Here is a 57,671-nt window from a genome sequence, read left to right on the forward strand (position 1 = left end):
CCACGGCAATCTTCTGCGGTGCGAAAGCCACCACATCGCCGCTGCGGCGGATGATCTGGTAGCTGTCATTGGGGGAGGAAGAATTGGCTGCACCGGCAGGTGCGGCAGAAGGCAGTGAGTTCAACGCTTCTTGCATAAGTTCCTCTGAGTCAGTATGTGGATAGGCAGACAAAGGCCTGCACTGTGGGCAGGCCATCAAAAACACGATTCGGCGCCTTGGTCTACACATGGTTTGCACAGGGTGTGCACAGCTTGTAAACACTAGATATGGGGTCTGAGGCGCCCTTAAACACTACCGGTAGTGTATCGCGCTTAAAACTGGCTGACCTGATGAAACTACTGAATCTGACATTTCGGCCACCGCTTGACAGCTGAAAAAATGACTTCATCCCGCATGAATAAAGGCCTGTGGCGCGGTTGCGCGCGGCGGGAGAGCGGACCGGAAATATGTAAAAAATTTGCGTGTTTGATGCAGGCGACAGTTGTTGCGCGCGCGCCATTGACATGCCGCTTCCAGGCGCAGAAGCGATAGATGCAGCGGGCCTGCAAAAAGAGGAGCGCCTGACGACTGTAATCAGGCAATTTCAGTGCTAGATCACCAGGAATTCAAGAGACAGCAAGCGGAAGATGCTATGAAAAGATCAGGCCGGCGATTAAGCGCGCGGCGGAAATTCCCATGACCGGGTGCCGCCCGCGCTGCCCAGCTGCTGCTGCAGACGCTGCCAGTCAAAGCCAGGCCCGGGGTCCTGCTTGCGTCCGGGCGCGATGTGCTCGTGCCCGGCGATGTATTGCACCGGGTATTGCGCGGCGATGGCGCTGCAAAGCTGCTGCAGGGCCTGGTACTGGGGGGCTTCGAAGCTCAGGCCTTCGAGGCCTTCCAGCTCGATGCCTATGGAGTCGTCGTTGCAGCGATCGCGCCCGCGCCACTGACTCACGCCGGCATGCCAGGCGCGGTCGTCGCAGCTGACGAACTGCCAGATCTCGCCCTGGCGTGTGACAAAGAAATGGGACGAGACTTCGAGGCCGCGAATGCCCTGGTAATAAGGATGGGCGTCCCAGTCGAGCTGGTTGGTGAACAGTTGCTGGACAGCGCCCGTGCCGTACTGGCCCGGCGGCAGGCTGATGGAGTGGATGACGACCAGGTCTATCCGTGCCTGCTCGGGGCGCGGGCCGAAATTGGGCGAGGCCAGGTGGCGCGCTGCGCCATACCAGCCGGCCTGCCACGCCGGCTGCTGCGGCAGGTTTTGGGCAAGGGGGGCGGTATCAGACATTGTCGCTCTGGTGTGGCAGGTCGATGCCCAGCCGGTCGATGCGGTAGCGGATCTGGCGCAGGCTGATGCCCAGCCTGGCCGCCGTGGCCGTGCGGTTGAAGCCGTTGTCCTGCAGGGCTCTGACCAGAATGCTGCGCTCCTGCTCGTCGAGCCAGCCTTGCAGATCCTCGGGCAGCGTGGCCGGACTGCCCGCGTGCTGAGGCGCGGGTGCGCCGGTCTCCGATGCCTGAGTGCCTGAGACCGGGGCTGGCATCGCTGCCGAAGCACCGGCGCCGGGGCCGGATTCGGGCAGGCGCAGCGGGCCTTCATCGCCCAGTGCAATGGCGCGGTGCAGCACGTTTTCCAGCTCGCGCACATTGCCGGGCAGCGGCAGCCCGGCGATCTGGCGGAGGCTGATCTTGTCCAGCTCCGGCGTGGGCAGGCCGGACTCGCGGGCCAGCTTTTGCAGCAAAGCCTGGCAGAGCTGGCCCAGGTCTTCGCGGCGCTCGCGCAGCGCGGGCAGCTCGATTTCGATGACGTTGAGCCGGTAGAACAGGTCCTGGCGGAAATTGCCGGACTGCACTTGCGCGCCCAGGTCGCGGTGGGTGGCACTGAGGATGCGCACATCGACAGCTTCTTCCTGGGTGCTGCCCAGCGGGCGGATCTTGCGCTCCTGGATGGCGCGCAGCAGCTTGGCCTGCATGGCCAGGGGCAGATCGCCGATCTCGTCGAGAAACAGGGTGCCACCCTGAGCGGCCTGAAAGTAGCCGGGCCTGTCCTGCGTGGCACCGGTATAGGAGCCCTTGCGGGCGCCGAAGAATTCGGCTTCGAGCAGGTTTTCCGGGATGGCGCCGCAGTTGACGGCGACCATGGGGCCGTCGGCCCGCTGGCTGCAGGCATGCAGGGCGCGCGCCACCAGCTCCTTGCCCGTGCCGGACTCACCGTGGATCAGCACGGGAGCCATGCCCTTGGCAACCTTGGCGATGCGCTGCTTGACGCGTTGCATGGCCTGAGAGTTGCCCACCAGCGCTTCCAGGGCGTCAGGCTGGGCTGCCGGCCCCGCGTCATGGGCCGGTGCGCTGCCACCGGCCTGCGGATTGCCGGGCTTGGGCACCGCGCCCATGCCTTGTACGGCCGAGGCCACGACCTGGCGGAACTGGCGCAGGTCCACGGGCTTGGTCAGATAGTCGAAGGCACCGGCGCGCAAGGCTTCCACGGCGTTCTCGGCCGAGCCGTAGGCCGTCATGACGATGCAGCGCTCGCTGCGCGACGGATCGCGCAGCTGCAGCAAGAGCTCCATGCCGATCCCGTCGGGCAGGCGCATATCGGTGATCACGACATCGAAATGGCGCTCCTGCAGCTGGGCCATGCCTTCCTGGACCGAGCCTGCGGTTTCCACGCGGTAGCCTTCGCGCAGCAGCGTCAGCTCGTAGAGCGTGCGCAGATCGGGTTCATCGTCGACCACGAGAATGCTGGCTGCTGCGGAGGAGTGAGGCGAGGATGTCACTGGGCTTACACCATGATCGAGTCAAACAGGCCGTGGCTTGCGAGCGAGGCAGGGCCGCTGCGCAGAGTCACGATAAAGGCGTTGCCGTCCACATCGCCTTGCGGCGTGCGCAGGCTCAGGCGCTGATAGCTGATGGAGGCATCGTAGCGCTGGCAGAGCTCGCGGCAGATATACAGTCCAAGGCCGCTGGAGCGGCTCTGGGAGGAGAAGAAGGGCTCGAACAGATGGCGCTCGACGCTGGAATCCAGCGGTGCCCCGTCACTCCAGACCATGAACCAGCAGATGTCGTCCTGCGGCGCGAGACCCTGGGGCTGGCCGTTCAAAGGCCCATGGCCGCTGATCAGCTGCAGACCCGTCTCATGGCCGGCGTTGCTGCGGTGGCGCTGGGCATTGTCCAGCAGGTTGATCAGTACGCGGCGCAGATGCTCTTCATCAAACAGGATATGGCGGGCCGTGGCATTGAGCCGCAGCAATAGCTGGCGGGATGGCGTGGCCTGCATGCGCCATTCATGGCTGATCTGGGCCAGCAGATTGTCCAGCGGCAGCGACTGACCCTGGTGGGTTTCCGAGTCCTGTTGCACGCGCGCCAGATTGAGGATCTCTTCGGCAATGCGGGCCAGCCGGTCGGCATTCTGGCCCACGATGCGGCATAGCTGCTGGGGGCCGGGCTGGCTGCTCAGGTCTTCGGCCAGCAGCGCGTTGGCCTGGGTGATGGCGGCCAGAGGGTTGCGTATCTCATGCGCCACGGCCGCCGACATGCGGCCCATGGAGGCCAGCTTTTCGGTGCGCAGCTGCGCCTCCATCTCGCGCAGGTCGTGCAGAAACATGACGCAAAGCGAGTGGCTGGCCTGCGCCTGCGGGCCCTCGTCCAGGTAGGGTGCCGAAACCTCGGTGATGCGGGTGCGCACATGGATGCCCGTGGCGCCGTGGCGCTCATGGGCCTGCAGATGGATGGTGGCGGACAGCGGGCGGGCATGGGCGAAGCTGGCCTGTGTCGCATGCGCCAGCGGCTCCCACCAGCTGTGGGCCTGCAGGGAAAAAGGCTGAGGGTGATCCATGGCCAGGCCCAGCAGCTGCAGCGCGGCAGGATTGGCCTGCAGCACCTGCAGGCTGGAATCGACCACCAGCACCCCGTCGGAGAAGTGGTTGATCACCAGGCTGTTGACCTGCTCCTGGGTCTGGGTGCGCAGGCGGTCGAACAAGGCCTGGGAGCGCTCGCGCCGGACACGCTTGGCCAGTTCGTGCGTGAGGTAGGCCACGCAGAAGTAGCCGGCACAGGAAAAAGCCGCCTGGTAATAGGACTGGGCGCCATCGTTGAGGCCGCCATGGTATTGCCAGAAGGTGTAGGCCAGCGTCAGCAGCGTGATGCCGGCCGTGGCGCCAAAGGCCAGCATCAGCCCGCCCAGTGCCGAGGAGATCAGGACGGGAATGGCCAGCAGCGCCGTGTAGTTGAGCGAGCCGACCTGAAAGATCTGCAGCAGAAAGATCACCGCGATGTCGACACCGATCACGGGCAGCCATTGCAGGGCTGCGCGAGGTGCTGGCAAATGCCGTGCTGCAGCCAGACGCAGCACCACGGTGAGTGCCAGATAGGTGAAACAGATCAGCCAGGCCAGGGGCGAGCTGATGTTCTGCAGCTGCAGGTTCAGCGTCTGAAGCAGGATGAGGGCCAGCGCCAGCAGCACGCGGCCGCTGAGGAAGGCCTGCCACAGGCGCACAAACGGGGCGTTGAGGCTGGCGTCCGCGCGCCGGCTGATGGCCGCATCCAGCGGAATGGCGGTGTGCTGCCAGGGTGAGGTGGAGTTCACCATGGGATCAGTGGCTGCCGGGTTCTTGCTGGGCCAGGCGGCGATGTTCCGTGCTGCAGAAGCTCTGGCCCGAGGCATCGCTTACGGCATCTGCCTGCGGCAGGTGCAGGCCGCAGTGTGCGCAGGCCACCATGGTCTGAGCTTGCGGGAGAGTGGTGGCCGTCCGGGTGGGCTCTGCCGCTTCGGCGCGGCGCTTGCTGCGCCAGATGCCGACTGCCACCACCACGACCAGCAGGACCAGCAAATACTTCATGCCGCGCGCTCCAGCAGGACTTCAATCACAAAGCGCGAGCCGACATAGGCCAGCAGCAGAAAGATGGCGCCGATATAGAGAACGCGCACGGCGCTCTGGCCGCGCCAGCCAAATCGCTTGCGCCCGAACAGCAGCACGGCGAAAGCCAGCCAAGACAGCAGCGAGAAAACGGATTTGTGATTCCACACCCAGGCCTTGCCGTAGAGCTGCTCGCCAAACAGCCAGCCTGCGGCCAGCGTGGCGGTCAGCAGCACAAAGCCGGCACCGACAAAGCGGAAGGTCAGCCGCTCCAGGGTCAGCAGCGGCAGTCCGCTGTCATGGTCCCCGCCCTGGCGCATCTGCCGCTCGGCATGGCTCATCAGCGCCCCGTGCACGACGGCTGCGGCAAACAGGCCGTAGGAAGCAATGCCCAGGGCCAGATGCAGCGGCAGCCAGGCCGAGGCGTTGACATGCAGCGGAGTGCCGGGAAACACCACGGCCAGAAGCACGGCCACACTTCCGAGGATGGACAGCGGCCAGCGTGAGCGCAGCTGCGGGTACAGCTGCTGCTCGACCACATAGACGGTCAGCACCAGCCAGGCGGTGATCGAAAGAGCGGGCGCAAAGCCGAAGCGCGGCAGCTCGCCCAGCAAGCCCCAGCCGAGCAGGAGGGCATGCAGGGCCCAGGCCAGGCGCAGGCAGCGACGTGCGCCGGTTTCTTGCAGGTGCTGGGTGGCCAGTGCAGGGATGGCGTAGGCAATGGCTGCCGCTATGGCCAGAATCCAGCCAGTGGGACCAGCTGCGGTGAGCGGTTGGGAAAACATGCGTTCTATGATAGTGCGGCTGGCCTTCACTCATGCTTTGCACGATGCAGCCATGCATCAATTTTGCGCATAAAGCGCAGCCCGAAGCCGATGGCGATCTGGGCGGGTTCGCCTGCGCTGCTGCCGAGCGAACGTAGATCCCCTGGCTGCCAGGGCCGGGCAGAAGCAATCTCCCGCAGTGCCCAAGGTCTTGCGTAGCCCTCGTTGCCGGTCTCGTGCAGGCCTGGCGCACTTCAGCCGAGGGGCGGGGTGACAGGGCGTGCGGGCTTTGCACGCCCGGGGCAGGTCCCGGCATGCCTGCGGGGCTCGTCCATGAAGGGCAGCGGGTAAAATGCGGGTTCGTGCCGCTTCATCCCGCCCGGCCGGGCCGGCAAGCGGCCTGGAGAACCGTGCTGCGTTCGCGCATGGCTCCCGTCCATCCATAACTTTCGAATGCTTTTTGCTTATGGCCTCCGCACTCACCGATAAACTCTCGCGCCTTGTCAAGGAGATGCGCGGCCAGGCCCGCATTACCGAATCCAACGTCCAGGACATGCTGCGCGAAGTCCGCATGGCCTTGCTGGAGGCCGACGTGGCCTTGCCCGTGGTGCGCGATTTCATCGCCCGCGTCAAGGAAAAGGCGCTGGGCCAGGAGGTCATCAGCTCGCTGCAGCCGGGCCAGGTGCTGGTGTCCATCGTCAACAAGGAGTTGGCGGCGACCATGGGCGAAGGAGTGGCGGACATCAACCTCAACGCCCAGCCGCCTGCCGTCATTCTGATGGCCGGTCTGCAGGGGGCGGGCAAGACCACCACCACGGCCAAGCTGGCCAAGCACCTGATCGAGAAGCGCAAGAAGAAGGTGCTCACGGTCTCGGGTGACGTGTATCGCCCTGCGGCCATCGAGCAGCTCAAGACCGTCACGGCCCAGGCCGGTGCCGAGTGGTTCCCTTCCACGCCCGACCAGAAGCCCCACGATATCGCCGTGGCCGCGATCGACTACGCCAAAAAGCATTTCTTCGATGTGCTGCTGGTGGACACGGCCGGCCGTCTGGCCATCGACGAGCTGCTGATGGCGGAAATCAAGGATTTGCACGCCACGCTCAAGCCCGTCGAAACCCTGTTCGTGGTCGATGCCATGCAGGGTCAGGATGCGGTCAACACGGCCAAGGCCTTCAAGGAGGCGCTGCCGCTGACCGGCATCGTTTTGACCAAGCTCGACGGCGATTCGCGCGGCGGTGCGGCGCTGTCGGTGCGCCAGATCACGGGTGCGCCCATCAAGTTTGCCGGTGTCTCGGAAAAGATCGACGGCCTGGAAGTCTTCGATGCCGACCGCCACGCACAGCGCGTGCTGGGCATGGGCGACATCGTGGCCCTGGTCGAGCAGGTCACCAAGGGCGTGGACATGGAAGCCGCGCAGAAGATGGCCGAAAAGCTCAAGAGCGGCGACGGCTTCGACCTCAACGATTTTCTGGCCCAGCTGCAGCAGATGAAGCAGATGGGCGGCCTGTCGACCCTGATGGACAAGCTGCCTGCCGAGCTGGCCGGCAAGGCCGGTCAGGTCGACATGGACAAGGCCGAGCGAGAGATCAAGCGCAAGGAAGGCATCATCTGCTCCATGACCTTCAAGGAACGCAAGAACCCCGCCCTGATCAAGGCCACGCGCAAAAAGCGTATCGCCGACGGTGCCGGCGTGCAGGTCCAGGAGGTCAATCGCCTGCTCAAGGAGTTCGAGCAGATGCAGACCATGATGAAGAAGTTCAAGGGCGGCGGTCTGATGAAGATGATGAAGAAGATGGGCGGCATGAAGGCCATGAAGGGAATGATGGGCGGCGGCATGCCCAAGCTGCCGTTCTGATATGTGAGGCCCCTGAGGCCGCTGCGCGGATTCCCCTGGCCGGGCGCCCCCACGGGGGACGACAGCCTCGCTGCGCGGCGGCGCGGCCGGCATAGGCGCTTGCTCGCTGTCCCTGAGTTGGGGTGAGCCTGGTTTGAGATCGGCGATCTGTAAAAAGTGAGCTGCTGATGTACGTCAGGTCTAAGTTTGGATGGGAAATACATCTGAATCATTAATCTGGCATGCGTTAGCAGCTCACTTTTTTGTAAAGAAGCGCACCAACCCGGGGCAATTGCTGGATGTGCAGGCGGCTTTCTGAGAACATGTCTTTCCATGAAGCTACAAGACAGGACTTTCGTGGAGGCGGGTCTGCGGCAGCCTCTGCCTCAATGTCTGGAGCGCCGCAGCGCGCTGATGCTGGCGGGCTCGGTGCTGGCACTGCTGGCAGGCTGCTCCACCACCAGGGACAATCCCCGGACTGCCGCGCAAGGCGGCTCATCGGTGCGCCCGCTCAATGCACTGAGCCTGGATGCAGAGTTGCGCGAGTCCCTGCTGGCGCGCACCATGCTGGTGGTCAATACCCCCTACACCTACGGCGGCAACTCCCCAGAAGGGGGTTTTGACTGCAGCGGGCTGATTCAGTGGGCCGTGGGCGGCATCACCGAAATCCGGCTCCCCCGCACCACATCGCAATGGGCGCTGGCCAGCAATCCGGTGGACGGACGCGATCTGATGCGCGGCGACTTTGTGTTCTTCAACACCCTGGGCGGGCGCTATTCCCATATGGGAATTTTTGTCGGCAACGGACAGTTCGTGCACGCACCCTCCAGCGGAGGGACGGTGCAGCGGGTGCGCATGGACAATGTGTACTTCGCCAAGCGATTCACGGAAGCGCGCAGCATCTTTGCCTGAGCGGTGTGCGGCGGATGCGAAAAAGGGACTGCCTGGCAGTCCCTTTTTTTCGGTCGCCTGCCGCCTAGGCCGCAGCCGTGGAGGCGGATGCGGCGGCCGCCCCCTCGCCGCCCAGGGGCAGATCCCAGCGCATCGCATGCCAGGGGTGCTGCTCCTGCGTCACCCACAGCGCCACCTCTTCGGGCGTGAAGGCCTTGCCCAGCACGTCGCTGCGTCCCTGGGCCAGCCATTGCATGCGGCCCTGGGCATAGGCCTGGCCGAAGGCGAGCCAGCTGTCGAAGCACTGCTGGGCGCGCTGGGCGTTGAGATGCAGGATATCCCAGTGCAGGGCTTCATCCATCCAGTCCAGAAGCCTGGCGCTGCGCACGAAGAAGGTCACGCGCGCACAGGCGAACGCCATGGCGGCGCGAGCGTCGTCGCTGCGCTGCAGGCGTTGCAGATCCAGCATGAACCAGCGCTGGCGCAGCGCGTCGGGCAACTGCAGGCGCACCTGCTCGTCGCTGAGATCGGTGCGCAGCCCCAGGTGATGCAGGATCATGGGGCGCAGCTGCCTGGCCAGTGCATCGTCCGCGCCATGCAGATCGCTGGCAAATCCGCCCTGCATGGCGTGGTAGGCCATGGGGTGGGCCAGTGCCAGCGCCCAGTTGCGCTCCTGGTTGCCCGCCTGGTAGCTGATGATGTCGCCGCGCTGCTTGGCTTCCTTGAGTCGCTTGAAGCCGCCGCGCAGCACCCAGTAGATCAGCGCCGCGAGGAGCAGGAGAATCGTCCACCCGTTCATGAGCGCACTCCAGCGCGGGAGGGGCGCTTTCTGGCCATCAGCAAGGTCTGTTTCAGGGCAGCGGATTTGGGCATGCGGTCAATGACTTCGCTGTCCAGCGAATCCTTGCGTGCCGCCACCATCCACTGCATCAGCGGTGACTGAAGATGGAGCTGCGGCAGCAGGGCAGGGTGCTGCTGCAACAGCCACAGCTGCTCGCTGTCGCTCTGCAGGTCCTGTACCGAGCACCAGGGGGCCAGTTCGGGGTGGGCCTGCAGCAGCTCGGGCGGGCGCCGCACGATGCCCATGGACAGGGCATCCTCGGGCACCTCGTCATTGAGCGGCAGGTGGTTGAGCAGGGCCACCACATCGGGCATGTAGCGCGCAATCGGCGGCCGGTTCTGCTTGCCCTTGATCTGTTCGACCTGCAGCCTGCCGTCCTTTTGCACATAGGCGTTGACGGTGATGCGTGGCTGGGCCGTCCCGGTTCGGTAGCTGAACAGCCGCATGCGCCCCGTTTCCAGGCCTTCGGCGTAGTGCTCTCCATAGCCTCCGCTGAAGGACTTGCGATTGGCGAACTGGCCCACGCAGTGGCCCATCATCTGGCTTTCATAGGCCATTTCCTGTCGCATCTGCGGACTGCTGCCGTCGAACTCCACAAACGTGCCGTGCTGGCCGCGCATCAGCCCGCGCACGGCTCCCGGGCTGTGCTCCACCCGGCCGCTGTTCTGCTTTTTCTCGAAGGCCAGATGCTCCAACGTCCAGCGCGCCAGCGCCTGCGGGCAGTTCACGCGCTGCAACTTGCCTTCGAGCGAAGTGCCCTTGCGCGTGGAAAGAAACTCCACCAGCCGCGCCTCCAGCGCGAGCAGGACCGGGCTGTCGGGCTGTACCCACCAGAGCTCGGGTAGCTCAAAGCCGGCCTGCTTGCGCGCGAGCCGCTCCATCGCCCAGGCCGGTGGCTGCTGGCGGCCTTCCAGTTCCTGCAGCTGCTGGGCATCTGCAATGCGCTGCACGGCGGGCTCATCGGCCTGCAGATTGCCCACCACATGGCGGTAGAAGTGATTGCCCAGCCAGGTTGCCACTTCGGCGGCGTCGCCACGTTCGGCGCTGCGCTCCTTGATGCGCTGCTTGATGGCTGGGGCATTGACGACATCGCGCGCCTTGTAGGCACTGGCGGCCGTGGCTTTTTCGGCGACCGTGTTCACCAGAACTTCCACCATGGCTTGCGACCCGAGGTCGCGTCTGCGGCCTGGGCGTCGCGCTCGGCGAGCTTGCGCTCGGCGCGCTCGATGCCGGATTGCGACATGCGCCGCTCGTCCTCGTCGTCGTCCTTGTCCAGATAGCTGTTGGCCTGCCTGTGCAGTGCCACGGATTCTTCCAGCAGCTCGGGGTAGGCTTCCAGCGCACAGGCCAGGCGGCGCAGCGGGTAGCAGTCCTGCAATGCGATGACTTCCTGCTGATGCGCGCGCAGACGCGGCAGCACCAGCTCGGGGCGCGTGCTGGAGAAAAAGTCCAGCATGGACATCAGGGAGGCCAGGTAGTCGCGGCGCACCTCGCGCTGCTCCGCCTCGTCGAGGTCGTGGAACCACTGGTCCAGACGCTCCATCCAGATACTGATCTCGTCGTCGCGGTCGAGCTTGTAGAGCGACAGCGCGACGGTGGAGAAGTAGCGCGTGGGTTCGTGGCGGCTGTAGCCATGCTCCTGGGCGAAATGCCACAGGCGCTCGGCCTCGACCACGGTCTGCGCATCGTCGTCCTTGCCGACCGCGCACCACAGCAGGCCGTTGTGATGCTCGGCAAACGCACTGCTGCCCAGTCCCTTGTGGTGCAGCTCGGCAGCTTCGTCGTAGCGATCCATGAAACGGTACTTGATCGCCAGGTTGTTGCAAAGCATGGAGTAGACATGCAGGTCGGCATCCTTGAAGCGGCCCTGGCCCGTGGCCCAGAAATGCTCGAAGCGGGCCAGGCCTTGCTCGTAGTAGCGCACGACCAGGGGCTCGCGCACCTCCTGGGGCGGCACTTTCTTCTTGCCGCCCATCAGAGGCGCGAGATCGTCGGCATCGTCCAGGACCACGCCGGCGGCATAGCACCAGTGCGCGCCATGGGCGTCGGGGAAGCGGCGGGCCAGTGCTTCTTCGAGGGGCAGTGCGGCAAAGCGGGCCGCCCAGAGCGTGGGCAGCTTGTCGCTGTCGGCCATCCCGGGATGCTGGCCGACGCCGATTTCCAGCAGCGGCAGGGCCTGCTCCAGCTGGCGCTTGCGCGCCAGACGAAGGCCATCGAGCAATGCCAGCACCGGATGGGTCGGCTGGGCCGCGCGCACCATGTTCAGGTAGAAATCCGCCGGGTGCAGCGGCATTTCCTCTTGCGCGAGCAACTGGCGCATGTCCTCGTCGGTCTGGCCAATGGCCAGAACCAGCGCCCAGCTGATGGCGTTGGCCGTGTCGGTGCTGAACTGCCTCTTGGCCAGCTCGAAAGCGGCCACGGCCGAGACGGGGCGTGCGTGGAGCACGCTCTCCAGTGCCAGATCGGCGGCTTGCTTCAAGCGGCCGGTCTGCTCCAGCCAGCCCAGCCAGGAGGCGGTGAAGGGATCGCCCGCATCATCCGTCAGTCCGAAGTGTCCCTGCGGGGCCAGCTGCAGTGCCGCCTCCAGCTGACCGGCCTGCGCGCAGGCCTGGGCCTGCAGTCGCACGATCTTGACCTGGCGGTGCGCCTTGACGGCCTGCGAGGGCGGTGGATTCTCCCGGGCGGCCAGTTGCTGCTCGCAGGCCATGAGCAGCGCGGGCAGGCTTTGCGGGGCCAGCGGCAGGACATGATCGGCCAGCGTCATCCAGCGGTCAAAGTCCACCTGCTGGTCGGGCGCGGCGTCGCGCAGAAGGTTGATGGCGTTCTGCACCAGGCTGGCGGCCTCGCTGGCGTGGCCGCCTTTGTGGGCCATTTCCGCCTTGCGAACGCAGACGATGGCATCGAGGTAGGCCGCATCTTCGGCCAGGTCGGGGTTGCGGCGTTCCTGGGCGCGTTGCAGCTCAAGCCCGGTGGCCGCTGCATCCCAGGCCTGCAGCTCCGAAGCCATCCAGTGCCAGCCATGCCAGTAGCTGTCGCTGTCCACGGCTTCGGGCAGCCGGGCAATGGCCTGCGCCGCCGATCCCAGCAGTGCACGTGCGCAGGGCTGGTCAAAGCCCATGCGGCTCTGGATGTCGCTGAGATCCAGGCGCAGCGCCGCTTCCGCCGGGCTCAGTTCGTCGGTGGCGGAAAGGACGTTGGCGCGATGCTGTTGCAGCAGGGTGTTGGCCGCTTCGGGCTGATCGAGGTACAGCCAGAAGTCGTGCACGCGCTCGAGCTCCTGCACGGTGGCCGGGGCAAAGTTCTGCTGACCCATCAGCTCCACCGCCGCCGCGATGCGGTCCTGACGGCTGATGGTGCCGGGCTGGTCGTCGTTGTAGTCGTTCAGTAGCTCATGGGCTTGATCCAGCAGGGCGTAGATGGCTTCGCCCTGCAGTGCGGCAGTTTGGTTCATGGTGTCCAGCGTTCAATCCGAGGCAGCTCGGCCTCAACAGGCCCCCATCCTAGCTGCGGATTGCCGGTGCGTGTGCCAACCGGCGAGGCATCACTTTTTGTTACAGAATTTATAACCAGTCATGAAAAAAGCCTGACGTGGCATGGCCGGCAGGCCTGGGCGGAACCGGCAGAGGACTGGCGTGCCATCAATCCCTGAGCAGCACTTCGCCGCGCAAGGTGTAAGCCTTGGCTTCGGTGATCTTCACATCCACCATCTGGCCGATCAGGCGCGCGTTGCCGGGGAAGTTGACCACGCGGTTGCAATAGGTGCGGCCCATCAGTTCGCTGCCGTCACGCTTGCTCACACCCTCGACCAGCAGGCGTTGCACCGTGCCAACACGCTCCTCGCTGATCTCCTTGATGTTGTGGTTGATCACGGCCTGCAGCTCCTGCAGGCGGCGCAGCTTGACTTCGTGCGGGGTGTCGTCCTGCAGATTGGCCGCAGGCGTGCCGGGGCGAGGGCTGAAGATGAAGCTGAACGAGTTGTCGAAACGCACATCGTGGATGAGCTTCATCATCTTCTGGAAGTCTTCCTCGGTCTCGCCGGGAAAGCCCACGATGAAGTCGCTGCTCATGGCCAGATCGGGACGGATGGCGCGCAGCTTGCGGATGGTGCTCTTGTATTCCATGGCCGTGTAGCCGCGCTTCATGGCCATGAGAATCTTGTCGCTGCCGTGCTGCACGGGCAGGTGCAGGTGGCTGACCAGTTGCGGAATCCTGGCATAGGCCTCGATCAGGCGCGGCGTGAATTCGTTGGGATGGCTGGTGGTGTAGCGGATGCGCTCGATGCCGGGAATCTCGGCCACGTATTCCAGCAGCAGGGCGAAGTCGGCCATCTCGCTGGTGTCGCCCATCTTGCCCAGGTAGGCGTTGACGTTCTGGCCCAGCAGCGTGATTTCCTTCACGCCCTGCTCGGCCAGGCCCGCGACTTCCACCAGCACGTCCTCGAACGGGCGGCTGACTTCCTCGCCGCGCGTATAGGGCACGACGCAGTAGCTGCAGTACTTGGAGCAGCCTTCCATGATGGAGACAAAGGCCGAAGCGCCTTCCACGCGTGCCGGTGGCAGGTGGTCGAACTTCTCGATTTCGGGAAAGGAGATATCGACCTGGGGCTTGGCCTTGGCTGCACGCTGATTGAGCAACTCGGGCAGGCGGTGCAGGGTCTGGGGGCCGAAGACCACGTCCACGAATGGAGCACGTTTGATGATCTCGGCGCCTTCCTGGCTGGCCACGCAGCCGCCCACGCCGATCAGCACGCCTTTTTCCTTGAGATGGCGGATGCGGCCCAGATCGCTGAACACTTTTTCCTGGGCCTTCTCGCGCACCGAGCAGGTGTTGAACAGGATCAGATCGGCCTCGTCCACGTTCTGCGTGGGCTCGTAACCCTGGGCCGCACCCAGCACATCGGCCATCTTGTCCGAGTCGTACTCGTTCATCTGGCAGCCAAAGGTTTTGATAAAGACTTTCTTGCTCATGGGGCGCTCTTGTCAGATGGGCCTGCAGTGTCTGCAAGCACAAAGCGATAGCGGCTGACGCCTGCCATCACTGGTTTTCAATGGATAAGTGACTTGAGTTGCTTGCAGAAAAAGCGCAAGCAGCTCTTTAATCAATAGCGGTCGGCGCGGGCCGGACTCAGCTGCCGAAAACGCGCTGCATCAGGGTGCGCGGCTGAATCGGCTTGTATTTCTCGATTTCGGCAGGGGTCAGAATCCAGGCCGTGTGCAGGCCCTGGGTCTGCGGCTCGATCACATAGCCCACCAGCATCTTCTGGCCTGCATAGTTGCCGGCAAAAACGATGCTGCGCTCGCGGCTGAACAGGCGAAAGCCCGGCGTGGTGCGAATGGCCGTACCGTTGATGGCCACTTCGGGGAAGTTGGTGATCGTCAGCTCGCCGAACTGGGCCGTCGGGGGGAAGTTGCGCGTGTCGTCGGAGGGCAGGCCCTGGGCCAGGGCCGGCAGGCCGGCGCTGGCGACAGCGGCCAACAGGGCGCAGCCCCAAAGGCGACGGCTGAAGCGGGTGGTGGTGCAGCGGTTCATGGTGTATATCCAGGGGCTGATCGTGGGGCGGTCGGAGCCGGAGCCCTGGCCGCAATGCCGTGATTCTAGAGGCTGGCGCTTGGCAGCGAGGCCTGCTCAGGCTTTGCCTCCTGCGGCATAGAGCACCGCCTTGGGCGGTCGGCAAAGTCCCCAGAAGCGCAGGCCCGTCAGCTCCGCCATGCGCACGCCCATTTCCGTGGGGGCTGAAATCGTGGCCAGCGCGGCGATGCCGACCTTGGCGCACTTGCGCACCAGTTCATGGCTGCCGCGGCTGGACAGCACCACCAGGCCGGGCTCGCCAAGGCGGCCCGTGCGCGCCAGGCGTCCAACCAGCTTGTCCAGCGCATTGTGGCGGCCCACGTCTTCCCGCACATCCGTGATGTCGCCCGCCAGTGTGGCCCAGCCGGCGGCATGGAGGGCGCCAGCCTCGGCATTGAGGAGCTGGTGCGGGGCCAGGGCGTCAATCGCCTTGAGCACGGTGGCGGCATCGACCTGGTCCAGCCAGTCCTGGGGTGGCAGGGCGTCAAACGACAGATCCAGCGCCGCAAAGCTCTCCACCCCGCAGACGCCGCAACCGGTGCGGCCCGTCATGCTTCGGCGCCTGTCCTTGAGCCGCGCAAAGCAGCGAGAGGCGATGTCGAGTTGCACTTCCATGCCGTCCATGCCGTCGGGCAGGCCGGCGGCAGCGGCAGATACGGCGCGTGCCTCGATGCCGTAGCAGTCTTCAGCGCTGTCGATGATGCCCTCGGTCAGCGCAAAGCCCAGGGCAAAGTCTTCGGCATCGGTGGGCGATCCCATCATCACCGCATGCGAGATGCCGTTGAAGACCAGCGCAATCGGCACCTCGGCCGCCAGCACGCGCTCCTGCCGCTCTTGCTGCCCGGCATTGAAGAAGTGCACGGCGCGGGTGTGCAGCGGTGCAATCGGCTGGGCCGGAATGGGGCAGGCGGACTCGGTCATGGGCCGATGATAGTCAGCCCGCGCATCCCTTGCCGACAAGGGTCGAATGCGCTGCGCCGACGCGGGCCGGAAGGGGGTCTTGCGAAGGCAGCAGGGGACGCGCTGCGGTCCATCGAGCGGGCAGCCGCTGCCGCCTGCGCCTGACGATTTCGCCGCCTAGGTCAGCAGCGGCAGCATCAGCGGGTTGATCCCGCTGCGCGCCAGCTCCTTGTCCTCCATCTCGGCATCCAGGGCCAGACTGGCCAGGTCGTCGGCCACCAGCTCCAGCAGGTGGTCTGCCTGCTGGTAGAAGGCCTTGAGGTAGGTCTGGCAGTCGTTGCAGCTCTCGGCCTTGATGGGCGCTTTTTCGTCTTCCAGGCACCAGTAGTCGAGTGCATGCGTGCTGTCGCAGTTGCTGCACTGGCTGCGCACCACATGCCACTGGCATTCGCACAGACTGCATTGCAGATAGCGTACGCCGGCCTGGGCGCCTGCGAGCACCAGGCTGCCCGTGGGCACGTGGCCGCAGACGGGGCAGAGATGGCGTTGCTCGCCCGGCTCGGCCCGGCCGGCGGCGGGCAGCTGGCTGGCCAGCTGGCGCCAGTACAGCGACAGCGCGCTCCACAGCAACTGGGCCACGCCCGCTTCGGGCAGCGCCGCATCCTCGCCCGGGGCTTCGCTGCGCAGCGCCGTCAGCAGGGCGTCTGCCCAGGCTTCGCGCCGGGCTGTATCGGCCTGCTGCAAGCGCGCCCATGCCTGCCGGATGGCGGCAGTCTGCATGCGCGGCTGCTGTGCCATCCGGTTCAGCAATTCATCGAGCAGCGCCAGCCAGTGCGCCGAGCGCGGCCACAAGGCCGAATGCAGAGGCGTTTGCGTGCGCTGTTGCAAGGCTGCGGCCAGGCCGGCAGCTTCCGGCCCGGGCAGGGGCAGGGCCTCGGCCGTGGCCTGCTGGGCGCTGGCGAGTTCGGCAGCCCACAACAGATACTCGGCCATGGCATGGCCCTGGGCCAGGTGCTGCAGGCGGCTGGCGCGTGCGGCGTAGGGCAGCCTGGCGGCGGGCAGGCGCAAGGGCGCGATATGGCCCACGCCGGGCGCGCGTTCGGATTCGGGGACCAGATGGATGCTCATCGTGTGCTCCCGGCCCTGGCCTTGCCAGCAGCCGCAGGCTTGGTGCCGATCTCCTCATGCCAGCGGTCATGGTGGGCGCGGGCCCAGGCATGGCTGACATAGCCGGTGACCATGCCGCGTATCGATCCCTTGACCCAGAAGGCCAGATAGACATGGCCCAGGATCAGCAGGATCAGGCCCACACCCGCCAGCGCATGCAGCGCCAGCGCGACGCGCAGCACGGGAATCGGGAACAGGTGTGCGAAGTAGGCGCGCCAGATCACCAGGCCGGTCAGCAGCAGCACGCAGATCAGGCCCATGATGCCCCAGAACAGCAGCTTCTGGCCGGCGTTGTACTTGCCGATGCGCAGTCGTCGGCTGTGGTCTCCTGCCGTCACCGATCTCAGGTTCTCCATCCAGATGCGGTCTTCCTGGACGAACAGGTTGTACTTCACAAAGCGCACGAACAGATAGACCAGGGCCAGGAACACCACGACGCCGAAGAAGGGGTGCAGCAGCCGTGCCAGCTGCGGTGTGCCGAAGACGCTGTTGAGCCAGTTCAGGCTGGGGAACACCCAGGACAGGCCCGACATGGCGACCAGGAAGAAACACACCACCATGGCCCAGTGGCAGAGGCGATCGGGCAGCGGGGTGCGCAAGATCATGCGGTCTTTGTTCATGCCGTTTCTCCTTTCCTGGCGCGGTCCTCGCCGGTATCGTCTTCGTCTTCGTCGATCTCGTTGGGGCCTGCGGCCATGTAGTGAGCCGCTGCGCCGGCCAGCGTGGCCACGAAACCCAGGGCCGCCAGCGGCTTGAACCATCCCTTCCAGCCCCGGACCACGGCGCTGATCTTGGGGTCCCTGGGCAGCTTGTGATAGAGCTCGGGCTGGTCGGCATGGTGCAGCACATACATCACATGGGTGCCGCCCACGCCTTGCGGGTCGTAGATGCCGGCCTGGTCGAAGCCGCGGGTCTTCATTTCCTGCACGCGGCCTTCGGCCTTGACCCGCATGTCGTCCTTGCTGCCGAATGCGATGGCGCCCGTGGGACAGGTCTTGACGCAGGCCGGCTCCTGGCCCACGGCCACGCGGTCGGAGCACAGCGTGCATTTGTAGGCCTTGTTGTCCTTCTTGCTGATGCGCGGGATGTCAAAGGGACAGCCGGCCACGCAGTAGCCGCAGCCAATGCATTGCTCGGACTGGAAGTCCACGATGCCGTTGGCATACTGCACGATGGCACCGGGCTGGGGGCAGGCCTGGAGGCAGCCCGGGTCTTCGCAGTGCATGCAGCCGTCCTTGCGGATCAGCCACTCCAGCTTGCCCTGCTCGTTGACATACTCGTCAAAGCGCATCAGCGTCCAGCTTTCTGGCGAGAGATCACGCGGGTTGTCGTAGACGCCGAAGTTCTCGCCCACATCGTCGCGCAGATCGTTCCACTCGCTGCAGGCCACCTGGCAGGCCTTGCAGCCGATGCAGATGCTGACGTCGATGAGCTTGGCAACTTCTGCCTTGTGGTCGCGGGCGCGGGCGGCGGGCGTGAGCCCGTTGGTGGCCGATCGCCGCACGATATCTTGGGATTGCATGGTCATGGGGCTCGCCTTATGCCTTTTCGATGTTGACCAGAAAGGCCTTGAACTCGGGGGTCTGGGCATTGGCATCGCCGATGCCGGGGCTCAGCGTATTGGCCAGATAGCCCTTGCGCGTCGTGCCTTCGTAGCCCCAGTGGCAGGGGATGCCGATCTGCTCGATCTCCTGGCCATCGACCTGCAGCGTCATCACGCGCTTGGTCACCACGGCCTTGCCCTTGATGTGGCCGCGCTTGCTGGAGACCCGGATCATGTCGCCGGCCTTGATGCCTTTGCTGTCGGCCAGCTTTTCCGACAGCTCGATGAACTGCTCGGGCTGCACGATGGCGTTCAGGCGCGAGTGCTTGGTCCAGTGGCGGAACATCTCGGTGATGGAGTAGGTCGTGGCCACATAGGGAAACTGCTCACGCGAGCCCATGCGGGCCGCGTCGTCGGCGAACACGCGCGCCACGGGGCTCTTGCTGACCTTGGGATGCAGCGGATTGGCCGCGATCGGGCTTTCGGTGGGTTCGTAATGCTCGGGGAAGGGGCCGTCGTTCATGCCCTTGGCCGAGAACAGGCGTCCCAGGCCTTCGGGCTGCATGATGAAGGGACTCACGCCGCTGTTGGGTGCGGCGGTCAGCGGATAGTCGGGCACGTCGGAGCCGCCCCATTTCCTGCCATCCCAGTGCAGGATCTGGCGCTTGGGATCCCAGGGTCTGCCGGCCGGGTCGGCCGAGGCGCGGTTGTAGAGCAGGCGGCGATTGGCCGGCCAGGCCCAGGCCCAGCCCGGCGTGTTGCCCAGGCCGGTGTCGGTGTTGTCGCGGCGCGCCATCTGGTTGCCGGCCTCGGTCCACGAGCCGGCGAAGATCCAGCAGTAGCTCGAGGTCGTTCCGTCGTCGCGCAGCATGCCGAAGTCGGACAGCAGCTCACCCTTTCTGGCGATCAGCTTGCCGTTGTCGTCGAACAGATCCGCCAGTGCGTAGCCGTTGGCCTCCTTGGCCACTTCCTCGGGATGGGGGTCGTGAGGGTCATGGTAGTCCCAGCGCATATTCATCACGGGCTCGGGACAGGTGCCGCCTTCCTTGGCGTACAGCTCGCGCAGCTTCATGAAGATGCTGCCCAGGATGCGACTGTCGTGGCGCGCCTCGAACGGCGGCTCCTGCGCGGCCCAGTGCCATTGCAGCCAGCGACCGGAGTTGACGATGGCGCCGTTCTCTTCGGCAAAGCAGGACGAGGGCAGGCGGAACACCGTGGTCTGGATCTTCGCGGGGTCCACGTCGTTGAATTCGCCGTGGTTCTTCCAGAAGGTGGAGGTCTCGGTCTGCAGCGGATCGATGATGACGAGGAACTTCAGCCTGGACAGGGCGTCGCGGATCTTGCCCGAGTCGGGCATGGCGGCCACGGGGTTGAAGCCCTGGGCGATATAGCCGTTGACCTTGCCGCGGTACATCAGATCGAAATAGGCCAGCATGTCGTAGCTGCGGTCCCACTTGGGCAGCCAGTCGTAGCCCCAGCTGTTCTCGCGCGTGGCATGCTCGCCGTACAGATCCTTCATCAGGCTGACGAAGAACTTGGGCGTGTTCTTCCAGTAATTGACCTGGCCGGGCAGGTCGGCCTTGGGCGTGGCGTCCGCCAGATACTGCTCCATGGTCTGCTGCCTGTCCTCGGGCAGGTTCAGGTAGCCGGGCAGGCGGGTGGAGAGCAGTCCCAGATCGGTATAGCCCTGGATGTTGGAGTGACCGCGCAGCGCGTTGACGCCCCCGCCGGCCATGCCGATATTGCCCAGCAGCAGCTGGATCATGGCGGCGCCGCGGATGATTTGCGCACCGGCCGTGTGGTGGGTCCAGCCCAGGGCATAGAGGAAGGTGGCCGTGCGGTCCGGAACGCAGGTGCTGGCCAGCTGCTCGCAGACATGCAGAAAGTCGGCGACCTGGGTGCCGGTGATGGTCTGCACCATCTCGGGCGTGTAGCGCTCCACATGCTTTTTCAGCAGGTTCAGCACGCAGCGCGGGTGCTGCAGGCTTTCGTCGGTCAGCGCATGGCCTTGGTCATTGCGCTCATAGGTCCAGCTGGATTTGTCGTAGGCTTTTCTGTCGGCGTCGTAGCCGCTGAACAGACCTTCGTCGAAGCCATAGTCCTCGCGCACGATCAGGCTGGCATTGGTATAGGCCTTGACGTATTCGTGCTGGATCTTGTCGTGCTGCAGCAGGTAGTTGACCACGCCCATGAGAAAGGCGGCGTCCGAGCCCGCGCGGATGGGGGCGTAGAAGTCGGCCACTGCGGCGGTGCGGTTGAAGCGCGGGTCCACCACCATGAGGTGGGCCTTGTTGTGGATCTTGGCTTCGATGGCCCACTTGAAGCCCACGGGGTGGGCTTCGGCAGGGTTGCCGCCCATGACCAGGATCACGTTGGCGTTCTTGATGTCCACCCAGTGGTTGGTCATTGCGCCGCGACCGAACGAGGGCGCCAGGGCCGACACCGTGGGGCCGTGGCACAGGCGGGCCTGGCAGTCGAAGCCCAGCATGCCCAGGGCGCGGCCGAAGCGGAAGTCCAGGATGCCGGTCTCGTTGGAGGCGGCCGAGGAGGCCAGCATGCCGGTGCTGAGCCAGCGGTTGACGCGCTGGCCCTGGTCGTTCATTTCGATGAAGTTGGCGTCGCGATCATCCTTGAGCAGGCGCGCGATGCGTTCATTGGCTTCGTCCCAGCTGATGCGCTTCCACTCGTTGCTGCCGGCCTCACGCACCTCGGGGTATTTCAGGCGCTGGTCCGAATGGATGTAATCCAGGGCTCCGGCGCCCTTGGGGCACAGCGAGCCGCGGCTGACGGGGTGGTCGGGGTCGCCCTCGATGTGGAAGATCCGGGACTTGGCGTTCTTGGCGCCGTCGCCCAGGCTGTACATCAGCATGCCGCAGCCCACCGAGCAGTAGGTGCAGTTGTTGCGGGTTTCCTTGGCGCGCAGCAGCTTGTACTGGCGGGGCAAGGTGGCCATGGCCACCGAGGGGGCGAAGCCCAGGGATGCAGCAGTGGCGCCGGCGACGCCGGCACCGCACAGCTTGAAGAAACGTCTTCTGCCGTGATTCATCATGTGTTGTTTTCTTCAACCGCGCTCCCATGACCATGGAGGGCGTTAGGTTTGCGGGTGGCGGCATACGCTGACGCAGCCACCCGTGAGCCGGGGGAACAGCCCGGACTCGGGGCCTCGACCTTGACGATTGCTCACACATTGCCGGACCTCACGGGCCACGTCGAATGTTGAGGGATGCCAATGGCAAGCAACTGAACCGGCTGGCACAGCCCGGTTCGCAAAGCGAGGAAACGCGACAAAAGCCCTCAAGCTTTTTGTCATATGACTTTTAGATAAAAGTCAAAGGATGGCGAATCTATTCAGTCAGCGGTGGTTTGTCCAGCAAAGGCTAGCGCAGGCCTCGGGTATGCGATGAAAAATTTCTTGATGTAAATCAAATGGTTGATGCAGCACTCAGTCCAGCAGCGCCATGCCCTTGATCTGGGCAAACACCGGCATGCCGGGCTGCAGCTGCAAGGCCCTGGCGGAATGCCGGGTGATTCGGGCCAGCAGCCGGGTGCCGCCCGCCTGCAGCGAGACCATGACCTGGCCCGGTCCGTCCTCGCGCAGGCCCAGCACCAGCACCGGCAGGATGTTGAGAATGCTGCTGCCTTCGGGCCGCTGCAGGCTGAGGCTGACATCGCGCGCCTGTACGCGTAGCGGCACCGGGCTGCCCGGCTCGCGCGGTCTGGCCATGACGAGCTGCAGCCTGCCTCCGTCGAAGACCAGTGTGCTCAGATGATCGGACGCGTCATGGGCCTGCACCGTGGCATGGACCACGCTGGAAGCCACATCGCCATGGGCCAGCGGCAGATCGAGGCTGGACAGCAGCTCCGTGACCGCGCCCTGCGCCAGCACCTTGCCGGCCTCGAGCAGCACCATGTGCTGGGCCAGGCGCGCGACCTCGTCCATGGAGTGGCTGACGTAGATCACGGGAATCTGCAGATGGCGCTGCAGCTGCTCCAGATAGGGCAGGACTTCGGCCTTGCGCTGGGCATCGAGCGCTGCCAGGGGTTCGTCCATGAGCAGCACCTCGGGGCTGGTGGCCAGCGCTCTGGCAATCGCCACGCGCTGACGCTCTCCACCCGAGAGCGTGGCGGGCATGCGTTCCATCAGATGGGCAATGCCCAGCAGTTCGACGGCTCTTTCCTTGGAGACCTTGCGGCGTTGCTGCGGCGTGCGCCTGAGTCCGTAATCGATATTGCGCTGTACCGAAAGATGCGGAAACAGGCTGGCCTCCTGGAACACATAGCCGAGCGCGCGCTGGTGCGTGGGCAGCCATTGCCGGCCGGCATCGTCCTGCCATACGGTCTGGTTGACGGTGACGCGGCCTTGGGCCCGTTCCAGTCCGGCGAGGCTGCGCAGGCAGGTGGTCTTGCCGCAGCCCGAGGGGCCGAACAGGGCCGTCACTCCGTGGCCGGGAAGCTGTAGATTCACATCGAGTGCAAAGTCCGGCCGGGTCAGCCTGAGCTGGGCGGTGATGACGTGGGCCGCTGTCATGTGCGGCGCTCCGCCTTGGGCTGCAACCAGTTCAGGGCCAGCAGCACGATGAAGGAGAACACCACCATTCCGGCCGCCAGCAGATGGGCGTGCCCGTACTCCATGGCTTCCACGTGGTCGTAGATCTGTACCGAGACCACGCGTGTGACGCCGGGGATATTGCCGCCCAGCATCAGCACCACGCCGAACTCGCCCACGGTATGGGCGAAGGTCAGCACGGCAGCGGTGATGAAGCCGGGCCGAGCCAGGGGCAGGGCCACGGTCAGAAAGCGGTCCAGCGGACTGGCGCCCAGGCTGGCCGCCGCCTCCATGGGGCGCGGGCCCAGGGCTTCGAAGGCACGTTGCAGCGGCTGCACGGTGAACGGCATGGAGTAGATCAGCGAGCCGACCACGAGGCCGGCAAAGGTGAACGGCAGATTGCCCAGGCCCATGGCCTGCGTGATCTTGCCGATGGGCCCCTGGGGGCCCATGGTGACCAGCAGATAGAAACCGATGACGGTGGGCGGCAGCACCAGCGGCAGTGCCACCACGGCACCGATCGGGCCGCGCCAGCGCGAACGGGTATGGGCCAGCCACCAGGCCAGCGGCGTGCACAGCAGCATGAGCAGCACGGTGGTCACGCCTGCAAGCTTGAGCGTGAGCCAGATGGCTGCATAGTCTTCGGCATTGAGTTGCATGGCATCCAGAAAGCCCCCGAAGCACCCAGCTTAGCCGAGCGGCGCCAAGGGGGGCGCGGAATGGTTTGCGTTGAATCGGCGCCAGTTTCTGTGGACAAGGTCCAAGAGCGTGTTCACGCGTTCAGAAGCTGTAGCCGTAGGAGCGGATGATGTCATGTGCCTTGGGGCTGCGCAGATACTTCATCAGCGCAGTGGCGGCCGCGTTGTCCTTGGCGCCGTTGAGCACGATCGCGTCCTGGCGGATGGGCTCATGCATGCTGCCGGGCACCTGCCAGGCCGAGCCCTCGCGGATCTTGCCATTCTCCATGACCTGGGACAGGGCCACAAAACCCAGCTGTGCATTGCCGGTGGCGGCGAACTGATAGGTCTGTGCGATGTTCTCCCCCATCACCACCCTGGGCTGCACCTGCGCGCTCAGGCCGAGCTGATCCAGCACTTCCATGGCCGCCGCGCCGTAGGGGGCCAGCTTGGGGTTGGCAATCGCGATATGCCGGTAGTCGCCGGTCTTGAGCACGGAGCCCTTGTCGTCCACGTAGCCTGCCTTGGGGCTCCACAGCACCAGCGTGCCGACGGCGTAGGTAAAGCGCGACTCGGCCACACCCTTGCCCTCCTTGGCCAGCTTTTCCGGTGTGGTGTCGTCGGCAGCCAGCAGGATGCCGAAAGGAGCGCCGTTGTTGATCTGGGCGTAGAACTTGCCGGTGGCGCCAAACGACAGCTCGGCCCTGTGGCCCGTGTCCTTCTCGAACTCTGCGGCAATCTTCTTCATGGGGGCGGTGAAGTTGGCTGCCACGGCGACCGCCACTTCAGCGGCATGTGCCTGCGCAGACCACAGGCCCAGCACGACCGGACTGGTCACGGTCGCGATCACGGCTGCAGATCGAGCCAGTCGAAAGGAAAAACCGGTGGAGCGGGCAGTGATGGGAGTCATCGATGTTTCGCTATTCATTAGTGGAATAGCGAGTGTAGCGTGAATGAACAACTGAGGTCGAGCGAGGAAATTGGCTGTCAGGGCATGATGGCGGCCTATGTCTGACACTGAAAATCTCGAACAGGAACAATTGGAGATGTCCGGTGACGAGGCTGCCCGGGGTGGCGCGCTGTCGTCCGATTCGGTCTCCCAGGCGCTGGGCTATGACATGGCCGATCGCCGCATTGCCATCCTGCGCGGCATTGCGCAAAGCGGCTCCATCTCCCAGGCTGCACGCGATGTGGGCGTGAGCTACAAGGCGGCCTGGCAGGCCATCGACACCTTGACCAATCTGGCGGGCGTGCCGCTGGTCGAGCGCAGCGTGGGCGGCGCCGGCGGCGGCGGTGCGCAGATCACGCCTGCGGGCGAGGAGTTGCTCCACGCGGCCGAGGCCATGATGCGCGTGCGTACCGAGCTGCTGCAGCGCATGCAGGCCGGAACGCCCGGTGGTGGCCAGCCCAATCTGGGGTTGATGACCAGCATGCGCAATCAGTGGCCTTGCACCGTGCTCAAGGTCGAGTCCATTGGTGGGCAGATTCGTGTCTGGCTGCGTGCCGCCAGCGATGCGGGCTCGGACTGGACGATCGCCGCGCGTATCACCCCCGAAAGTTATGAACTGCTGGGCCTGGCACCCGGCGTTCCGGTGCTGGCCCTGTGCAAGGCCACGGCCGTCAAGGTCTGGCTGGGCCAGGAGCGACCGGCAGCAGCCTCGCAACCGATCAATATCTGGCCTGCGGTGGTGCAACGCGCGACCTATGGCGCGGCCACGATGACCGAAGAGAGCCAGGCTTGCGACGAGGCCATCTGCCGGCTGGACTGGGGCGCACAGATCGTGGGCTTCGCACCGGCCATGAGCGGGCTGGTAGCCCAGGACCCTGTCTGGCTGGAAGTGGCCGAGTCTGCGGTGGTGGTGGCGGTGGCGTCCTCCTGAAACCGGGCTGCGCAAACTCCGATCCGGCCTGGTGTGGTGTCGTTCGGCATGCCTGTTGAGCATTCTTGTTTGCACAAGCCCAAAAAAGACCGCCGGTCCTTGCGGACGGGCGGCCACAAGGGAGTTTCCGGATCAACCGGACTCCCACGTTGAACGGACACGTCTTAGTCCACTTTCAAGCCGATTTCCCTGATCAGCGGTGCGAAGCGGGCGCGCTCCTTGGCGTGATGGTCCACGAAGTCCTGGCGGCTCATGCGCGGCTCGGGCGTGGAGCCCAGGCCTTGCAGCACTTCGATCACGTTCTTCTGTTCCAGTGCCTTGAGCACGCTGGCGCGTACGGCCTCCACCACGGCAGCGGGAGTGCCGGTGGGAGCGTAGATGCCGAACAGCGTGTCGGCATCAAAGCCGGGCAGACCGCTCTCGGCCAGGGTGGGTACCTTGGGGTAGAGAGGAGAGCGCTGAGGGCTGCCGATGGCCAGCAGCTTGAGTTTGCCGGCTTCCACCTGCTTGAGGCCGGGACCCGGATCGAACCAGTACTGCAACTGGCCGCTGAGCACATCGGTCAGCGCCGGGCCGGCTCCCTTGTAGGGAATATGGCTGGCCTCGACCTTGGCTGCGCGCTTGAACATCTCGCCGGCCAGATGGGGCGAGCTGCCCGGGCCGGGCGAGCCATACGAGAGCTTGCCGGGATTGGCCTGCAGGTACCTGATGAAGTCCTGCACGTTGTTCACGGGCAGGCTGGGGTTGGTTTCCAGAAACACGTGAACGCGTGCCACGGCAGCCACGGGGATCAGGTCCTTCTCGGGATTGAAAGGCAGCTTGCCGTAGATCAGTGGATTGATGCTGATGCCGCCGCCGCTGCTCAGCAGCAGCGTGTAGCCGTCCTTGGCCGAGCGCACGGTTTCGCCGATACCGATATTGCCGTTGGCGCCCGGCTTGTTGTCCACCACCACGGACTGGCCCAGCACCTGGCTCATGGTGGGAGAGATCGCTCGCCCCATTACGTCGGCGGCGCCCCCCGGGGCGAAGTTCACGATCAGGCGGATGGGACGCTCCGGCCAGGTCTGCGCCTGTGCGGCAGGTGCCATGCAGAGCGCCAAGCCCAGTGCGGCCCAGCTTTTGGGGATCAGGGCGCGCAGCCGCTTGTGCGCAGACAGGCGTGAAAAAGGGCGTTGAGTGATGGGTGTCTCCATATGCATTTCCTTCTTGTGATTGATGTCGGTTAGTCCAGCGTGATGCCAGCGGTCCTGATGACCTCGCCCCAGCGCTTCTTCTCGGCGAGCCAGAACTCGCGCATCTGCTCGGGAGTACTGGGCAGGGGCTCCAGGGCCAGCGCCTCGAAGCGCGCTTGCACGGCCGGCGTTTTCAGGGTTTCCTGAAGCGTCTTGGACCACGCCTGTATGGTGGCGTCGTCCGTGCCCCTGGGGGCGACCAGGCCTTGCCAGGCGAAGGCCTCGAAGCCGGCCACGCCCTGCTCGATGAGCGTGCGCGTGCGCGGCAGGCTCTTGAGCCTCTGCGCACTGGCCACGCCGATGGCCCGCACCTTGCCCGCATTGATGTGGGGCAGCCCTGCGGCACTGTCCACCAGCATGAAGGGGATCTGCCCGCCGATCACATCCAGCATGGCCGGTCCGGCGCCGCGGTAGGGCGCATGGGTCATCTTCACCCCCATCTTCTGGGCCAGCAGTTCGGTTGCCAGGTGGTGCGGGGTTCCCAGCCCTGGACTGCCATAGCTGAGCTTGCCGGGGTTGGCCTTGGCCCATGCCGCGAAATCCTGGAAGCTGCGCACCGGCAGTTCGTTATGGACGACCAGCAATAGAGGAAAGCGCGCCAGCAGGCCGATGGGGACGAAGTCCTGCTCGGCGTTGTAGGCCAGTTTGGGGAACAGGTGCGGATTGGCGGCCAGGGTGGCGAAGTCGGCGGTGAAGACCAGATTTCCGTAGTCGCGCGAGCGCGCGGCATATTCGGCGGCAATGTTGGTGCCGGCTCCCGGCTTGTTGATCACCACGATGTTGCGGTGGATCGGTTTGGCCCAGGCCTCGGCCACGCTGCGTGCAACGGCATCCGAGCCACCGCCGGCGGCAAAGCCGACCACCCATTCCACCGGCTTTCCGGATACCGCCTGGGCATAGGTCCTGCCCAGCATGAATTGCACGCTGCAAGCGACGCCAGCCTTGAGAAAGGTTCTGCGCATGTTGTCTCCTTGTTGGTGAATGGTTGGGCTCAGGTCTTTGCCGCCTTTGGTGAGCCCTCGCCTTATGGCGTGCGCTGCTGTGTCACGCTGATGAGCCGGTGAAGGGTGCGCGTCACGGGGGTGGCAATGCCATGCCGCTCGGCGGCGCGCACCACCGATCCGTGGATGGAGTCGGTCTCGGTCGGGCGTCCCGCCAGGAGGTCCTGCAGCAGGGAGGGTTGGTGACCCACATGGTGATTCAGCGCATCTTCCACCGTCGCCTGGAGGCGTGGAACGTCGATGGCAATGCCGCAGGCTGCGGCCACGGACACGACCTCGTCCAGGACGTCGCGGATCAGCTCGCGGCCCAGGGGGGTGGCCAGTGCATCCACGGTCTGGCGTGTGACGCCGCACAGGCCGTTGAAGGCTGCATTGAAGGCCAGTTTCTCCCAGATGGCGGTCTCGACCTCGGGGTCGATCTCGCAATGCAGTCCCGCGCGGTTGAGGTCGTTGCAGAAGTCCTGGAAGCGGGCATCCACCAGCCCGTTACGCGGCATGAAGCGGATCTTGCCGCTGCCCAGGGAACTCACCCGCCCCGCTTCGAGCAACCGGGCTGGCCAGGTGGTCACGCCCACGGCGATCTGTCGCGCATCGGCGAATCCGTGCAGGGTCTCGATATGTCCGATGCCGTTTTGCAGGCTGAGCAGCAGGGTTTCGGGGCCTATCACGTGGGCAATGCTCTGCAGCGCGGCCTGGGTGTGGGCGGCCTTGGTGAAGATCAGCCAGCGCGCTGGCGGCTGCCTCAGCTCCCGGGCCTGCAGGGCCTGCACACGGGCGCGCAGCGGGCCCTGGTCGGTCTCGCAGTGAACGCCGTGTTCGCGTATGGCCTCGAGCAACTCGGGGTTGATGTCCACCAGTGTGACGGGAATGCCGGCCTGGGCCAGGCGGGTGCCGAACAGGGTGCCCATGGCTCCTGCGCCCAGGATGCCGACGGTGGCCGCCTGCGGCTCTTGTGCATGGTGCATGTCTTGTCTCCTCGGGGCGGGTCAGGCGACCTCGACCTCGACCAGCGTGGCGCGCGGGCTGCGCAGGGCATCCTCCAGCACCCGGACCAGATCGGCGGCCTCGGTCACGCGCACGCCGTCGCAGCCCTGGCCCCTGGCCAGGGCCACGAAGTCGATGTCGGGCAGGTCCGTGCCTTCGACTTTTTCGCCTTCGCGGTAGCCAAAGACCTTGGAGAAATCCTGCAGCGCCGCGTATCGGCGGTTCTTGACGATGATGTAGGTGACGGGCAGCCTCAGGTGGGCCGCGCTCCACAGCGCCTGGATGGCGTACATGGCCGAGCCGTCGCCGATGACGCCGATGACCTTCTTGTCGGGCCTGGCCAGCGCGATGCCGACCGAGGCAGGAAGGCTGTGTCCCAGGCCGCCGCTGCACATGGTGAAAAAGGTTTCGGCTGCGTAGATGGGCAGGTGGGCCTGAATCACGGAGCGAGAGCCCGGCGCCTCCTCGACGATGATGCTGTCGCGCGAACGTACCCGGGCCAGCGTGTGCATGAGGAAGGCGTCAGTCATGAGCTGGCCGGGTTCTGGCGCTTCTGGCGCCGGGATGGCGGGGCGGGGCTGGAGCGCGGTACGCGCACGCGCCGGGGGGCGGGCCAGCAGCTCCTGCACACCCATGCGGATATTGCCCACGGCCGCGTCGCCCACGGGCGCCCAGGCGGCGATGGCGGGATCTTCGATGAGCTGGAACAGCTGCGTGCCCTCGGCGATGAAGGGGCCGTGGCCTTCGACGTGGTAGGTGAAGGCCGGTGCGCCGATGACGAAGACCACATCATGGCCCGAGAGCCTGTCCACGATGCGCTCGCGCATGGCTGGCAGGAAGCCGCCGAACAGCGCATGGTCTTCGGGGAAGCCGCAGCGTCCGCTCATGGGCGCCACGTAGACGCGCGCCTGGTGGCGTTCGGCCAGGGTCTGGACGGCCTCGAAGGCCTGGCTGCGGTCCACGGCTGCTCCGACCACGAAGGCCGGTGTGCGCGCGCCCTCCAGGGCCTGGCCTATCTTGTCGAGCAGGCGCGGGTCGGGTCGCGTCTCGAAGCCGACCTCGCGCAGCGTGACGGGCTCGCAGGGCACATCCCAGTCATCGGCAGGAATGGAAACGAAGACGGGGCCGCGCGGCTCCTGCATGGCGATGTAGTAGGCGCGCGCCAGGGCCTGGGGCACGTCCTCTGCGCGGGCGGGTTCGCAGCTCCACTTCACATAGGGCTTGGGCAGCTCGGCGGCCTGGTTGGAGTGCAGGAAGGGGTCGAACTGCAGCAGCGAGCGCGTCTGCTGGCCGGCTGTGATGACCATGGGCGTGCGGTTCTTGAAGGCCGTGAAGATGTTGGCCATGGCGTGGCCGACGCCGGCAGCGGAATGCAGATTCACGAAGCTGGCATTGCGCGTGGCCTGGGCATAGCCGTCTGCCATGCCCACGACCACGGTCTCCTGCAGGCCGAGGATGTAGGAGAAGTCCTCGGGATAGTCGCGGAACAGGGGCAGCTCGGTCGAGCCGGGGTTGCCGAAAATGCGCGTCATGCCCAGCTTGCGCAGCATCGCTATGACGGCGTGGCGCACGGTGAAGACCTCGGGGGTCTGGGCTTGGGATACGGTGTTGGCTTGCAAAGGAAATCTCCTGGAGGGGCTGGCACTGCGCCTTGGCTCTGTTGGCATCCATCCTGCCTTCAGGGATAATTTCCAGCAATTGAATAAAGCATCTAAGAGATATTCGTTTTATGGATATATCGGGCCTGGACCTCAATCTGCTGCGTGTTTTCGATGCGGTGTTCCGCCACGGCAGCGTCAGTCGTGCCTCGCAGGAGCTGGGCCTGTCCCAGCCCGCAGCCAGCCAGGCGGTGACACGGTTGCGGCAACTGCTGGGCGATCCACTGTTCGAGCGCATGCATGGAGGCGTGCGCCCGACGCCACGCGCCGAGCGGCTGGCCCAGGCGGTGAGAACGGCGCTTGCAACCCTGGAAGTGGCTCTGGCGGAGGCGCACACCTTCGACCCCTTGCAGGCCAGTCAGTGCTTTCGCATTCATCTCAGCGACATCGGCGAAGCACGTTTTCTGCCACCGCTGATGCAGGCCTTGCGACGACGGGCGCCCCACGTGCGGCTGCAAACCCTGCCCATGCCCATGGGCGAGATTGCCGACGCCCTGGATCGTGGTTCGCTGGACATCGCCATCGGCTTTCTGCCTGGTGTGACGGGCACGCAGCAGAAGGTGTTGCTGTCCGACCGCTACGCGCTGTTGCTGCGTCAGGGGCATCCGGTCCTCGGGGGACTGAAGTCGCGCAGGCTGGGAGCCGGGCATTTGCGCAGTCTCGACTATGTGGCCGTGCGATCGCATTCCGAGACCCTGCGCATTCTGCGCAAGCTCGAGCTGCAGGATCAGGTACGCCTGTCGGCGGCGCACTTCATGGCCGTGCCCTCCATCGTGCAGCAGACGGATCTGGCGGTCGTCATGCCCGCCGAGATTGCCCAGACCTTTGAGGCGCAGGGCGGCTATGTGGTGCTGCAGGCCGACTTGCCCGAGAGTGCCTTCGATGTATCGCTGCACTGGAGCTGGCGCTTCGCCAGGGAGCCTGCAAACCAGTGGCTGCGGGAGCTGGTCAGCGATGTGTTCCGGCAGCGCCGATAGCGTACCCGGGTCATCCCGAGGCTCCGGCGCTTGCCCGTCGCGTGAGGCCGCTGTCTCCCTGCCGGGCGTCCCGCAGGGGGCAACACGCAAAAAACGCCAGGCTTTTCAGGCTCTGGCGTTTCATGGGTCTTCGGTGACAGCGTGCGTTACTGAAGCTCCCGGCCCTTGAGCTCGGGAATCAGAAACACCGTGGCCAGCATGTCCAGCACATAGATGGCTGCCAGCAGCGCAATCGCCACCTGGAAGGAGTAGGCCATGGCCAGCGCACCGATGACGACCGGGCCCAGGCCGCCGACGGCGCGGCCGATGTTGAACAGCACGTTCTGCGCGGTGGCGCGGGCTTCGGTGGGATAGGCTTCGCTGATGACGGCACCATAGCCGCCCATCATGCCGTTGACACACAGGCCCATGATGGCTCCCACCCACAGCATGGCCGTGGCATCGGTGAGCTGGGAATAGGCCAGCACCGAGATCACGGAACCGACCTGGAAGATCAGGAAAGTGGGCTTGCGGCCGATGCGGTCGGCCAGCTGGCCGAAGACCCAGATACCCAGCGACATGCCGATGATGGTGACGGCCGTCCACACCGACGACTTGGTCAGGCTGAAGCCCATCTGCTTGGACAGAAAGCTGGGCATCCAGATCATGATGCCGTAGTAGCCGAAGTTCTGCACCGAGGTCAGCACGATCACGCCCAGGCTGATCCTGCGCGTGGCCTTGTCCTTCATCAGCAGCTTCAGGCATTGCATGGCCGAGGGTTGTTCCTTCTTGCTGCGTGCCACGAACACTTCGGGTTCATGCAGCTTGTTGCGGATGACCCAGGCCACGACCGCAGGAATCACGCCGACCAGAAACATGCCGCGCCAGCCGATGGAAGGCAGCAGCAGCGGGGTCAACATGGCTGCGCCCAGCACGCCCAGCTGCCAGCCCAGCGCCACATAGGACGAGACGCGTGCGCGATGGCGTGCGGGCCAGGCTTCGGCGGCCAGGGCCATGCCGATGCCGAACTCTCCCCCTAGGCCGATGCCGGCAATGGTGCGGTAGATCAGCAAGTCCCAATAGCCTTGTGCAAAAGCGCACAGGCCCGTGAAGACGGCAAACAGCACAATCGTCCAGGTCAGCACGCGGATGCGGCCGTATTTGTCGCTGAGCATGCCGAAGACGATGCCGCCGAAGACGGCGCCGATCAAGGTCCAGGTCACGAGAGAGCCGGCCTGGCCGGGCGTGAGGTTCAGATCCTTGGAGATGGCCGAGAGCATGAAGCCCAGAATCAGAAGGTCAAAGCCGTCCATGGCATAGCCGACGGCCGAACCCATGAGTGCTTTCCAGCTGTATCCGTTGACTTCTGTGGGAGCGGCGGGCGCGGCTATGCCTGCCACGACGCCTGTGGTTTGTGTGGTCACGGGAGAGTCCTTGAGCGAATGCGGACTTTGGGTGCCTGCTGGCCGGCTTCTGCAGAAAAAAGCCGGCCCTCGCTGGGCGCAAGACCAGCGCGCGGGCACGCAGCGTGCGTGCGGCATCCTTGAGGTGCAACGGGCACGAAAAAGTCCTTGAAGGGGAGTTTGAGCGGCTGGAGCATGGCGGCGCGATCTGCGCTGATTTCTGCAGGGCAGAAAGGGCAGTGCGGCGCCATGTCGCCTCTGTAAAAAGCGAAAAGCCCCAGCTGCGTGAGCAACTGGGGCCTGGATTTGGTGGTCGTAGCGGGACTCGAACCTGCGACATCAGCATTATGAATGCTGCGCTCTAACCAACTGAGCTATACGACCGACAGCCCGCAATTGTATAGGAAGAAATGGCCTTGGCAGCCAAGCTGGGAATTTTTGTGCGCAGACTGCAGAGAGCGTTGCGGCAAAGAAAAAACCGCAGTGCTTTTGCAAACACTGCGGTTCCTGTCTGGTGGTCGTAGCGGGACTCGAACCTGCGACATCAGCATTATGAATGCTGCGCTCTAACCAACTGAGCTATACGACCGAAGACAGCGATTATATGCAAAAAATGTCGGGTTCAAGTGAATCGCCAAAATTTTCTTGCGAAAAATCCGGCGTTCACTGATGGGTGAAGTGAGCGGGGCGCTTGTTCACGAAGGCATCCATGCCTTCCTTCTGGTCCTGGGTGGCAAACAGGGCATGGAACAGGCGACGCTCGAACATCACGCCATCGGACAGTCCGCTCTCGAAGGCGCGGTTCACGGACTCCTTGGCAGCCATGACGGCCAGCTGGGAGAAGCCGCTGATGATGATGGCGGCGCCCAGCGTCTCTTCCATGAGCTTGTCAAAAGGCACGACGCGGCTGACCAGGCCGGCACGCTCGGCTTCCGTGGCGTCCATCATGCGGGCCGTCAGGGCCATGTCCATGGCCTTGGACTTGCCCACGGCACGCGGCAGGCGCTGCGTGCCGCCGGCACCGGGAATCACGCCCAGCTTGATTTCGGGCTGGCCGAACTTGGCATTGTCGGCGGCGATGATGAAGTCGCACATCATCGCCAGCTCGCAGCCACCGCCCAGGGCAAAGCCGCTGACGGCGGCAATCACCGGCTTGCGGATGCTGCGAATGGTTTCCCAGTTGCGCGTGATGTAGTCGCCGCCGTAGGCGTCGGCAAAGCTGTACTTGGCCATGGCACCGATGTCTGCACCGGCGGCAAAAGCACGTTCGCTGCCGGTGATGATCATGCAGCCAATGCTTTTGTCGGCATCGAACTTCCTGAGTGCATCGCCCAGTTCGTCCATGAGCTGGTCGTTCAGCGCATTGAGCTGCTTGGGACGGTTCAGCGTGATGATGCCGACTTTTTCCGCTTCCACGCGGACTTCGATGGTTTCGTAGGCCAAGTTTGTCTCCTGCTAAAGAATGAAACGCTGCTGCCAAGAATAACCGCTGAGTCTGGCTGCCGGCTGTCGCGCAGCAGCGCCACCTTGGAGGTCTGGTTCACGCCGCAATGCCCGTCAGCCAGCGCTCTGCGGCGCCCTTGTCGCTGATTTCAAGCCCCAGATTGTGGGTGGGGCTGGCGCTATCTGCATCCTCGCTGGCGGTTTTGGCGAGCAGGCCGTCCAGCTTCAGCGTCAGCTGCAGAATCTGCTGATCGCGGGCCACCCAGGCCGTGAGCCGATCGGCACCGGCCGCGTACAGCGACACATCGTCCAGCTTGCTGATGCGCCAGCACTGGTCATTGACGTCAACGGCCAGCCACTCGTCTGCCGCCATCATGCCGGCCTGCTCGGCCGCGCCACCGCGCAGCACGGTCTTGATCTGGACGCTGTGGTTCTCCTGCACCCGTAGACCCAGCTTCTGCGCCAGCTGTGCAGGCTCGGTCTTGCTCTTGACGCCGTGCTGCTCCAGCAGTTCGCGCAGGGGCAGCTCGCCGGTGGAGTGCACCCAGGTGCGGAGCTGTGCGGCAATGTCGGGGCTGCCCACTTCGCCGACCACGGCCAGCACGTCGGCTTCGCTGATGGGGCCGCCCGCGCTTTGGTGCCACAGGCTGCGCATCACCTCGTCCAGGCTGCCCGTGCCATTGGCGCGCAGGGCCAGATCCAGACACAGGGCGACCAGCGAGCCCTTGGTGTAGTAGCTGACCGTGTGATTGGCGGTGTTCTCGTCCTGGCGGTAGTACTTGACCCAGGCATCGAAGCTGGCCTCAGCCACGGACTGGACCAGGCGGCCCGGCGTCTGCAGCACCTGGTTGATGGTGCGCGCGAGGAGCTTGAGGTACTGGCTGTTGTCCAGCAGTCCGGCCCGGCGCAGGAACAGGTCGTCGTAATAGCTGGTAAAGCCTTCGAAGAACCACAGCAGCTCGGTGTAGTTCTCCTGCTCGTAATCGTAGCGGGCCAGTTCGGCCGGGCGCAGGCGCTTGACGTTCCAGGTGTGGAAGTACTCGTGGCTGATCAGGCCCAGCAGGGTGTTGTAGCCTTCGCCGGCCCTGGCCTCACCCTTGCGCGGCAGATCGCGGCGACCGCAGATCAGCGCCGTGCTGTTGCGGTGCTCCAGGCCGCCATAGTTGTCATCCACCACGTTGAGCATGAAGACATAGCGATCCATGGGCGGCCGGCTGCCGTCGGCATGCCAGAAGGCGATCTCGGCTTCGCAGATCTTTTTCGTATCGGCCAGCAGGCGCTCGCCATCAAAGCTGGGTGCGGCACCGGCGACCACAAATTCATGGGGCACGCCGCCGGCTTCAAAGCTGCCGCGCCAGAACCGCCCCATTTCGACGGGGCAGTCCACCAGCTCATCGTAGTGGGCGGCCTGGTAGAGACCGAAGCCGTTGGCGTCGACCTGTGCCGGCTTCAGGCCGGTGGCCACCTGCCAGCCCTCGGTGGCGGCGCTGCCAAGCAGCTCCAGCGCATGGGGGTGCTCTTCCAGGCCATGCACGCGCAGGCACAGGCTGGTGCCGTTGAAGAAACCGCGGCGGCGATCCAGCCAGGCCGTGCGCACCGAGGTGTCATAGGCGCAAACCTGATAGCTGACAATGCATGCTGAGTCTGCGTTGCAGGCAATTTTCCATTGATTTTTGCTGAGTTGTTGAACGGCCACGGGCTGGTCGTTCTGCACGGCTCTCAAGCCTTGCAGGTTCTTGGAGAACTCGCGCACCAGATAGCTGCCAGGAATCCACACCGGCAGCGACAGCAGCAGCTGCGCCGTGGGCCGGGCGATATGCAGCTGCACATCGAAAAGATGGGCGTCCACCGCGCTGGCCTGCACGACGAAGCGGATGTCGGGGCGAATGCCGGATGTGTTGAGAACAGAGGTCATGGCAGCTCCAGAAATGCAGGCCGGAGCATGCGGACCTACCGCAGCACGCCTGAAACGGCATCAGGTGCGCGCTGCTCCGGCAATAAGACAGGGATTACTTGGCGGCGGCCAGATGCTTCTCGACTTCGGCAGCCGAGATGGCGCCGGGCACGCGCACATTGTTGGAGAAGATCACGGTGGGGGTGCCGGTGATCTTGTACTTGCGGCCGAAGGCCAGATTGCGCTGGATGGCAGCGGGGTCGCACTGGGCGGCAGCGGCGTTCTTGCTGTTCAGCATCTGCTCCTGCCAGGCCTTGGCCTGATCCTTGGCGCACCAGATGTTGCGCGACTTCTCGGCCGAGTCGGGGCTCAGGATGGGATAGAGGAACAGATAGATGGTGACGTTGTCCACGCTCTGCAGGTCTTTTTCAAAGCGCTTGCAGTAGCCGCAGTTCGGGTCTTCGAACACGGCCATCTTGCGCTCGCCCTTGCCATGCACGATGGTGATGGCGTCCTTGAAGGGCAGTTGCTTGAAGTCCACGGCCGTGAGCTGTGTCATGCGGTCTTCGGTCAGGTTGCGGCGTGCCTTGGTGTCGATCAGTTCGCCCTGGATCAGATAGTTGCCCTTGGCATCGGTGTAGAAGATGTCCGTGCCCACGCGCACTTCGTACAGACCGCTCATGGGAGTGGAGCGCACCTCGTCGATCTTCTCGAGCTGGGGAATGCGCTCGGTCAGCGTCTTCTTGAGGTTGGCGTCCTGGGCGTGCACGCTCAGGCCGAAGGTCAGGCTGGCGGAGGCCAGCAGGCAGGCAACAAGTTTCATGGGTGATGTCTTGGCTGCAGCAGACTGCAGCGCGAAAGGATTGAAGTCGGCTGCCATGCACGGTACCTGGATGGCAGATCTGTTGCTTGGAGTGCGGGCCGCGCCAAGGGTTCCCCGAGCCTGCTTCTCAGAGCAGGCCCATGGCCTGTCTGGCCATCCAGGCCTTGAGCGGGCCGCTTCGCTCGAAACCCTTCATGCCCCAATTGCGAAGCATCTGCACGGGTACTTCCGGGCGGGCAAAAAGCTGCTGCAGACCGTCCATGGCCAGGCCCATGGGGGCCAGAGCCGCCTTGCGCTCGCGTTCGTAGCGGCGCAGCAGCTTCAGATCGGCGGGGCTGCGCCAATAGTCGCGCTCCTGCAGGATGCGCGCCAGGGCCTGCACATCGCCCAGGCCCAGGTTCAAACCCTGGCCGGCCAGCGGATGGACGTTGTGGGCGGCGTCGCCTGCCAGGACCCAGCTTTGCGGGCTGTTCCTGTCCAGCGGTCCGCACCAGCGGTCTGCCACCGCCTGCTGCAGCGGCCAGCTGGCGCGTTCGGCCACCAGTTCCAGCTGGCCCAGCGCATCCTGGCTGATGGACTGCAGGCGGGTGGTGAAGCTTGCCTCTTCGCTTTGCAGCCAGTCGGGCAGCAGAGAGTGTTCCAGCGACCAGACCACGGCCACTTCGTGACCTTCGGCGCCGCCCAGGGGCAGGAAGGCCAGAATCCCTTCGGGCGTGAACCACTGGCGTGCAATGCCGCCATGCGGCAGCTCGCAGCGCAGGCGCGTGGCAATCGCGTGCTGGGAATAGGGCGTGACGGAGAACTCCACGCCGAATTCGTTGCGCGAGCTGCTGTGGCGACCTTCGCAGACGGCGGTGAGCGCGGCCTCCACGGGCTGCTCGACGATTTCCACCTGGGGCTGATAGCGCACGGCCTCGGCCAGGCGCTGCTCCAGCGCAGGGACGTCGACAATCCAGGCCAGGGCCTGCACGTCCTGAGACGCTGCATGAAACTCCACCTGGCCGTCGAGATCGCCAAACACCTGCATGCCGACCACCGGCGTCGCATCCTTCTCGTCAGGCCAGCAGCGAAGCGACTGCAGCACGGCCCTGGAGCTGGCATTGAGCGCATAGGCTCGCACATCCCTGTGCTGCTGGGATCGCGGCTGTGGCGGAACCACCAGGGCGACGCGCAGACGATCACGCGCCAGCAAAAGAGCCAAGGTCCGGCCCGCGATGCCGGCTCCACGAATACATACATCAAAGGTTTGCGCCATGTCCCGCATTGTAGGAGGCGCGGACAGGGCCTGCGCTCATAGAGGAAACCTCAGGCCCGTGGGCCGCTGCGTGCAGGAAACTATGTTGTTGATAGCGGTCTGCGATTGTCAGTCAAGGGTTTGAAGGCAAAATGACGAAGAATCCGAAATCGAAGGAGATGTGATGACCGACACCCGCTATGACGTGCTGGGCAGGATTTCCGAGCTGTGGATTTACCCCGTCAAGTCCTGTGCCGGCATTGCCCTGAGCCAGGCCAGGCTCTCTCGCCATGGCCTGCAGTGGGACAGGCACTGGATGGTGGTGGATGCGGATGGGGTTTTCTTGACCCAGCGCAGTCATCCGCGCATGGCATGGATCCGGCCCGAGATCACGGATGCGTATTTGCTGCTGCATTTTCCGGGCATGGACAGCCTGCAGATTCCCCTGGGGCAGCGGGGCGGCCCATGCCGCGTGCGGGTCTGGAAGGATTCGGTCGATGCCTGGGATCTGGGGGAGTGGGCGCAGCCCGCGCGCCACTGGCTGAGCCAGGCACTGGCCGAGGATTGCCGCCTGGTGCGCTTCGATGCCTCCCGGCCGCGCCGGGCCAGCGAGCGCTGGGTGGGCGACGGCGATGCCCCGGTGCACTTTGCCGACGGCTACCCCCTGTTGCTGCTCAGCCAGTCGGCGGTGGACGAACTCAATCAGCGACTGCTGCAGGCCGGTGAGGCAGCCGTCGACGCGCGGCGCTTTCGGGCCAACATCGTGATAGCCGATATGGAGGCCCACGATGAGGATCGTGTGGAGCAGCTGGATCTGCTGGATCTGCCCGGCCTCAGCCTGAAACCCTGCAAGCCCTGCACGCGCTGCCCGATTCCCGATGTGGATCCCGATACCGCCCTGCCAGGCACTTCGGTGGGAGAGTCAATTTCCAGATATCGCCAGGACCCGCGTGTGGATGGTGCCATTACTTTTGGCATGAATGCGATGGTGCTGGGCCTGTGCGATGCTGTCGATGCAGGGGCGGAGCTGGCCGTGGGTCAGCAACTGGCAGGCAATCTGCGCTTTGATTGAGGGCGGACGCCAGGCATGGGTCTTTGTCTTTCAAGGACTTGGGGCATCCCTGTAATCGGAATGCCGCCGAAGCAGTGTCCAATAAGGCCATCGGCAGCAGCAACGACGGGAGGGCAGCATGGCTGAGTTCAAATCTGGCGATTTCGTGGTTCTCACCGGCAGCAGCGCCTTTGCCGGAAAGATCGCCCGTCTGACCTTTCGTGCGCCTGGCGGCGACTTCCGCCTGCCGGACGGCCATGGCCATATCGGCTGCGAGGCCGGAGACTGGGTGCTGGAGTTTGCCCAGAAGGTGCCGGCCCTGATGCGCGGTTGCCAGACGCCCTGAATGACCAAGTACCTGTGCCGCTCGCAGTCCCAGTTCCGGCGGCTGGAACAGACCGCAGGCCTGGAGCAGCTGTTTGGCCCCATGCGGGCGGATTTGCCAGCGGTGAGCGCCAGCTGATTCGCCCATTTCTCCCTCAGGCCCGCCTTGCGGCGGGCTTTTTGCGGGCTGGCAGCAAGGGCGGCGCAATCTACCGCACAAGAGCAGAGATTGCCGGGTCATTACAATCATGGGCTTTGCGTGGCCAAACCGGGACGAAACTGTGGATGAACAGAGTGCCCCGGGGGCGCGCTTCAGAAGAACCAGATTCGCGCCGATGCGGGTCGGGCACTTCCGCCACATGGGTGTGGTGCTCGATAGTGCATTGATACATAAGGAATTTCCATGAGCCTCAAATGCGGCATCGTGGGCCTGCCCAACGTGGGCAAGTCCACTCTTTTCAACGCCCTGACCAAGGCCGGCATCGCCGCCGAAAACTATCCCTTCTGCACGATCGAGCCCAATACCGGCGTCGTCGAGGTGCCAGATCCGCGTCTGGATCAGCTCTCCGAGATCGTCAAGCCCGAACGCATCGTTCCTGCCATTGTGGAGTTTGTGGACATCGCCGGCCTGGTGGCAGGCGCCTCCAAGGGCGAAGGTCTGGGCAACCAGTTCCTGGCCCACATCCGCGAGACCGACGCGATCGTCAACGTGGTGCGCTGCTTCGAAGACCCCAACGTGATCCACGTGGCCGGCAAGGTGGACCCGATTGCCGACATCGAAGTCATTCAGACCGAGTTGTGCCTGGCCGACCTGGCCACCGTGGAAAAGGCACTGAACCGCTACAGCAAGGCAGCCAAGTCCGGCAACGACAAGGAAGCCGCCAAGCTGGTGGCATTGCTGACGCCCATTCAGGCTGCGCTGAATGAGGGCAAGCCCGCTCGCGTGGTGGAGGTCTCCAAGGAGGATGCGCCCCTGCTCAAGCCTTTCTGCCTGATCACGGCCAAGCCTGCCATGTTCGTGGGCAATGTGTCCGAAGACGGCTTCGAGAACAATCCTCTGCTGGATCGACTCAAGGAATACGCCCAGGCCCAGGGCGCACCCGTGGTGGCCATCTGCGCAAAGATCGAGGCAGAAATGGCCGAGATGGAAGATGAAGACCGCGATATGTTCCTGCAGGAGCTGGGTCTGGAAGAGCCGGGTCTGAACCGCCTGATCCGTGCCGGCTTCAAGCTGCTGGGCCTGCAGACTTATTTCACCGCCGGTGAAAAGGAAGTGCGTGCCTGGACCGTGCGCGTGGGCGCAACGGCTCCCCAGGCTGCGGGCGTGATCCATGGCGACTTCGAGCGAGGCTTCATCCGTGCCCAGACCATTGCCTTTGAAGACTACATCGCTTACAAGGGCGAGCAGGGTGCCAAGGATGCCGGCAAGATGCGCGCAGAAGGCAAGGAATACATCGTCAAGGACGGCGATGTGATGAACTTCCTGTTCAACGTCTGACGCCTGCTGCGTATTGCAGCGCCAAAAAGCTCCGCCAGTCATGGCGGGGCTTTTTTGTTGCCTGTTTCGGCATCGGCTGGCGGCGGCAGGCGCCGGGCCGGACTGATCAGGCAGACTGGAGCTGTGCGCCCAGCACCTGTTCCACGGCTTGCCGCACGGCCGCCCGGATGTCGTTGCGGCGGTAGTTCAGGTGCTTTTGCGCCTCGGCACTGGGTTGATAGTTGACCGGGGTGCCGCGCCCGGCGTAGATCACTGCGTCGGGCATCAGCGGGTGGCTCTCGTCTTTTTCGGGTACTTGGGTGTCGCTGCCCACGGCCTCGAAGAACAGCTTGAAGAAGTCGGAAAAGCGCAGGTTTTCATCGCCCAGCAAATAGGCCTTGCCCGATTCGCCATTTTCCAGCGCACCGGCTATGGCCTCGGACAGCGAGCGTACCGACATGAAGTTGGTGCCGCCCGTGGGGCCGAAGACCGGAATGTCGCCGAGACGGCCTTGGGCATAGGCGGTATAGGCTTCGAAGATGGGGCTGGGCAGACCAGGGACCGCGCCGACCATGAAGGGTGCGTTCAGGCTACAGACCTCGAAGCCCGGGGTGGCCAGTGCGCGGACTCCCACGCAGGCCAGATGACGCGAGCGCACATAGGGGTCGCGCTCGGTCAGCCGGATATCCAGTTGGGGGTAGAAGCTCCCGATCAGCACGGCCTTGCGCACGCCGGCATCGCGTGCCAGGGCGAAGAAGCGGGGCAGGGCCTCGCCGTTGGCGTGCAGCCAGTGGGCTGCCGCGTCCGAGTCGGGCGGAACATGGCGGATGTCATTGCCGGCAGCAAACACCATGGCGTCGAAGCCTTGCAGCTCCTCGGGTCGGGTGCGGCCGGACACGTAATCGATGGTTTTGAAGGGCAGCTGCGCCATGGGCGTGCCGGCTGGCGCCGGCTTGCGTGCGGCGATGCTGACCTGGTGGCCCAGGGACTGAAGGTGAAGGGCGGCATGACCGCCCAGAAGGCCTGTGCCTCCGACAACAAGAATTTTCATGCGGACTCTGTGGTGGTTTGAAGGTTTGCGCTGCGGTCGAAGATCGCCGAGGGAATGGCGTTGTCGGCGTTGGCATCCACAAAGCCGGTGCCTGTGATGACCGGAATGACGGTCCAGACGCCGCCGGGAGCCTGCGTCCAGCCTCCTGCCGCCAGAGCCCCTCCGTCCACGCTGAGCGTGATGCCGGTGACCCAGGAGGCCAGGGGGCTGGCCAGGTAGAGGGCTGCGCCTGCACAGTCGCTGGGCTGGCCGAAGCGGCCCAGTGGAATCCAGCGCGGAATATGGTGCTTGTTGCCGTCGGGGATGGCCAGACTGACAGGCACCTGAGGGGTTTCCGTGGTCTCGGGAGCAATCACGTTGACGCGGATGCCTTCGGGGCCCAGTTCCAGCGCCAGGCTGCGCGAGAAGCCGCCGATGGCGGCTTTGAACGCCGAGTAGGCGGCGCAGGTCGGCGCGCCGCGCAAGGCCTCGATGGAAGAGATGCTGATGATGCTCGAGCCCGGAGCGTTCCTGCGCAGCAGCGGAATCATGGCCCGGGTGACACTGAAGACATGGCGCATGTTCAGCGCATACACCTGGTCGATCTCCGCATCGCTGAACTCCTCGAAGCGCTTGGCGATGACAAAGTCCCCCACGTTGTTGACCAGCACATCCAGGCTCCCATAGCGTTGATCTATGGTCTGCGCCAGGGCCCGCACATCGGCCTCACGGGTCATGTCGGCCTGCACCACCAGCGCATCGATCCCCGCGTGCTTCAGCGATTCGCGTGCATCGGCAACCAGCCCGGGCCTGATTTCGGCAATCACGATGCGCGCTCCGGCCTGGCCGAAGGCCTCGGCAACCGCGCGCCCTATGCCGGCGCCGCCGCCCGTCACGAGAACGGTTCTTCCTTTGAAGTCAATCATCTAGCATCCTTTCCATTCACCGGTGCTTGTTGAAAGATGGAAATGGCCGGAGCGGGAGCCGCCGTGGCCGAATCTCCCGGTCCTGCCGGTCAGCGGCTCCGGCAAGGCAGGCCGGGACATCTGTCAGCGTCGCCGGAGCTGTCCTCAGTATTCGTGCCAGCCAGCGATGGGATATACCCAGTTCGGACTATCGACGTCCGGGCACAAGGCTGATACGCGCGGGAAGAGAGGGCAGGCCTGGCGGCTAGGGGAAAAGCCCTAGGGTTTCAGGCCGGTGCATGGAGCGCAGACAGCCGCAGTCCGCTTGGTGCGTGCGGGCAGGCCGCGCAGTCTTGGTATACGCAAGTGACGCAAAGTAACGAATAATGAGCCCTCACGACTGCACTGTGCGCTCGAGGTCTCCAACATGATTCGTGCCAATGCCACTGCAAAGCGAACGATCACCGGCCAGTTGCTGGAGATTGCCATGGGACAGTCCTTCTGTGCGGTGATGATTACCGATGCCGGGCTGGGCGGAGAAGGGCCGGTGATCGAGTACTGCAATGCGGCCCTGTGCGAGATGACCGGCTACGCCGAAGCAGAGCTGCTGGGCCGCTCGCCGCGCATGCTGCAGGGTCCGCTCACGGACCCGCTGGTGTTGCAGCGCCTGCATGACTGCCTGGAGCAGGGGCTGCCATTTCAGGGCAGCGTGGTGAACTACCGCAAGGATGGCGGCAGCTACCACGTGGAGTGGAATATCTCTCCGGTGCGTGACGAGCGGGGCGTGATCCGGCACTTTGTGGCCGTGCAGCGCGATATCTCGGAGCGCGTGCAGGCAGAGCAGGAGCGCGCACTGCTGGCCAGGGCCTTGAATGCGGCCAATGACGGCATTCTGATCACGGACCGCCATTCCACCATTGTCTTCGTCAACCAGGCCTTTGAAGCCTTGACGGGCTATAGCGCGGCCGAGCTGCTGGGCCGTCCTACCGAGATGCTGCGCTCGGGTCTGCACGAGCCCGAGTTCTACGCCCAGTTGCAGGAGGCATTGAGTCTGGGGCACAACTTTCGCGCCACCTTCATCAACCGCCACAAGAGTGGCGACGTGTATTACGCAGAGCAGAGCATTGCGGCACTGCGCGACGAGTCGGGCCAGGTCAGCCACTATGTGGGGGCATCCAAGGACATCAGCCGCATGATCAAGCGAGAGATGGAGCTGCGCGAGCGCGCCAACCGGGACAAGCTGACGGGGCTGCTCAATCGCCATGCAGGCGAGGCCGAGCTCAAGCGCAGCCAGTTGCAGGCGCAGAACCAGCTGCGCCCCTATGGCGTGATCCTGGGTGACATCGACCTCTTCAAGCAGGTCAACGACGGCTTTGGCCATGTCGCCGGTGACCGCGTGCTCAAGATGGTGGCACAGGTGCTCTCCGGCAAGGTCCGGCGCTTTGACCATGCCGTGCGCTGGGGCGGTGAGGAGTTCCTGATCATCCTCCCGGACGCCAGCCTCGGCGTGGCCGTGAGCCTGGCCGAACGCATTCGGGCGGCGGTTGAAGCATGCTCGGACCCCGAAGTCGGGCGTTTCACCCTCTCGCTGGGGGTCGGGCTCTGGGAGGCCGGTGAAACGGAGGATGATCTGCTCAGGCGCGCGGACGCGGCGCTCTACCGTGCCAAGCACCGCGGGCGCAATCAGGTGGCGGTGGCCACGGGGACGATGAACATGCCGTTGGTGCAGGCGCACGAGGTTCTGGCGCAGTGCGATGCTCTGGCCTTTTCAGTACAGAGTCCGGATAAGCCCTGGAGCGGGTCCGCCTCACCGTAGAATTTGTCCTTTCTACCGTCCCTGTTGTCTCCAAAGCTTTTGAGTGGTTTGAACAATTCCGAACTGCATTCCGTGCAGGCTGATCTAGTGGCAGTGCTGGTTGCCGTCACGGGCGGCCAGCCCCGCATCCTGACCACCGGGTCCGGGCGGACGCTGCCTGCCGGGCCCTTTACCAGCAACCACCGCTCGCTGCAGGCCAGCCTGCGCGCCTGGGTGGAGAAGCAGACCCATCATCCGCTGGGCTTTGTGGAGCAGCTCTACACGTTTGCCGATCGAGAGCGCTCGCAGCAACTGGGCATGCATGTCATCTCCATCAGCTATCTGGCGCTGACGCAGGAGCTGGACGAGGCCGGTTCCGCGCAGCCGGGCTGGCAGGACTGGTACCGCTACTTCCCGTGGGAGGACTGGCGCGAGGGCATGCCCGGGGTGATCGCCGAGCGCATTGCGCCGGCGTTGCATGCCTGGAGCGAAAGCGCCTCGGACAGCGTGGCACGCGGTGCAAGATGGCAAAGAGCAGCCATGACTTTTGGTCTCGATGAGCACGAGTGGAACGAAGAGCTGGTGCTGCAGCGCTACGAACTGCTGTTCGAGGCCGCCGTGGTGCCCGAAGCCTGGGGAGAGGGAGACGGCGGCAGTGCCGCACCACTGCTGCCCGGTGCGGCCATGAGCAACGATCACCGCCGCATTCTTGCCACCGGCATGGCCCGTTTGCGCGCCAAGATCAAGTACCGGCCCGTGGTGTTCGAGCTGATGCCCGAGGAGTTCTCGCTGCTGCAGCTGCAGCAGACCGTGGAGGCGTTGGCCGGGCGCGGCCTGCACAAGCAGAACTTCCGCCGCCTGATCGAGCAGCAGGCGCTGGTGGAGGAAACCGGCCAGATGACGGCCGTGGGGGCGGGCCGCCCGGCCAAGCTGTTCCGCTTCCGGCGCAATGTGATGCTGGAACGTGCGATTGCGGGCAACAAGCTGCCGCTGGCCAGAAGTCACTAGCCACCCGTTTCAGGCTCCGTGTGGAGGAATTTTGCACTGCGCAGCGGCTTGACTTAAATAATGCTCAGATTTAGCATAAGTCCGTCTGCGCGAGGTCTGAAAGCGATCCCAAGGCCTGCGCTTTTTTTTGAACTACAAATACTCAAAATGAGCATTAATGACGTTGCAGCCCTGCCCATTCCCTCATTGCCCGATGTGATGCTGGAGCCGCTGGTGCGCATGGCCTTGCTGGAAGATCTGGGGCGCGCCGGAGACCTGAGCACCGACACCATTGTTCCCGCAGACGCCGTGGATGAGCTGCGCCTGGTGGCCAGGCAGGAGGGGGTGCTGGCCGGTCTCGATCTGGCACGCCTGGCCTTTGTGCTGATGGATGGCCGCCTGGAGTTCGACCTGCGCTGCGCAGACGGCGCGCTGCTGCAGCCTGGCATGGAGATCGCCCGCATTCGCGGCAAAAGCCGTGCCCTTCTCACGGCCGAGCGCACGGCGCTCAATTACCTCTGCCATCTCAGCGGCGTGGCCACTGCCACGCATTCGATTGCCCGAGCCATCAAGCCCTTCGGCACGCGGGTGACCTGCACGCGCAAGACCCTCCCGGGCCTGCGTGCCCTGCAGAAGTACGCGGTGCGCGTCGGCGGCGGCAGCAACCATCGCTTCGGTCTGGACGACGCGGTGCTCATCAAGGACAACCATATCGCTCTGGCCGGCGATGTCGCCACGGCCGTGGGGCGCGCACGCGCCGGCGTGGGGCATATGGTCAAGATCGAGCTGGAGGTCGACACGCTGGCGCAGCTGGAGGTGGCGCTGCAGCTGGGCGTGGATGTGGTGCTGCTGGACAATATGAGTCTGGAGGATCTGCGCAGGGCAGTCGCCATGTGCAAGGGCCGGGCCATCACCGAAGCTTCGGGGCGCATCACGCCCGAGACTGCGCCCGCAGTGGCGTCCACCGGTGTGGACCAGATCGCCGTGGGCTGGCTCACGCACAGTGCGCGTGTGCTCGACATCGGCCTGGATGCCTGAGATGCCGTGCTTCAGGGCGGGGTCGGCGGTCCGTCGCATCGCGATGGCGGCCGCAGCGGTGCTGGCCCTGGCGCTCGCGGGCGTGTGGCAATCGCACAGGGGAGCCCTGGCGGCGGCGGGCCTGGCCAAGCCCATCACCATCGTCGTGACCTTTCCGCCCGGCGGCGGCACGGACTGGCTGGCGCGCCGGCTGGGTGCGGCCCTGCAGCAGCGCATGGGCCAGAGCGTGGTGGTGGAGAACCGCCCCGGCGCCAGCGGCAACATCGGTGCGCGCGAGGTGGCGCGTGCCGCAGCCGACGGCAGCGTGCTGCTCATGGTCAACAGCGCGTTTGCCATCAATCCCGGCGTCTACCGGCAGCTCGATTTCGATCCGCTCCGCGACTTCCGAGCCGTGTTCAACGCGGGCACCATCGCGTCGGTGCTGGTGCAGCCGCCGGAACGTGCCGTGCAGAAAAGTGCCGCCGAGGACAGTGCCACACAGGACAGTGCCGTGGCAGTTGGCACACCGTCCCTGACCGAGGCGCTGGCGCCGTCCGCAGATGGAGCGGCCCCAGCGATTGCGAGCTGCGGCAATGGCACGCCACAGCACATGGCGGCCGAGATGCTGGCCCAGGCCACGCACGCGCGCCTGCAGCATGTTCCCTACAAGGGCTGCGGTCCGGCGGCCTTGGCCGTGGCTGCGGGCCAGGTGCCGGTGGGCGTGGTGACCATCAGCACGGCTGCACCGCTGATTGCCGACGGGCGCCTGCGCGCTCTGGCGGTGACCGGTCGTCAGCGCTCGGCCCAGCTTGCCGGTGTGCCCACTCTGGTCGAGCTGGGCGTGGCGGATTTCGCCGTGGAGCAGTGGCATGGCTTGCTGGCGCCGGCCGCCACGCCGGCGCCTGTGATCGATCGTCTGCATCGGCTGCTGGCGCAGATACTGGCCGAGCCAGAGATGCAGCAGGCGCTGCGCGAGCAGGGCTACGTGCCGGGCAGGGAGTCTGCCGCCCAGTTCGGTCAGCTCATCGCGGCCGATATGGCGCGCTATGCGGCCGTGACCGCTCAGCTCGGGCTCAAGGTCGATTGACCCGCGGCCGGTGCCGGGCCCCGTATCCGTGACAGGCCACCTGCAAAGGTGGCCTGTTCTGTTTCTGGAATATGACGGATTCGCTATACCAAGGTATAGCCATGAGCAACCAAAAGCCATGCCTCGCTTCCCAAGGCAGGCTCGCCTTGCCGACGGGCGGATTTGATAATCGAAGACTGGGATCAGGGCACCAGACCGTGGCGCCACGGCGGCATGCATTGCCGTCCATCGCACGGAGGAGTCCCGCTTGGATGCCCATCTCTGGAGGGGGCCGTGGCGCACGGACTTGGACGTGCTCTGCCTCCCTCTGTCTTGCAGAGCCGACGCTTCTGTAATCAGGAAGTTGCGGGTTGATGCAGGAACCATCCCGGGCCTGCCCTGGCCCTATCGATGCCCATGTTTGCCGCTTATGAAACCAGTCCTGAACTCCTGCAGTCCCCTGCGGCCTGCCTGCCTGCTGCTGTGCCTGGCGCTCGCTGCCTGCAACGGTGACAAACAGCCTCCGGCCGCCGCTGCCGCCAGCCAGACGGCGCTGCACCGCGAAGGCAGTCTGCTCGTGGTGCCGCCGCAATCTCCGGTGCTGGCGCAACTGCAGCTGGCCCAGGTCAGCCAGGAGCAGGTCCAGACCCTGATCTCCGCGCCGGCCAGTATCGAGGCCGAGCCCGAGAAGCTGGTCAGGATCACGCCTCCGGTCGCAGGCCGGCTGGTGCGTCTGCACCGGCAGCTGGGCGATCCGGTCAGGGCTGGCGAGGCCTTGATCACCATGGACTCCTCCGATATCTCGGGCGCTCGGGCCGACCATGCCAAGGCCCAGTCTGCGCTGCTGCTGGCACGGCAGGAGTTCGACCGCCAGAAGCTGCTGTTCGACGCCGAGATCGCAGCGCGCAAGGACTACGAGGCCGCGCAGCAATCCCTGGCTGCGGCAGGCGCCGATGCACGCGCGGCAGCCGATCGCCTGGCCCAGCTGGGCGCCGAGGTGCAGGCCAGCTCGCGCGGCAGCTATGTGATCAAGTCGCCGATCAGCGGACGCGTGGTGGAGATGGCCGGCTCTCAGGGCGGGTACTGGAACGATGTGAATGCTTCGGTGATGACCGTGGCCGACCTCCGCAAGGTCTGGCTCAGCGCCAGCGTGCCCGAACGCGACCTGGCCCATGTGGACGTGGGCCAGGAGGCGCATATCGCGTTGACCGCCTATCCCGATCTCAAGCTCGAAGGCCGTGTGCAATATGTGGGCGAGATCGTCGACACCGCCACGCGCAGCGTCAAGGTGCGTGTGGCCGTGGACAACCGCGAAGGGCGGCTGCGCCCCGGCATGTTTGCGCGCGTGAGCTTCGACGGCCCCGGTCGCGATGCCCTCATGGTGCCGACGACGGCGCTGCTCCAGGGCCATGTGAGCACGCGGGTGTTCGTGGACAAGGGCCGCACGGACAAGGGCGCGCGCTTTGAGCCGCGCGACGTGCAGGTCGGCGTGCAGCAGGACGGCAAGGCGGAGATCCGCGCGGGTCTGGCGGCCGGCGAGCGCATCGTCGTCAACGGTGGAGTGCTGCTGCAATGATCGAGCGCATCGTACATCTCGGCTTTGCCCGCCGCGGCGTGGTGTGGCTGATCTTCATCTTCGCGGCCCTGTATGGCGGGTTCAGCTGGAAGCAACTGCCGCTCGAGGCCTATCCCGACATCGCCGATGTGACCTCGCAGATCGTCACCCAGGTGCCGGGCCTGGCGGCCGAGGAAATCGAGCAGCAGATCACCATTCCGCTGGAGCGTGCGCTGCTGGCCACGCCGTCCATGCATGTGCTGCGTTCGCGCAGCCTGTTCGGCCTGTCGCTGATCACGGTGGTGTTCGAGGACGGGGTCGACGGCTACTGGGCGCGCCAGCGCCTCAAGGAGCGCATGGACGAAGTCGATCTGCCCTATGGCGCGCGCGCTGCGCTCGACCCCTACAGCTCGCCCACGGGCGAGGTCTACCGCTACACGCTGGAGAGCGCTACGCACAGTCTGCGCGAGCTGTCCGAGCTGCAGCAGTGGGTGGTGATTCCGCGGCTCAAGAAGGCCCAGTCCGTGGTGGACGTGACGAATTTCGGTGGCTTGACCACGCAGTTCATGCTTGAGCTCGATCCCGCGCGCCTGCTGCAGTACGGGCTGACCCTCTCCCAGGTGATCGACGCCATCAATGCCAACAATGCCAGCGGCGGCGGCAGCGTCATGGACCGCGGCGAGGTCTCCTATGTGGTGCGCGGCGTGGGCCTGCTGAGATCACTCGACGACATGGGCAATGTGGTGGTCAGGACCTCGGACAGCGGCACGCCGATTCTGGTCAAGGACCTGGGACGACTGACCTATGGCAATGTGGAGCGCCGCGGCATCCTGGGCAAGGACGACAATTCCGACACGCTGGAGGGCATCGTGCTGCTGCTCAAGGATGCGAACCCCTCCAAGGCGCTGGAAGGCATTCATGCCGCAGTGAAGGAGCTCAATGAGAAGCTGCTGCCGCCCGACGTCAAGGTGGTGCCTTATCTGGACCGCACCACGCTGATCGAGCGCACCACGCATACCGTGGGCAAGACCCTGGCCGAAGGCATGATCGTCGTGACCCTGGTGCTGCTGCTGTTCCTGGGCAGCCCGCGCGCAGCGCTGATCGTGGCCCTGACGATTCCCATGGCGCTGCTGCTGGCCTTCGTCTTCATGCATCACGCCAGGATACCGGCCAATCTGCTGTCTCTGGGAGCCATCGACTTCGGCATTCTGGTCGACGGTGCGGTGGTCGTGGTCGAGAACATTCTGCGCCGCCGCGAGGCCCAGGAGGACAAGCCCTTGACGCCGCGCGATGCCATCGCGGCCACGCTGCAGGTGGCGCGTCCCATCTTCTTCGGCATGTGCGTGATCGCAGCCGCCTATCTGCCGCTGTTCGGCTTCGAGCGTATCGAGTACAAGCTGTTCTCGCCCATGGCCAGTGCCGTGGGGGCGGCCCTGGTGGGGGCGCTGGCTGTGGCGCTGCTGCTCACGCCGGGCCTGGCCTGGCTGGCCTTTCGCCGTCCGCGCAAGATCTTCCACAACCCCGTGCTCTGCTTCCTGGGCGTGCGCTATGACCGATTCCTCGGCGTCGCCGTGGGGCAGATGCGCTGGCTGGCAGGGTCCGTGGCGGCGGCGCTGGTGGCGCTGGTGCTGCTGGCCGGCACCATAGGCCGCGACTTCCTGCCCTATCTGGACGAGGGCTCGATCTGGCTGCAAGTGCAGATGCCGCCAGGCATCACGCTGGACAAGGCGCGTGACATGGCCGACGCGCTGCGCCGGGCCACGCTGGAGTTTCCCGAGGTGTCCTATATCGTGACCCAGACCGGGCGCAACGACGACGGCACCGATTACTGGACGCCATCGCACATCGAGGCCAGCGTGGGCCTGCATCCCTACGACCAATGGAAGTCGGGCCTGAACAAGCAGCAACTGATCGCCAGGATGGCAGAACGCTTCGAGCAGATGCCGGGTTATACCGTGGGCTTCATGCAGCCCATGATCGACGGCGTGCAGGACAAGCTCTCGGGCGCCCACAGCGACCTGACCGTGAAGGTCTACGGCCAGGATCTGAGCGAGGGCCGGCGTGTGGCCGACGAGATGGTGGGCATTTTGTCCAAGGTGCCCGGCGCAGCCGATGTGGCCGTGGACATCGAGCCGCCGCTGCCCAATCTGCGCATCGACCTGGACCGTGCGGCTGCCGCGCGCTACGGCATCAATTCGGCCGATGTGGCCCAGCTGATCTCCACGGGCGTGGGCGGGGCCTCCATAGGCCAGCTCTATGTGGGCGAGCGCAGCTACGACATGACGGTGCGCTTCGCGCCCGGCACGCGCAGCCACCCCGAGGCCATCGGTGCGCTGCGCCTGGCCGCAGCCAACGGCGCCCAGGTGCCGCTGGCCGACGTGGCGCGCATCAGCACCACGGTGGGCCAGAGCGTGATCGTGCGCGAGGGCGGCGAGCGCCACATCCTGGTCAAGCTCAATGTGCGCGGCCGCGATCTCGCAGGCTTCCTCAAGGATGCGCACGAGGCCCTCGATGCCCAGCTCCGGTACGACCGCCAGCAGACCCATGTCGAGTGGGGCGGCCAGTTCGAGAACCTGCAGCGCGCCGAGGCGCGGCTGCTGGTCATTCTGCCGCTGACGCTGGGCATCATGCTGGTGCTGCTGTTCGGCGAGTTCGGCAATCTGCGCCAGCCGCTGCTGGTGCTGGGCGTGGTGCCGCTGGCCATGATCGGCGGCTTGGCAGGGCTGCATCTGCGCGGCATGACGCTCAATGTCTCGAGCGCCGTGGGCTTCATCGCGCTGTTCGGCGTGGCCGTGCTGTCGGGCGTGCTCATGGTCTCGCAGATCAACCGGCTGCGCCGCGAGGAAGGGCTGCAGCTGCGCGAGGCCGTGCGCGAGGGGGCATCCAGCCGCATGCGTCCGGTGCTGATGACGGCCACCGTGGCGGCCTTCGGGCTCACGCCCGCCATGCTGGCCACAGGCCTGGGCAGCGACGTGCAGCGGCCCCTGGCCACCGTGGTGGTCTGCGGTCTGGTCAGCGCCACCTTGCTGACGCTGCTGCTGCTGCCCAATCTCTATTACGTGATCGAGCTGCGTGCCCAGCGCTCAGCAGAGCGCAGGCGCCGGCGAGCGGCCGAGCGCGGTGAACTCGACGATGAAAGCGAAAGCCCGGTGACGGCTGTTGCCGCTGCGGAGCGCATGGCTCCCTGAGCGGGTGGCCGATCCAACTGGACATAGCATGCAATTTCCTGTTTCTTCCCTGAAGTGCCTGACCCTGCTGCTGGCAGCGTTGGGCCTGTGCGGCGCTGCGCAGGCGCAGACTGCCGCGCAGGCTCCGACGCTGTCGGCAGCCAAGGGCCTGAATTTTGCGGACTATCTGAGCGCCGTCGAGCGGCACAGTCCGGACTTGCAGTCCCAGCAACAGAGCGTGGTGTCGGCCCAGGCCGGAGTCGGCATCGCGGGCATACGCCCCGATCCCCAGCTCTCGCTGGGTGCTGCGCGCGAACAGGTCAGGACCGGCTTGCCGCGTCCGCTGAACCGGACCTACGAACTCAGCATGGAGCTGGAGACCGGCGGAAAGCGCTCGGCCCGTATCCGCGCCGCACGCAGCCAGGTGAGGCTGGCCGAGGCCGGCGTCGAGGGCTTCCGCACCCAGCTGTTTTCCGATGCGGCCCTGGACTTCACCCAGGCCTGTCGCGACCACCAGGCGCTGGAGCGCAAGGAACAGACGCTCAGGGCCCTGTCCGATGTGGTCAAGGCCAACGAGGTGCGGCGCAAGGCCGGCGACATCGGCACCGTGGAGTGGCGGCAGTCGCGCGTGGAGCGTGACCAGTTCCAGGCCGATGTGACCCAGGCGCGCGCCGATGCCCAGGCCTCGCGCCTGGCACTGAGCGTGCCGCTGGGGCGCAAGCTCTCGGAGGTCTTCGGCTCCGAGGAGCTGCAGTGCGATTTCCAGCCCTTTGCGAACGGCAAGAGCATCGATTCCCTGGTGGCCCAGGCCTTGAAGGTGCGCAGCGACGTGCGCGTGGCCCAGGCCACGCTGGAGAATGCGCGCGACAACGCCGGCGTGGCCCAGGCCAACCGCTGGGTCAATCCCACGCTGGCGGTGGGATTGACCGCCGTACCTGCCACATCTGCGGGTGTGGACGCCCAGGGGGCGGCCTTCGATGCGGGCAATCGCTCGCGCATGCTGTCGGTCTCGGTCAGCATGCCCATTCCGTTCTCGCGCCTGAACCGCGGCGAGGTGCTGCAGGCCGAGGCCGCCGTGACCCAGGCCATGCTGGGGCTTCAGCAGTCGCAGCACAAGGCCGAGGCCGATGTGCGCTCGGCCTACTTCCGTTTCGCGGCGGCACGGGAGAACGTGGAGCGCTATCGCAGCAATGTGCTGGCCGATGCGCAGCGTGTGCTCGAGAGCATTCGCCTGTCCTACCGCCACGGGCAGGCCTCGCTGCTGGAGCTGCTGTCGGCTCAGCGCTCGGCCGATGATGCCTACCTCGGCTATCTGCAGGCCGATGCCGATCTGGCCAAGGCCACGGTCGATCTGCAGCTGAGCATCGGCCAGCGGCCCGCGCTGTGATCAGCGCTGTGGGCGGAATGCGCTGGCGTGCGCGCATCTTGCGCCACAATCGGCGGGTCTTTCACGCCCTGAACTCCGCCCTGCATGCCATGACCGCCGAACCGCAACGCTTTCTGCATCTGCGCCGGGTCCTGATCCTGGCCGCGCTGGCCGCAGCCATGGCGGCCATCTTCGCGCTGGATACGCTGACCGAGTATGCGGTGGCCGCTGCCGTGTTCCACACGGCGGTCATCCTCGTGGCGGTGCGCTGGTTCAGACAGCGCGTGGTGATCGGCGTCACGGCACTGTGCATAGCGCTGACCCTGGCCAGCTTTGCGCTGACGCCGGCCGGAGCCTACCGCACAGGACTCATCAACACGGGCATCAGCATCCTGGCCATCGTCATCACGGCCTATCTGGGCCTGAAGATGGTGGCTGCCCAGAATGCAGCCCACGCGGCCCAGACACAGCTGCTGCGCATCACCCAGGCCACCAGTCTGGGGCAGGTGACGGCCTCGATCGCCCATGAGGTCAACCAGCCGCTGGCCGCCATCGTCACCAGCGGCAATGCCTGCCAGCGCTGGCTGGCCCAGCAGCCGCCGAATCTCGAAAAAGCCGGGCAGGCGCTGGAGCGCATCCTGAGCGATGCGCGCCGCGCCAGCGAGGTCATTGAGCGTATCCGTTCCATGGCGCGCGGCGAGGCCCCGAGCAAGCAGAAGTTCGACCTCAACGAGGCGGTGCGCGAGATGGTGAATCTGTCGGGCGCGGACCTGAACCTGCGCGCCATTGCCATGGACCTGCAGCTGTCTCCAGGTCTGGCGCCCGCCTGGTGCGACCGTGTGCAGTTCTTGCAGGTCCTGGGCAATCTGCTGCTCAACGCCATGGATGCCATGCAGGACACGCCGGCCGTGCGGCGGCGCATTGCCGTGGCGACCCAGGCCCTGGGCCAGCAACTGGTGCTGACCGTCACCGATGCGGGCGAAGGACTGTCGCCGCTGGCCAAGAGACATCTGTTCGACGCCTTCTGGAGCACCAAGCATGAGGGCATGGGGCTGGGGCTGAGCATCAGTCGCGATATCGCCGAGGCCAACGGAGGTCGCATCTGGGCGACCGAGCGTGAAGATGGGCACAGCGGTGCAGTGTTTCATGTGACCATTGCGGCTTTCGTTGCTCCGGGGGAGCTCGCAGCAGGAGGACACAAGCTTGGCTGAACCCGAAACCGTGTATGTGATCGATGACGACGCCTCGGTGCGCGCGGCCATCGAGGATTTGCTGCTCTCCGTGGGGCTGGCCGTATCCGCCTTCGGCGCGACGCGCGACTTTCTCGCCCATCTGCAGCGGAACCCGCCCGAGGGGCCTGCCTGTCTGGTGCTGGACATTCGCATGCCGGGTCAGAGCGGTATGGAGTTCAGGCGCCAGATGCTGGAGCAGGGGCTGCGCTTTCCCACCATCTTCATCACCGGCCATGGCGATATACCCATGAGCGTGGAGGCCATGAAGACCGGGGCCATAGAGTTTCTGACCAAGCCGTTTCGCGATCAGGATTTGCTCGATGCCATACAGCAAGGTATTTCGCTGGACCGCCAGCGCCGTGCGCAGGAAGGGCAGTTGCTGGCGTTGCATTCGCGTTGGAGTTCGCTGTCCGGTGGGGAGCAGTCCGTGTTGATTGGCGTGGTGCGTGGCCTGCTCAACAAGCAGATTGCGGCAGAGCTGGATGTCAGCGAAATCACCATCAAAGTCAGGCGTTCTCAAGCCATGCGCAAGATGGAGGCCGGCTCGGTGGCGGAGCTGGTGCGCATGATGGAGAAGCTGAGCATTCGCTGATGGCGGGCTCCTGACTGGCCGTCAGAGCGCAGGCACCGCAGATGCCACGACTGCCTGGGGCAAACGTAAAAATTGTTCGTGTCGGTGTCCGCGTGCTGATTGCGCATGAATTTTATGGAGCGCGCGGGTTTGCCGGTACACAATGGCGGGTTCGCGAGGAGCGGTCGATGCATCAGCAAAGAACATTCAACAACAAATTTGGTTTCGGCAGGCTTTGCACAGGCAGTTTGATGTTCTGGTGCTTGATGGGGGGGCTGAGTGCTCATGCGCAGAAAAGCGCAGAGCCAGTCCCTGCAGGCCGAGAAGAAGCTGCATCCGCAGCCTCGGCAACTGATGCTGCAGGGGAAGAAATCACGGAGCCGGAAAAGTGGAACGCCAAGCTTCAGGCTACCTATGTCTGGCAGCGCAAGCCGTCCTTCGGGGCACCCTACACCGGGGAGAGAAGCTTGGGTCCGGGGCGCGAACGCAGCTATTCCTTCACGACCACTGCCTCTTTCGGCTACCGTCCCTGGGCCGGGGGGGAGGTCTATCTTGATCTGGAAGGCGCGCAGGGCATTCCTCTGTCGGGACTGACGGGCCTGGGCGGCTTTACCAATGGTGAACTGGCCAAAACCTCGGGGGCAAGATTGAAGCTCTATCGCGCCCGGGCCTTCCTGCGCCAGACCTGGAGTCATGGCGGCGAGCAAGAGGCGGTGGAGTCGGAGGCCAGGCAGCTCGCAGGCATGGTGGACAAGCGCCGTACCGTGCTCACCGTGGGCAACCTTGCAGTCACCGATATCTTTGACGACAACCGTTACAGCCATGATCCGCGCACGCAGTTCATGAACTGGTCGCTGATGACCCAAGGTGCGTTCGATTACGCCGCAGATGCCCGGGGTTACAGCTGGGGGGCGGTGCTGGAGTGGTTTCATGATGACTGGGAGGTGCGCTTCGGTCGCTTCATCCAGCCACGGGAGCCCAACGGGCAGCCGCTGGACTATCGCTTTTTCAAGCACTATGGAGATCAGCTGGAAGTGGCCCACGCGCATACGCTGGCAGGACAGCCGGGCAAGGTGCGGGCCTTGGTCTTCCGCAATCACGCCGTGATGACGCGCTATGAAGATGCACTGAACTTGGCGGCGCCGACCGGGGCGGTGCCGGATCTGAATGGTGCGCGCTACGGTGCCAGAAGCAAGCTTGGCTTCGGCATCAACCTGGAGCAGGCGCTGAGTGATGACGTGGGTCTGTTTGCCCGTGGCAGCTGGGCCGATGGCAAGACGGAAATCTATGCCTTCACGGAAATCGACCGCTCTCTGTCTGCGGGTCTGCTGATCCAGGGGCAGAGATGGGGACGGGCGAAAGACACGCTGGGCATCGGCGTGGCGCGCAATTTTCTCTCGCCCGGACACCGCACGTATCTGGCGGAGGGCGGGATGGGACCGTTCATTGGTGACGGGCGCCTGAACTACAGGCCCGAGAGTATTGTGGAGATGTTCTACAGCGTGGGGATCGGCAGGAATTCCAGCATCAGCTTCGACTGGCAGCATATCCGCAACCCCGCGTACAACGCGGATCGCGGACCGGTCAACGCGCTGGCCGTGCGCCTGCACACCGAATTCTGATCTAGAAGAACCGCAGGATGATCTGGTGCAGGCCTGCCGTCATCAGGGTGTAGCGCAGGAATTTGCCAATCGCCATGAAGGCGACGCAGGGCCAGAAAGGCAGCCGTGCCCAGCCGGCGACCGCGCACAGCGGGTCGCCCACGACGGGCAGCCAGCTCAGCAGACAGGCCTTGGCACCGTACTTTCGCAGCCAGTAGCGGGCGATGCGGTTCCAGCGCGACTTGTGGTGCATGTTCTGGGGGAGGGGGTCTCCATGCCGGCGCAGCTTCCTGGCCTTGTTCCACGCCTGGTTGGCGGCCAGACCCATCCACCAGCTGATGGCCCCACCCAGTGTGTTGCCCACCGTGGCGACCACAATGGCGGGCCAGAACAGATCGGGGTTGGCCGAGACCAGCGCGGCCACCACGGGTTCGGACCCCAGCGGCAGCAAG

Annotated in this window: 47 protein-coding genes and 2 tRNA genes (1 of these 49 running past the window's edge); 17 read left to right on the plus strand and 32 right to left on the minus strand. The window is 65.0% G+C overall.

What is annotated here, in order from left to right; all coding sequences use genetic code 11:
• Positions 1-653: 653 nt before the first annotated feature.
• Genes ampD through E2583_RS02790 form a run of 5 tightly spaced genes read right to left on the minus strand, consistent with a single transcriptional unit; the run spans position 654 to position 5,621 of the window.
• Positions 654-1,271 carry a 1,6-anhydro-N-acetylmuramyl-L-alanine amidase AmpD gene (ampD, locus tag E2583_RS02770; RefSeq protein ID WP_043375145.1) on the minus strand — a complete coding sequence of 206 codons (618 nt, stop codon included), beginning with the start codon at positions 1,269-1,271 and terminating at the stop codon, positions 654-656.
• On the minus strand, positions 1,264-2,715 hold the full coding sequence (locus E2583_RS02775; protein WP_200879631.1) for a sigma-54 dependent transcriptional regulator: 1,452 nt from the start codon (positions 2,713-2,715) through the stop codon (positions 1,264-1,266). Before E2583_RS02775 ends, ampD begins: the two co-directional genes overlap by 8 nt.
• A gap of 47 nt (positions 2,716-2,762) precedes the next feature.
• Positions 2,763-4,568: an ATP-binding protein gene (locus tag E2583_RS02780; protein WP_043375139.1), complete on the minus strand. Its 1,806-nt coding sequence runs from the start codon at positions 4,566-4,568 to the stop codon at positions 2,763-2,765.
• 4 nt (positions 4,569-4,572) lie between these two features.
• Positions 4,573-4,818 carry a PP0621 family protein gene (locus tag E2583_RS02785; protein ID WP_003051384.1) on the minus strand — a complete coding sequence of 82 codons (246 nt, stop codon included), beginning with the start codon at positions 4,816-4,818 and terminating at the stop codon, positions 4,573-4,575.
• On the minus strand, positions 4,815-5,621 hold the full coding sequence (locus tag E2583_RS02790; protein WP_291593037.1) for an inner membrane protein YpjD: 807 nt from the start codon (positions 5,619-5,621) through the stop codon (positions 4,815-4,817). Before E2583_RS02790 ends, E2583_RS02785 begins: the two co-directional genes overlap by 4 nt.
• Positions 5,622-6,066: 445 nt before the next feature.
• On the opposite strand from E2583_RS02790, the gene ffh reads away from it, so the two are divergent.
• Positions 6,067-7,455, plus strand: coding sequence for a signal recognition particle protein (gene ffh, locus E2583_RS02795; protein WP_034394339.1), 1,389 nt, complete (start codon positions 6,067-6,069; stop codon positions 7,453-7,455).
• Positions 7,456-7,767: 312 nt separating this feature from the next.
• Positions 7,768-8,346, plus strand: a complete 579-nt coding sequence (locus tag E2583_RS02800; RefSeq protein WP_291593042.1) for a C40 family peptidase — start codon at positions 7,768-7,770, stop codon at positions 8,344-8,346.
• A gap of 64 nt (positions 8,347-8,410) precedes the next feature.
• Here E2583_RS02800 and E2583_RS02805 read toward each other — a convergent pair whose 3' ends face one another.
• The 13 genes from E2583_RS02805 to modA all read right to left on the minus strand — a co-directional run bounded on the left by E2583_RS02805 (position 8,411) and on the right by modA (position 24,477).
• A complete protein-coding gene (locus E2583_RS02805) occupies positions 8,411-9,124 on the minus strand; it encodes a DUF1266 domain-containing protein (RefSeq protein ID WP_291593044.1) in 714 nt (237 codons plus the stop codon).
• On the minus strand, positions 9,121-10,323 hold the full coding sequence (locus tag E2583_RS02810) for a hypothetical protein (protein ID WP_291593046.1): 1,203 nt from the start codon (positions 10,321-10,323) through the stop codon (positions 9,121-9,123). The genes E2583_RS02805 and E2583_RS02810 overlap by 4 nt, the downstream gene beginning before the upstream one ends.
• On the minus strand, positions 10,305-12,617 hold the full coding sequence (locus E2583_RS02815; protein WP_291593048.1) for a hypothetical protein: 2,313 nt from the start codon (positions 12,615-12,617) through the stop codon (positions 10,305-10,307). The genes E2583_RS02810 and E2583_RS02815 overlap by 19 nt, the downstream gene beginning before the upstream one ends.
• Before the next feature lie 187 nt (positions 12,618-12,804).
• Entirely contained in the window at positions 12,805-14,133 is a 1,329-nt protein-coding gene (gene miaB, locus E2583_RS02820) for a tRNA (N6-isopentenyl adenosine(37)-C2)-methylthiotransferase MiaB (RefSeq protein ID WP_291593050.1), read from the minus strand.
• A gap of 157 nt (positions 14,134-14,290) precedes the next feature.
• A complete protein-coding gene (locus E2583_RS02825) occupies positions 14,291-14,695 on the minus strand; it encodes a hypothetical protein (protein ID WP_291593052.1) in 405 nt (134 codons plus the stop codon).
• Positions 14,696-14,791: 96 nt separating this feature from the next.
• Positions 14,792-15,655: a formate dehydrogenase accessory sulfurtransferase FdhD gene (gene fdhD / locus E2583_RS02830; protein ID WP_291593054.1), complete on the minus strand. Its 864-nt coding sequence runs from the start codon at positions 15,653-15,655 to the stop codon at positions 14,792-14,794.
• 156 nt (positions 15,656-15,811) lie between these two features.
• Complete coding sequence (gene fdhE / locus E2583_RS02835; protein WP_291593056.1) at positions 15,812-16,762, minus strand: formate dehydrogenase accessory protein FdhE; 951 nt, start codon at positions 16,760-16,762, stop codon at positions 15,812-15,814.
• Entirely contained in the window at positions 16,759-17,421 is a 663-nt protein-coding gene (locus tag E2583_RS02840) for a formate dehydrogenase subunit gamma (RefSeq protein WP_291593057.1), read from the minus strand. The genes fdhE and E2583_RS02840 overlap by 4 nt, the downstream gene beginning before the upstream one ends.
• Entirely contained in the window at positions 17,418-18,329 is a 912-nt protein-coding gene (fdxH, locus tag E2583_RS02845; protein ID WP_291593058.1) for a formate dehydrogenase subunit beta, read from the minus strand. Before fdxH ends, E2583_RS02840 begins: the two co-directional genes overlap by 4 nt.
• 10 nt (positions 18,330-18,339) lie before the next feature.
• Complete coding sequence (gene fdnG, locus E2583_RS02850) at positions 18,340-21,390, minus strand: formate dehydrogenase-N subunit alpha (RefSeq protein WP_291593118.1); 3,051 nt, start codon at positions 21,388-21,390, stop codon at positions 18,340-18,342.
• A gap of 396 nt (positions 21,391-21,786) precedes the next feature.
• Positions 21,787-22,872 (minus strand): molybdenum ABC transporter ATP-binding protein, encoded by a 1,086-nt coding sequence (gene modC / locus E2583_RS02855; RefSeq protein WP_291593060.1) that lies wholly within the window; start codon positions 22,870-22,872, stop codon positions 21,787-21,789.
• Positions 22,869-23,549, minus strand: coding sequence for a molybdate ABC transporter permease subunit (gene modB, locus E2583_RS02860; protein WP_291593062.1), 681 nt, complete (start codon positions 23,547-23,549; stop codon positions 22,869-22,871). The genes modC and modB overlap by 4 nt, the downstream gene beginning before the upstream one ends.
• 121 nt (positions 23,550-23,670) lie before the next feature.
• Positions 23,671-24,477: a molybdate ABC transporter substrate-binding protein gene (modA, locus tag E2583_RS02865; RefSeq protein WP_291593064.1), complete on the minus strand. Its 807-nt coding sequence runs from the start codon at positions 24,475-24,477 to the stop codon at positions 23,671-23,673.
• Positions 24,478-24,574: 97 nt separating this feature from the next.
• On the opposite strand from modA, the gene E2583_RS02870 reads away from it, so the two are divergent.
• A complete protein-coding gene (locus E2583_RS02870; protein WP_291593067.1) occupies positions 24,575-25,447 on the plus strand; it encodes a TOBE domain-containing protein in 873 nt (290 codons plus the stop codon).
• A 164-nt stretch (positions 25,448-25,611) separates the two neighbouring features.
• Here E2583_RS02870 and E2583_RS02875 read toward each other — a convergent pair whose 3' ends face one another.
• The 4 genes from E2583_RS02875 to mdlC form a co-directional block, all read right to left on the minus strand.
• Positions 25,612-26,640 (minus strand): tripartite tricarboxylate transporter substrate binding protein, encoded by a 1,029-nt coding sequence (locus E2583_RS02875; RefSeq protein WP_291593070.1) that lies wholly within the window; start codon positions 26,638-26,640, stop codon positions 25,612-25,614.
• 29 nt (positions 26,641-26,669) lie between these two features.
• Positions 26,670-27,641 (minus strand): tripartite tricarboxylate transporter substrate binding protein, encoded by a 972-nt coding sequence (locus E2583_RS02880; RefSeq protein ID WP_291593072.1) that lies wholly within the window; start codon positions 27,639-27,641, stop codon positions 26,670-26,672.
• A 62-nt stretch (positions 27,642-27,703) separates the two neighbouring features.
• Positions 27,704-28,645, minus strand: coding sequence for a 2-dehydropantoate 2-reductase (locus E2583_RS02885; RefSeq protein WP_291593074.1), 942 nt, complete (start codon positions 28,643-28,645; stop codon positions 27,704-27,706).
• A gap of 21 nt (positions 28,646-28,666) precedes the next feature.
• A complete protein-coding gene (gene mdlC, locus E2583_RS02890; RefSeq protein ID WP_291593077.1) occupies positions 28,667-30,283 on the minus strand; it encodes a benzoylformate decarboxylase in 1,617 nt (538 codons plus the stop codon).
• Positions 30,284-30,393: 110 nt separating this feature from the next.
• Between mdlC and E2583_RS02895 the strand changes: the two genes are divergently transcribed.
• Positions 30,394-31,299 carry a LysR family transcriptional regulator gene (locus E2583_RS02895; RefSeq protein WP_291593079.1) on the plus strand — a complete coding sequence of 302 codons (906 nt, stop codon included), beginning with the start codon at positions 30,394-30,396 and terminating at the stop codon, positions 31,297-31,299.
• 146 nt (positions 31,300-31,445) lie between these two features.
• Here the strand turns inward: E2583_RS02895 and E2583_RS02900 are convergent, their stop codons facing one another.
• The 7 genes from E2583_RS02900 to E2583_RS02930 form a co-directional block, all read right to left on the minus strand.
• Positions 31,446-32,615, minus strand: coding sequence for an MFS transporter (locus E2583_RS02900; protein WP_291593119.1), 1,170 nt, complete (start codon positions 32,613-32,615; stop codon positions 31,446-31,448).
• A gap of 373 nt (positions 32,616-32,988) precedes the next feature.
• Positions 32,989-33,065 (minus strand) — tRNA-Met (locus tag E2583_RS02905).
• A 128-nt stretch (positions 33,066-33,193) separates the two neighbouring features.
• Positions 33,194-33,270: transfer RNA gene (locus E2583_RS02910), tRNA-Met, on the minus strand.
• Positions 33,271-33,344: 74 nt separating this feature from the next.
• Complete coding sequence (locus E2583_RS02915; protein WP_291593081.1) at positions 33,345-34,124, minus strand: enoyl-CoA hydratase; 780 nt, start codon at positions 34,122-34,124, stop codon at positions 33,345-33,347.
• A 97-nt stretch (positions 34,125-34,221) separates the two neighbouring features.
• Complete coding sequence (locus E2583_RS02920) at positions 34,222-36,039, minus strand: peptidase M61 (RefSeq protein WP_291593083.1); 1,818 nt, start codon at positions 36,037-36,039, stop codon at positions 34,222-34,224.
• Positions 36,040-36,133: 94 nt separating this feature from the next.
• Positions 36,134-36,841 carry a DsbC family protein gene (locus tag E2583_RS02925; protein ID WP_291593085.1) on the minus strand — a complete coding sequence of 236 codons (708 nt, stop codon included), beginning with the start codon at positions 36,839-36,841 and terminating at the stop codon, positions 36,134-36,136.
• Positions 36,842-36,968: 127 nt separating this feature from the next.
• Positions 36,969-38,096: an FAD-dependent monooxygenase gene (locus E2583_RS02930; RefSeq protein ID WP_291593087.1), complete on the minus strand. Its 1,128-nt coding sequence runs from the start codon at positions 38,094-38,096 to the stop codon at positions 36,969-36,971.
• 163 nt (positions 38,097-38,259) lie between these two features.
• Here E2583_RS02930 and E2583_RS02935 point away from each other — a divergent pair, with 163 nt between their 5' ends.
• The 3 genes from E2583_RS02935 to ychF all read left to right on the plus strand — a co-directional run bounded on the left by E2583_RS02935 (position 38,260) and on the right by ychF (position 40,948).
• Positions 38,260-39,147, plus strand: a complete 888-nt coding sequence (locus tag E2583_RS02935) for an MOSC N-terminal beta barrel domain-containing protein (protein ID WP_291593088.1) — start codon at positions 38,260-38,262, stop codon at positions 39,145-39,147.
• A 118-nt stretch (positions 39,148-39,265) separates the two neighbouring features.
• Positions 39,266-39,472 (plus strand): hypothetical protein, encoded by a 207-nt coding sequence (locus tag E2583_RS02940; protein WP_291593090.1) that lies wholly within the window; start codon positions 39,266-39,268, stop codon positions 39,470-39,472.
• Positions 39,473-39,853: 381 nt separating this feature from the next.
• The gene (ychF, locus tag E2583_RS02945) at positions 39,854-40,948 is read left to right on the plus strand and encodes a redox-regulated ATPase YchF (RefSeq protein WP_291593092.1); all 1,095 of its coding nucleotides are present in this window, start codon (positions 39,854-39,856) and stop codon (positions 40,946-40,948) included.
• Positions 40,949-41,054: 106 nt separating this feature from the next.
• Here ychF and E2583_RS02950 read toward each other — a convergent pair whose 3' ends face one another.
• A complete protein-coding gene (locus tag E2583_RS02950; RefSeq protein ID WP_291593093.1) occupies positions 41,055-41,978 on the minus strand; it encodes an NAD(P)-dependent oxidoreductase in 924 nt (307 codons plus the stop codon).
• Positions 41,975-42,883, minus strand: coding sequence for an SDR family NAD(P)-dependent oxidoreductase (locus tag E2583_RS02955; RefSeq protein WP_291593095.1), 909 nt, complete (start codon positions 42,881-42,883; stop codon positions 41,975-41,977). Before E2583_RS02955 ends, E2583_RS02950 begins: the two co-directional genes overlap by 4 nt.
• Before the next feature lie 406 nt (positions 42,884-43,289).
• On the opposite strand from E2583_RS02955, the gene E2583_RS02960 reads away from it, so the two are divergent.
• From E2583_RS02960 to E2583_RS03005, 10 genes are all read left to right on the plus strand, one after another.
• Entirely contained in the window at positions 43,290-44,678 is a 1,389-nt protein-coding gene (locus E2583_RS02960) for a diguanylate cyclase (RefSeq protein WP_291593097.1), read from the plus strand.
• A 48-nt stretch (positions 44,679-44,726) separates the two neighbouring features.
• Positions 44,727-45,665: a hypothetical protein gene (locus E2583_RS02965; RefSeq protein WP_291593098.1), complete on the plus strand. Its 939-nt coding sequence runs from the start codon at positions 44,727-44,729 to the stop codon at positions 45,663-45,665.
• A 147-nt stretch (positions 45,666-45,812) separates the two neighbouring features.
• On the plus strand, positions 45,813-46,682 hold the full coding sequence (gene nadC / locus E2583_RS02970) for a carboxylating nicotinate-nucleotide diphosphorylase (RefSeq protein ID WP_291593099.1): 870 nt from the start codon (positions 45,813-45,815) through the stop codon (positions 46,680-46,682).
• A complete protein-coding gene (locus E2583_RS02975) occupies positions 46,675-47,748 on the plus strand; it encodes a tripartite tricarboxylate transporter substrate-binding protein (protein ID WP_291593100.1) in 1,074 nt (357 codons plus the stop codon). The genes nadC and E2583_RS02975 overlap by 8 nt, the downstream gene beginning before the upstream one ends.
• A gap of 409 nt (positions 47,749-48,157) precedes the next feature.
• On the plus strand, positions 48,158-49,303 hold the full coding sequence (locus E2583_RS02980; protein ID WP_291593101.1) for an efflux RND transporter periplasmic adaptor subunit: 1,146 nt from the start codon (positions 48,158-48,160) through the stop codon (positions 49,301-49,303).
• Positions 49,300-52,470 (plus strand): CusA/CzcA family heavy metal efflux RND transporter, encoded by a 3,171-nt coding sequence (locus E2583_RS02985; protein ID WP_291593102.1) that lies wholly within the window; start codon positions 49,300-49,302, stop codon positions 52,468-52,470. Before E2583_RS02980 ends, E2583_RS02985 begins: the two co-directional genes overlap by 4 nt.
• A gap of 28 nt (positions 52,471-52,498) precedes the next feature.
• Positions 52,499-53,836 carry a TolC family protein gene (locus E2583_RS02990; protein WP_291593103.1) on the plus strand — a complete coding sequence of 446 codons (1,338 nt, stop codon included), beginning with the start codon at positions 52,499-52,501 and terminating at the stop codon, positions 53,834-53,836.
• Positions 53,837-53,925: 89 nt separating this feature from the next.
• Complete coding sequence (locus E2583_RS02995) at positions 53,926-55,026, plus strand: ATP-binding protein (protein ID WP_291593105.1); 1,101 nt, start codon at positions 53,926-53,928, stop codon at positions 55,024-55,026.
• Positions 55,019-55,639, plus strand: a complete 621-nt coding sequence (locus E2583_RS03000) for a response regulator (protein WP_291593106.1) — start codon at positions 55,019-55,021, stop codon at positions 55,637-55,639. The genes E2583_RS02995 and E2583_RS03000 overlap by 8 nt, the downstream gene beginning before the upstream one ends.
• 230 nt (positions 55,640-55,869) lie before the next feature.
• Positions 55,870-57,240 (plus strand): carbohydrate porin, encoded by a 1,371-nt coding sequence (locus tag E2583_RS03005; protein ID WP_291593107.1) that lies wholly within the window; start codon positions 55,870-55,872, stop codon positions 57,238-57,240.
• 1 nt (position 57,241) lies between these two features.
• On the opposite strand, the gene E2583_RS03010 is transcribed toward E2583_RS03005, so the two are convergent.
• Positions 57,242-57,671: the 3' portion of a YqaA family protein gene (locus E2583_RS03010; protein ID WP_291593109.1), read on the minus strand. It continues 92 nt past the right edge of the window; only the last 430 of its 522 coding nucleotides appear in the window; the start codon falls outside the window, past its right edge; the stop codon is at positions 57,242-57,244.

Origin of the sequence: Comamonas sp. (assembly GCF_009360615.1) — a bacterium.
Classification (GTDB): Bacteria; Pseudomonadota; Gammaproteobacteria; order Burkholderiales; family Burkholderiaceae_C; genus Comamonas.

Bases quoted from the DNA above. Each gene is read 5' to 3' on its own strand.
- E2583_RS02815 (WP_291593048.1), bottom strand. From the start codon at position 12,617: ATGAACCAAACTGCCGCACTGCAGGGCGAAGCCATCTACGCCCTGCTG.
- E2583_RS02790 (WP_291593037.1), bottom strand. From the start codon at position 5,621: ATGTTTTCCCAACCGCTCACCGCAGCTGGTCCCACTGGCTGGATTCTG.
- E2583_RS02975 (WP_291593100.1), top strand. From the start codon at position 46,675: ATGCCTGAGATGCCGTGCTTCAGGGCGGGGTCGGCGGTCCGTCGCATC.
- ychF (WP_291593092.1), top strand. From the start codon at position 39,854: ATGAGCCTCAAATGCGGCATCGTGGGCCTGCCCAACGTGGGCAAGTCC.
- E2583_RS02950 (WP_291593093.1), bottom strand. From the start codon at position 41,978: ATGAAAATTCTTGTTGTCGGAGGCACAGGCCTTCTGGGCGGTCATGCC.
- E2583_RS02800 (WP_291593042.1), top strand. From the start codon at position 7,768: ATGAAGCTACAAGACAGGACTTTCGTGGAGGCGGGTCTGCGGCAGCCT.
- E2583_RS02825 (WP_291593052.1), bottom strand. From the start codon at position 14,695: ATGAACCGCTGCACCACCACCCGCTTCAGCCGTCGCCTTTGGGGCTGC.
- E2583_RS02955 (WP_291593095.1), bottom strand. From the start codon at position 42,883: ATGATTGACTTCAAAGGAAGAACCGTTCTCGTGACGGGCGGCGGCGCC.
- ffh (WP_034394339.1), top strand. From the start codon at position 6,067: ATGGCCTCCGCACTCACCGATAAACTCTCGCGCCTTGTCAAGGAGATG.
- E2583_RS02780 (WP_043375139.1), bottom strand. From the start codon at position 4,568: ATGGTGAACTCCACCTCACCCTGGCAGCACACCGCCATTCCGCTGGAT.
- fdnG (WP_291593118.1), bottom strand. From the start codon at position 21,390: ATGAATCACGGCAGAAGACGTTTCTTCAAGCTGTGCGGTGCCGGCGTC.
- E2583_RS02990 (WP_291593103.1), top strand. From the start codon at position 52,499: ATGCAATTTCCTGTTTCTTCCCTGAAGTGCCTGACCCTGCTGCTGGCA.
- E2583_RS02840 (WP_291593057.1), bottom strand. From the start codon at position 17,421: ATGAACAAAGACCGCATGATCTTGCGCACCCCGCTGCCCGATCGCCTC.
- E2583_RS02875 (WP_291593070.1), bottom strand. From the start codon at position 26,640: ATGGAGACACCCATCACTCAACGCCCTTTTTCACGCCTGTCTGCGCAC.
- modC (WP_291593060.1), bottom strand. From the start codon at position 22,872: ATGACAGCGGCCCACGTCATCACCGCCCAGCTCAGGCTGACCCGGCCG.
- E2583_RS02960 (WP_291593097.1), top strand. From the start codon at position 43,290: ATGATTCGTGCCAATGCCACTGCAAAGCGAACGATCACCGGCCAGTTG.
- E2583_RS02870 (WP_291593067.1), top strand. From the start codon at position 24,575: ATGTCTGACACTGAAAATCTCGAACAGGAACAATTGGAGATGTCCGGT.
- E2583_RS02920 (WP_291593083.1), bottom strand. From the start codon at position 36,039: ATGACCTCTGTTCTCAACACATCCGGCATTCGCCCCGACATCCGCTTC.
- E2583_RS02985 (WP_291593102.1), top strand. From the start codon at position 49,300: ATGATCGAGCGCATCGTACATCTCGGCTTTGCCCGCCGCGGCGTGGTG.
- E2583_RS02925 (WP_291593085.1), bottom strand. From the start codon at position 36,841: ATGAAACTTGTTGCCTGCCTGCTGGCCTCCGCCAGCCTGACCTTCGGC.
- E2583_RS02785 (WP_003051384.1), bottom strand. From the start codon at position 4,818: ATGAAGTATTTGCTGGTCCTGCTGGTCGTGGTGGTGGCAGTCGGCATC.
- E2583_RS02995 (WP_291593105.1), top strand. From the start codon at position 53,926: ATGACCGCCGAACCGCAACGCTTTCTGCATCTGCGCCGGGTCCTGATC.
- E2583_RS02805 (WP_291593044.1), bottom strand. From the start codon at position 9,124: ATGAACGGGTGGACGATTCTCCTGCTCCTCGCGGCGCTGATCTACTGG.
- fdhD (WP_291593054.1), bottom strand. From the start codon at position 15,655: ATGACCGAGTCCGCCTGCCCCATTCCGGCCCAGCCGATTGCACCGCTG.
- modA (WP_291593064.1), bottom strand. From the start codon at position 24,477: ATGACTCCCATCACTGCCCGCTCCACCGGTTTTTCCTTTCGACTGGCT.
- E2583_RS02980 (WP_291593101.1), top strand. From the start codon at position 48,158: ATGAAACCAGTCCTGAACTCCTGCAGTCCCCTGCGGCCTGCCTGCCTG.
- nadC (WP_291593099.1), top strand. From the start codon at position 45,813: ATGAGCATTAATGACGTTGCAGCCCTGCCCATTCCCTCATTGCCCGAT.
- E2583_RS02900 (WP_291593119.1), bottom strand. From the start codon at position 32,615: ATGGGTTCGGCCGTCGGCTATGCCATGGACGGCTTTGACCTTCTGATT.
- E2583_RS02935 (WP_291593088.1), top strand. From the start codon at position 38,260: ATGACCGACACCCGCTATGACGTGCTGGGCAGGATTTCCGAGCTGTGG.
- miaB (WP_291593050.1), bottom strand. From the start codon at position 14,133: ATGAGCAAGAAAGTCTTTATCAAAACCTTTGGCTGCCAGATGAACGAG.
- E2583_RS02895 (WP_291593079.1), top strand. From the start codon at position 30,394: ATGGATATATCGGGCCTGGACCTCAATCTGCTGCGTGTTTTCGATGCG.
- E2583_RS02885 (WP_291593074.1), bottom strand. From the start codon at position 28,645: ATGCACCATGCACAAGAGCCGCAGGCGGCCACCGTCGGCATCCTGGGC.
- fdxH (WP_291593058.1), bottom strand. From the start codon at position 18,329: ATGACCATGCAATCCCAAGATATCGTGCGGCGATCGGCCACCAACGGG.
- modB (WP_291593062.1), bottom strand. From the start codon at position 23,549: ATGCAACTCAATGCCGAAGACTATGCAGCCATCTGGCTCACGCTCAAG.
- E2583_RS02940 (WP_291593090.1), top strand. From the start codon at position 39,266: ATGGCTGAGTTCAAATCTGGCGATTTCGTGGTTCTCACCGGCAGCAGC.
- E2583_RS02930 (WP_291593087.1), bottom strand. From the start codon at position 38,096: ATGGCGCAAACCTTTGATGTATGTATTCGTGGAGCCGGCATCGCGGGC.
- E2583_RS03005 (WP_291593107.1), top strand. From the start codon at position 55,870: ATGTTCTGGTGCTTGATGGGGGGGCTGAGTGCTCATGCGCAGAAAAGC.
- fdhE (WP_291593056.1), bottom strand. From the start codon at position 16,762: ATGAGCATCCATCTGGTCCCCGAATCCGAACGCGCGCCCGGCGTGGGC.
- E2583_RS02810 (WP_291593046.1), bottom strand. From the start codon at position 10,323: ATGGTGGAAGTTCTGGTGAACACGGTCGCCGAAAAAGCCACGGCCGCC.
- E2583_RS02880 (WP_291593072.1), bottom strand. From the start codon at position 27,641: ATGCGCAGAACCTTTCTCAAGGCTGGCGTCGCTTGCAGCGTGCAATTC.
- ampD (WP_043375145.1), bottom strand. From the start codon at position 1,271: ATGTCTGATACCGCCCCCCTTGCCCAAAACCTGCCGCAGCAGCCGGCG.